The following is a 56,622-nucleotide window of genomic DNA, read 5'->3' on the forward strand; positions in this document are numbered from 1 at the left end:
CCTACCAGAGATTCGCCTTTGGTTTGTAGGGGCCGCCCTCCGTGGCGGCCCGCGTGAAGCGAACGATTCAACAGAGCACCACCGAACCAGAGCCGGTGTCACTCGCGGAGCGAGTGACCTACTTTGGGCGCCGCACGTGCGTAACGAGGTCAAAGCGACCTACGAGCGCGTCGAGGTCGGCCGCGAGCCGCTCGTAGGTCGCGGCGTCGGTCACCAGTGTCACCTCGACGCGGTCGGGGTCGGCCTCGGGCCCGGCCGCGACCGCGGCGGCCGGTTCGAGCCGCAGCGCCGCAACCGCTCGCGCGTCGAACCCGGTCACCTCCAGTTCGGGCACGCCCTCCAACTCCGCGAGCAGTTCCGCGAGCTTCTCGGTGTCGTACCGGCCCTGCGCTTCCTGATTGTTCAGGACGACGTTCAGCGCCTTCTCGCGGGCGTCGCTGAGCCGCACGACCGACACCGGCACCTCGGTGACGCCGAGTTCCGCGAGGATGCGGAGCCTCGCGTGGCCGCCGACCACGTACCCCGTGAGTTCGTTCCACACGAGCGGCTCGACCAACCCGAACGCCGCCAGGCTCGCCCGGAGCTTGCGGTACGCGGGCGACTTCGGGTCGAGCACCCGCCGCGGGTTGTACGGGGCCGGCTTGAGCTGCGACAGCGGCAGGACGCGGAGTTCGATCGGGGACACGGCGGCACGCGGGGATGGGAGTGTGCGAAGTGATCTTCTGTGTACTCATGTGCGCAACGATTCTCGCGCTGTCAAACGCGGCCGAATACAATCCCGCCATGAACCGATTCCTCTGCCTGCTCGTCGCCGTTCCAGTCGCCGCGTGCCCGGCGCTCACCGAGGACCGCCCGGCCGTGTCCGGGGACGCGACCGTCCGCGCGAAGGCCGGGCCGTCCGAGGTCGTCGTCACCACCACGAGCCGGCTCGCGGGGGCGATCCACTCGCTCACCTGGAACACCAAGGAGTTCGTGAACAGCACCGACCACGGGCGGCAGATCCAGTCGGCGTCGAACTTCGACTGCGGGCAGAAGTTCATCCCCGAGGTGTTCAACCCGACCGAGGCCGGGAGCGCGGCCGACGGGGCCGGGCCGACGTCCACGAGCCGGTTACTGGAACTGAGCGCCAAGGGCAACCAACTGGTGACGCTCAACCGCATGGCGTTCTGGCTGAAGCCCGGCGAGAAGTCGTTCGGCAACCCGGCCCGCAACGACCGCCCGCTGTCGGACCACTACCTCGCCAAGCGGGTCACGATCGGCCACAAGGACCTGCCGCACGCGATCGAGTACCGCGTCACGTTCCTGGTGCCGAAGGGCGAGGGCCACACGTACGCGCAGTTCGAGGCCGTCACCGGCTACATGCCGCCGGAGTTCGGAACGTTCCACCGGTTCGACGCGGCGGCCGGGAAGTTGAAGCCGCTGACCGACGGCCCCGGCGAGCAGCCCGACCCGGTGGTGCTGGCGACGGCCGACGGGAAGTTCGCGATGGGCGTGATCGCCCCGGACCCGCCGGGCGCGGGGCTGACGCGGCCGGGGTACGGCCGGTTCCGGTTCGAGAAGGAGAAGGTGGTGAAGTGGAACTGCGTGTACCGCCTCCGCGACCCGAAGGGCGTCCCCGGCGGCGACTACGCGTTCCGGTGCTTCGTGGTGGTCGGCACGCTCGCCGACTGCGAGGCGACGCTCGCCGCGCTGCACGCCGAGGTCCGAACGTGATGGGGAGGGCCCGGGGTCGTGCGGCCCGGACGAACTGGCGGGGCGGATCGGTCGGCCGCCTGCGGTCGCGAGGGCGGTGGGACGCTGACCCCGTCCGTGGGGTGCCGGCTCGCATCCCGCCCGTCGCCTGCCGCCCGGCTCGGCCCGTCCGTGTGAGCCCGGCGGGGCACCTCGTGGCGGCCCGGCGCGTGGCGGACTAATTCGCGGTCGCGGGCGACCGCACGGCGTCCTGGATCGCGTCCCACAGCCGCTTGGGGTTGAGCGGCTTCGGGAACCACGCGTCGAACCCCGCCGGCCCGTCCGGGACGTTCACTTCCCGGGGGTTGGTGCTGCTGACGGAGAACACGCGCAGGCCGGCCAGGCGCTGGTCGGCCCGGATCCGCCGGAGCGTCTCGGGCCCGTCGCACCGGGGCATCGCCATGTCCATGATGACCACGTCGGGCCGGTTCCCCGCGGCCAGGTAGGCCAGTGCGTCCTCCCCGTCGGCCGCGGTCGCGCACTCGCACCCGTTGAAGCCCAGCAACCCGGCCAGCAGCTCCCGCTCGTTCGCGTCGTCCTCCACGATCAGCGCGCGGCGCGGCACCGGGGGGGCCGGCGCCTTCGGCTCGAGGGCCTCGAGCGCCTGGAGCGCCATTTTGAGGGTGTCGTCCGCCTCCGCCGGGCGGCCCGCGTCCCACTGCTTGCGCGCGAGGTGCACCGCGAGGGTGACCTTGCTCAGGGCGTTCGCGAGCGCATGGTCGGCCCGCTTCGACTGGGGCGACCGGGCCGGGGCGGCCACCTCGGCCGCCGGGACGATCTCGTCCCGGAGCACCTTGATCTCCGGGGGGGCTTCGATCCCCACCTTTGCGGAGGCCCCGGTCACGCGGAGGACGTGGACGGTGATGCCGAGGCTCGGGAACGCGATCTTCTCGTTCGGACGGCGGGTGACGACCAGCATGGTCGGGGTCTCCTTACCCTGGTGTGATCGGAGGTGGTCCGCACCTCAATTGATCGTTGTTGTAAAAATGGTAATGAGGGGTCCGGGCCGTAGTCAACAACCGAGTTGAGTTTTTCCAAACCTCGCCGGCCGCGGTCACCCCCGGCCCGGGGGGCCGTCGTGCGGCGGAAGTCGGGGCGGTCCGGTGGTCCGGAACGCGGCCAGCACCCGTGACAACTCGGCGGGATCGAAGGGCTTGGTCACGTGGGCGTCGAACCCGGCGGCCGCCGTGGCGGCGCGATCTTCCGTGCGGCCGTACCCGGTCAGCGCGACGAGGTGCGGCGGCGGCCCGGGGCGGCCCCGGACCCGCCGGGCGACCTCGAACCCGTTCATCCCCGGGAGCCCGATGTCCAGGAGAACGGCGTCGAACCCCCCGCCGAGGTCGAGTGCGGCCAGGCCCGCGGGCCCGTTCGCCGCGGCGCGGACCGCGTGGCCGTCCAGTTCCAACAGGGCGACCAGCGAGGTGCGGATGTCGGCGTCGTCCTCGATCACCAGGATGCGGAGCGCGTCCGCGGCGGCGGGGGCCGCGGCGCCCAGGGCCGGCGCGGCCGCGGGCGGGCCGGCGGCCGCCAGCGCGAGCCGGATGACGAACTCGCACCCCGTTCCCGCTCCGCCGCTGCGGCCCTCGACCGTGCCCCCGTGCAACTCGACGATGGACCGGACCAGAGTGAGCCCGACGCCGATCCCGCCCCCCGAGCGGTCGAGGGTCTCGTCGGCCTGCACGAACGGCTCGAACACCCGCCCGAGCATCTCGGCCGACAGCCCCACCCCGGTGTCCCGCACCCGGATCACCGCGTGCCCGTCCTCGCGGCCCAGCGTGTACCAGACGCGGCCGCCGGCGGGGGTGTACTTGGCGGCGTTCCGCAGCAGGTTCACCTGCACCTGTTGGAGCCGGTCCGGGTCGCCGTCGACCAGCACCGGGCCGTCGGGCCCCTCCTGCGTGAGCGCGACGCGCGCCTCGTCGAACCAGGGGCGGACCTCCTCCAGCACCCCGGGGACCGTCGCCCCGAGGTCGGTCGGCACCCGCCGGACCTCGACCTTGTCCTGGCTGAACCGTGCCACGTCGAGGAGGTCGTCCACCAGCCGGGCCGTGTGCCGCGCCCGCCGGCCGATGACGCCGAGCCACCGGGCGGCTTCGGACCCGGCCGGGGCGGCGCGGGCGGCCAGGTCGGCCGCGCTCAGGACGGCCGCCAGGGGGTTCCGCAGCTCGTGCGAGAGGATCGCCAGGAACCGGTCCCGCTGGTCGACCGCCTCGCGGGCCGTCTGCTCGGCCTGGCGGATCGCGGTCACGTCGGTCTTGATCCCCCCGACCCCGACCACCCGCCCGGCCTCGTCCCGGACCGGGAACTTGGTCGCCAGGAAGGTGTGCGGGCCGTCGGCCAGCGGGATCACGATCTCGGCCTGGTCGTCGACCCCCTGATCGATGACCCGGTCGTCGCCGGCCGTCACCAGCCGCGCCACGTCCGGGGAGAACAGGTCGCCGGCCGTCTTCCCGACCGGGTCCTGCCCGACCGCCCGGCGGAACGAGTCGTCGGCCACCGAGTACCGCCCGGCCAGGTCCTTGATGAACACCCAGTTCGGGGAGTGGCGGAGGATGCCGGCGAGCTGCTCGTCCTTCCGCCGGGCCTCGGCCTCGGCCCGCTTCACCTCGCTCAGGTCGATCAGGGTGAGGACCACCCCGTCGATGGCCAGCCCGGCCCGGTACGGGAGGATCCGGAGCAGGAACCAGTGCCCCCGGCGGTCCCGGACCTGCCGCTCGATCGGGGTCGGGTGGTCCAGCACGGCCCGGAGGTCGGCCAGCATCCCGGGGTGGTCGATCGTGTACGTGAAGTGGTCGATCCGCCGGCCGATGTCCTGGGGGAGGAGGTTGAACGACTCGGCGATCTTCGGGGTGAACTTCCGCAGGCACAGGGCGCGGTCCAGGAACATGGTGTGGACGCCGGTGCTCATGAGCAGGTTGTCCACGTCCGCGGACAGTTGGGTCAGCTCGGCGATCTTCTTCTGGAACTCGGCGTTGACCGTGTACAGTTCCTCGTTGACCGAGTGCAGCTCCTCGTTCGTGCTCTGCAGCTCCTCGTTGGCCGCGGTCAGTTCCTGGTTCGTGGCCTGCAGCTCCTCGTTGCTCGTCTCCATCTCCTCGATGAGCGCCTGGAGGTTCTCCTTCGTGTGCCGCAGCTCCCCTTCCAGCTCCAGGAGGTGGTCCCGGGACGCCTGCCCGAGGTCGATCTCCTGGGGGACGTCCCGGGGCGGGGGGGCGGCCCCGACCTCTTCGATCTGGACCAGGGCGTGGGTCACGACGGCCCGCCGGTTCCGGACCGGGCGGACGGTGACGTTCACCAACCGCTCGCCGTCCGGCGCGGCCACCCGCAGCCCCTTGTAGGTCACGTCGGCCAGTTCCTTGAACGCCCGCGGCAGCGCCCCGGTCAGGGCGGTCCGCAGTTCCGGGGCCACCAGTTCCAACAGGTCGGAGGTGACCCGCCCGTCCCGGAACCTCAGGTACTTGCTCGCCCCGCCGAACGTCTGGACCAGCGCGCCCCGCTCGGTCACCAGCAGGGCGGGGGGCATGAACTGGTCGAGCAGCGCGTCGTAGGCCGAGGCCAGGTTCGGGTCCGGGCCGGCGGCCGGCAGGCCCGGGGCCGGGCGGACCGGCGCGACGGCCGGCAGCCGCAGGTCCGGGACGAGCCGGACGTCCCGCCGCTTCCGGTAGAGCCGCCAGTGGGAGTCGACCGCCTCGAACTCGTCCCCGATCTCCCCGGTGGTCTCGCTCGGCCCGAGGAACAGCGTCCCCCCGGTCTTGAGGGCGAAGTGGAACAGGGACAGCACCCGCTTCTGGGCGGGCGGCTGGAAGTAGATCAGCACGTTCCGGCACGAGGCCAGGTCGAGGCGGGTGAACGGCGCGTCCTTCAGCAAGTTGTGCTGGGCGAACACGACCATCTTGCGGAGCTCGGCCGACACCTGGAACCCGCCGGCCGCCCGGGTGAAGAACCGGGTGGCCCGGTCCGGGGCGACCCCGGCCATCGCGGCCTCCGTGTACAACCCGAGGCCGGCCGCCTCGATCGACGCCCGGTGCGCGTCGGTAGCGAAGATCTTGACCGGGACCGCCCGGGGGACGGTGTCGAGCGCCTCCCGGACCAGCATGGCGAGCGAGTACGCCTCCTCGCCGGTGGCGCACCCCGCCACCCACGCGCGGAACTCGTCCCCCGGGGCCAGCCGGCCGATGAGGGCCGGGAGCACGTCCCGCCCGAGCCGGGCGAACCCCTCCTCGTCCCGGAAGAACCGGGTCACGCCGATCATCAGGTCCTTGTACAGCAGGTTCAACTCGGCGGGGTCGCCGGCCAACCGGCGGGCGTACTCGTCCAGCCCGGGGATGTCGCCCAGCCCGATCCGCCGCTCGAGCCGGCGGGTGACGGTGTCCGGCTTGTACGACGAGAAGTCGATCCCGTAGGCGTCCCGGAGGAGGCGGAAGACGGCGTCCACCCCGACCAGCAGGGCCGCCGGGGCGGGGTCCGAGTGCGGGGCCAGGGCGTGCCTCACGAGGGCGGCCGGGATCTCCTCCGGGGCCAGCACCAGGTCGGTCGTCCCGGTGTCGATGGCGCTCTTGGGCATCCCGTCGAACTTGGCCGTGTCCGGGGCCTGGACGACCACCAGCCCGCCGGCCGCGTGGACGTCCCGGACCCCGCGGGAGCCGTCGCTCCCGGTCCCGGACAGGACGACCGCGACCGCCTGGTCCCCGGCCTCCTGGGCGAGGGACCGGAAGAAGTGGTCGATCGGGAGCGCGACGAGTTGGTCCAGGTCCTTGTCGGTCAGGAGCAGCCGGCCGCCGCGGACGATCATGTCCTTGCGGGGCGGGATCAGGTAGATGGAGTCCGGCCGGATGTGCATGCCGTCCTCGACCACCCGAATCGGGAGGCGGGTCCGGCGGGCCAGGATGTCGTTGGTGAGGCTCTTGAAATCGGGCGAGAGGTGCTGAACGACGATGAACGCCATCCCGGTGTCGGGCGGCATGTGCTCGAAGAGGCGCTCCAGGGCCTCCAGCCCGCCGGCCGACGCCCCGACCCCGACGAAAAATTGCGGGGGCGGGCCGTGAGGCGCGGCCGGAACGGAGCCGGAGGCCGTTTCAGTCGGATCGGCAGCCATGTCTTGCCCACCCGGGGCGGTCCACTGGATTCAGAGGTTATAGAGCGGGAACCTTGCAACTCAAGAGGTCGCGCCCGCACGGCGAGCGACGAAGGCGGGGGACCGCGGAGGCGGTGGTCGTGCGGCTCCCGAGCCGACGCGGGAACGTTACCGCAGTGGGCACCGTTCCGGGGCCGCTCCCGGCACCCGCCGGGGGTCAGCCGAGGTGCTTCGGTTCAAAGTGCGGGGCGGCGTTCGCGGGGTTCGTGGGGGGGCCGCCGCTCAACGCCGGCTATACTGGCTGGTGTTGAACGAACCCCTGCCCAGCGGGTGACGCGATGCCCCCCCAACCTCTCCGGGTGCTGGTGGTCGAGGACTCGGCGGACGACGCGGAACTCATGCTCCTCGAACTCCGGCGGGCCGGGTACGCCCCGTCCGCCGAGCGGGTGGAGACCGCCGCCGCGTTCCGGGCCGCACTGGCGGCCCGGGAGTGGGACGTGATCCTGTGCGACAACGCGATGCCGGAGCTGGACGCTCAGGGGGCGCTGGGCCTGCTGCGGGAGTCCGGCCGGGACGTGCCCCTGGTGATCGTGTCGGGGACCATCGGGGAGGAGCGCGCGGTCGCACTGATGCGGGCCGGGGCCACCGACTTCGTGATGAAGGGCACCCTGGCGCGGCTGCCGGCGGCGGTCGAGCGGGAGGTCCGGCAGGCGGCGGAGCGGCGGGAGCGGCGGCGGGCCGAGGGGGAGGCCCGCGGCCTCGCGGCCATCGTGGCCTCGTCGGACGACGCCATCATCGGCAAGGCCCTGGACGGGACGATCACCAGTTGGAACGCCGGGGCGGAGCGGCTGTTCGGGTACGCCGCCCCCGAGATCGTCGGCCGGAACGTGGCGCTCCTCGTCTCGCCCGACCACCCGGGCGAGGGGGTCGGTCTCCTGGGGCGCGTGTCCCGCGGGGAGCGGGTCGAGCACTACGAGACGGAGCGGGTGCGGAAGGACGGCACCCGGGTGCCCGTCTCCATCAGCCTCTCGCCGGTCCGGGACGCCGCGGGCCGGGTCGCCGGGGCGTCCGCCATCGCCCGCGACATCACCGGTCAGAAGCGCCAGCAAGCGGCCCTCCGGGCGAGCGAGGAGCGGTACCGGACGCTGGTCGACGCGACCGCCGCGATCGTCTGGAACTCCCCGGCGACGGGGGCGTTCGACTCGGAGCAGCCGGGGTGGACGGCGTTCACCGGGCAGACGGTCGAGCAGCACCGCGGGTGGGGGTGGCTGGACGCCGTCCACCCCGACGACCGGGAGAAGAGCGCCCGGGCGTGGGAGGCGGCGGTCGCGGCCCGGACCGTGTATCAGGTCGAGCACCGGCTCCGGCGGGCGGACGGCGACTACCGCCACATGGCCGTCCGCGCGGTCCCGATCCTGGACCCCGGCGGCGCGATCCGCGAGTGGGTCGGCGTGCACACGGACGTGACCGAGCAGCGGCAGGCCCAGGCCGACCGCGACGCGGCCCTCGCCCGGCTGAACCTCCAGATCGAGCGGATGCCCCTGGCGTACATGACGACCGACGCGGACTTCCGCTGCACCCGGTGGAACCCCGCCGCCGAGCGCACCTTCGGGTTCACCGAGGCGGAGGTGCTGGGCAAGCACCCGTTCGAGATCCTCGTCCCGCCCCCCGCCCACCCGCACGTGGCGGACCTCCTCGGCCGCCTGCGGGCCGGTGACATGGACGCCCACGGGACGAACGAGAACGTCACGAAGGACGGGCGGGCCATCGTGTGCGAGTGGCACAACACCCCGCTGCTCGGCGCGGGCGGTGCCTTCGAGGGCCACATCGCGCTCGCCCAGGACGTGACCGCCCGGAAGGTGGCCGAGCACGCCCTGCTGCTCCGCGACCGGGCGATCCGGGCGGTCGTCGGGGGCATCCTCATCACCGACGCCACCGCCCCGGACAACCCGATCAGTTACGTCAGCCCCGGCTTCGAGCACCTGACCGGGTACACCGGGGCCGAGGCCGTCGGGCGGAACTGCCGGTTCCTCCAGGGCCGGGACACGGACCCGGCGGCGGTGGCCGAGGTCCGGGAGGCGGTCCGGCGGGGCGTGCCGTGCGACGTGGAACTGCTGAACTACCTCAAGGACGGCACCCCGTTCTGGAACGCCCTGTCGATCTCCCCGGTCCGGGACGACGCGGGCCGGCTGACCAACTTCATCGGCGTCCAGACCGACGTGACCGGGCGGCGGAAGCTGGAGAACCAGTTCCACCAGGCCCAGAAGATGGAGGCGGTCGGGCAACTCGCGGGCGGGGTGGCCCACGACTTCAACAACCTGCTCACCGTCATCAACGGGTACGGCGAGATCGTCCACGGCGCCCTCCCGCCCGACCACCCGAGCCGGGAGCTGGTCGCGGAGATCATGAGCGCCGGCGAGCGGGCCGCGGGGCTGACCCGGCAGCTGCTCGCGTTCAGCCGGCAGGCGGTCCTGGAGCCGAAGGTGCTCGACCCGAACGCCCTGGTCCGGGACGTGGAGAGGATGCTCCGGCGGCTGATCGGGGAGGACATCGACCTGGCGACCCGGCTGGCCCCGGACCTCGGCCGGGTGAAGGCCGACCCCGGCCAGCTGGAGCAGGCGGTCGTGAACCTGTGCGTCAACGCCCGGGACGCCATGCCGACCGGCGGAAAGCTCACCGTCGAGACGCGGAACATCGAACTGGACGCGGCCTACGTCGCCACCCACCCGGACGTGCGGCCCGGCCCGTACGTCGTGGTGGCGGTCAGCGACACCGGGACGGGGATGACGCCCGAGGTCCAGGCCCGGATCTTCGAGCCGTTCTTCACCACCAAGGAGTTGGGGAAGGGGACGGGGCTCGGGCTGGCGATGGTGTTCGGGTTCGTCAAGCAGTCCGGCGGCCACATCGGGGTCCACAGCGAGCCGGGCCGGGGGACGACGTTCAAGTTGTACCTGCCGCGGGCCGGGGACGCCCCGCTGGCCGGAAAAGCGGGTGCCCCGCGGACGCCCATGCCCCGGGGGACGGAGACGGTCCTGCTGGTGGAGGACGAGGACGCGGTGCGTGCCCTGGGCCGGCACATTCTGGTGATGTGCGGGTACACCGTTCTGGTGGCCGGGAACGGGCGGGAGGCGGTCCGGGCGGCGGAGGGTCACGCCGGGCCGATCCACCTGCTGGTGACGGACGTGGTGATGCCGGGCGGGATGGGCGGGCGGCAGGTGGCCGAGGCGGTCGTCGCCCGCCACCCGGAGGCGCGGGTACTGTTCACCAGCGGGTACACCGACGACGCGGTGGTGCGGCACGGCGTCCTGGACGCGGGCACCCACTTCCTTCAGAAGCCGTTCACCCCCGCCACCCTCGCCCGGAAGGTCCGCGACGTGCTGGACGGGACGGGTGATGCCGAGGCGCCGTGAGGGGTATCCGTCGCCGGCCGCCGCGGGGCCGGACCCGGGGACTCGCCGGGGCCCGGCCCCGCGGGGCACCACGAGAACGAGGACGACTGTCATGCACTACGCGTTCGTCGCCATTCCCGACGCCGAGGTTCCGCGGGCCGTCGAGCCGGCCTTCCAGCACGCCCTCGACACCTACGCCAGCGAGGTCAACAAGACCGCGAGCATGTGGCGGGCGGTCCCCGACCACCTGCTCGACTTCAAGCCGCACGAGAAGGTGAACCCGATCCGCACCATCCTGGTCCACCAGCTCCTCTCGGAGCGGCGGTTCTTCGCGGAGTTCGCCGGGCTGGACGAGCCGCCGGTCGAGGACCTGCTGCCCGCAGGTGAGAAGCCCGCGGTGGCGGCGTACCTCGACAGGTACGTCGGGCTGGCGAGGCTGCGGCTGCCGCAGTTCGCCCGGGGCACGACGGCGTGGTGGCTGGAGGAGCGGGCCTTCTTCGGCGGCTTGAGGCGGCAGCGGGTGTGGGTGTTCTGGCGGCGGGTGCTGCACACCTGCCACCACCGCACGCAGGTGCAGACGTGGCTCCGGCTGGCCGGGCACGAGCCGGTGCCGGCGATCTACGGCCCGTCCGGCGACGTGACCTGGGACGCCGCCGACCCGACGTACTCGGTCGAAGCCGCGAAGCGGGGCGGCAACGCGAAGACACCCGAGGGCGGCGCGAGGTGACGAGGGCCACGGTGCGGGACGAGTTGGCCGGGTGGCCGCCGGTCCGGCACCCGCTCGCGGGTCACCCGGCGGCCCCGCCGCGGCCCGGGGGCGGGCGGTACAGCCGCACGCGGTGGCCGCCCACTTCGGTCTCGGCCACCAACTCGCTGCACAGGTCGCGGAGCGCCTTCCAGAGCGCCGCCGACTCGTAGTGCTCGACCTCGGCCGGGATGTGGTCGAGCAGCGCCTTCGAGCACACCACCACGAGCCGGTCCTGCACCCGCGAGAACGCGACGTTGGCCCGGTTCAGGTTCAACACGAACCCGGCGTTCGCCGCCACCGCGGTCGGGTCGCTGACGGTCCCGGACACGATGACCGTCGGCCGCTCGCCGCCCTGGAGCCGCTCGACCGTGTCGATCACCCCGACCGCGCCACCGGGGCCGGTGTGCGCCGCGAGGCGCGTCGCGAGCAGGCTCCGCTGCGCCCGGTGCGGGGTGATGACCGCGACCGAGCCGGCCGGGAGCGGTGGGGCCGCGGCCAGCAGTTGCTCGATCGCCGCCACCTCCACCGCGTTGCTCCGCCGCGACCCGTCCTCGTCGTGGACCGTCAGGAACAGGCCGACGTTCCACCGCCACACCTCGGCCCACGGCGACGCGCTGGTCGCGGTGCCGGCTCGCGATTGGCGGTCGAGCCCGGTCAGCTCGATGCGGTCGCGGTGGTAGATGCGGGCGATCAGTTCGCGGACCACGGGTGGGAGCCGGAACGTGAGCCGCAGCCCGGACCACCGCGCCGCCGCTGGCGACACGACGGGCACGCCCGCAGCGTCGGTCGTGTCGATGATCCGCCGCACCGCGTCGTATGCGCTGGCGAACGGCTGGTACAGCACGGCCGGCGGGCGGTCCTCGCCCTCCCAGTCGTGCGCTGTGATCGGGGCGAGTTGCCGGTGGTCGCCGGCGAGCAGCACCTTCCCGTCGGGGGCGACCAGCGTGGCGAGCGCGAGGAAGTGCGGGAACACCATCATCGACGCCTCGTCCACCACGAGCAGCGCCGCCGTCAGCCCGGCACCGGCGTTGAAGGTCTTCAGTTTCTCGACCGCGGAAGCGAGCTTCAGCAGCCCGGCCGTGGTCCCGCCGATCACCGCGACGCCGCCGGTCGTCAGCTCGGTGAGCTTCTTCTTCGTCGCGAGCAGCGCGGCCGGCAGGTTCTCGACCGACCCGCCGACGACGTGCTGGCTCGGGTCGTTGGTGTGGACCTTCACGAGTCGCACCGGGAGCAGTCGCCGCCCGGCGGCCGCGGCGCACTGGCGGAACGGATCGAGGTAGCGGTCGATCCGCTCCAGGAGGTTGTCGAGCGCCGTGTGCGTGTGCGCCGAGAGGAGGACGATGTCCCCCGGCCGGCCGCCGACAAGGACGCGGAGCAGCACCGCGAGCGCCGTCGTCGTCGTCTTCCCGGTGCCCGGCGGCCCCTGGATCAGTTGCACGCGGGTGGCCAGCCCCTCGACGGCCGCACGCGCCTGGTCGGGCGACGCCGGGAACACGCTCGCGGGCGGCAGCGCGAACGTGTCGAGTAGCCGCAACAGGTCCTCGGCGTCGGGGAGCGGCGTGGCGGCCGGCGGGCGCGGCTCGACCGGGTCGAACCACCCGAAGACGTGGCTGGGCCGCTGGAGCCGGTCGTCGACGCGGCCCGCGACGTAGTCCGACACGCTCTCGTCGAGCGTCGCGAACCCGCGGTCGAACAGCGTCTCGGCCTTCTTGCTCGCGCCGCTGGAGAGCAGATAGCGGTCCTCCTCGGCGTACATCGCGTCGAGCGTCACCCGGCCGGTCGCCCAGTCCACGTCGCGCACCACGCACGTTCGCCCGACGGCCGACGTGAGCTGCGCGACGGCCTGGCCCTGCTTCGGGTCCCCGTTCCACGGGGAGAGGCGCGCGAACGACCCCGGCCCGAACTGGCACCGGGCCTCGAGGTCCGCGAGTGTCAGCCCGCCGAACGCGAACAGCTCGATCGTCGCCGTGATCGTGCTCTTGTCGCCGCCGACCTTCACCTGCTTGAGCGGGAGCGTGCGGCCCGCCCGGACGCGGGCGAGCGGCGGCACGAGGTGCGAGGCGACCCAGTCGGACCGGCGGACGTGCTGGTCGAGCCGGAGGAAGTCGGTGGCGGCGCGCGCGACGCCGTCGCGGCCGAGCCGGAACGCCGGGAGCGTGGCCGGGTCGAGCGGCGACTTCTCGATGCCCGGGTTCTTCGGCGCGATCCCCTCTTCCAGCCACCTCAGGGCCTGCACCCGCGCAGCAAGGTACGCGGCCAGCAGCCCCGGTGCCCCGGCGGCCCGGTACGGCTCGACGCACTCGTCGGACCGCTGGGAACTCGGCTCCGGGAGGGTGCCCCAGGCGGCGTGCCAGTACGGGGCCGGCAGCCCGTCGGCGAAGCGGCTCCGCACCTCGAAGGCGTGCCTCGTCCCGGTGCCGTCCGCTGCCCAGGTGCCGTCCGGGTTGGTGGCGAGATCGGCGGTGAAGTCGAACACGCCCTGCGCAAACACGCGGGTCAGGTCGCGTTCAACACCACCGATGGTGCGCACCCAGTGGAACCGCCGGCCGGCCCACTCCAGCGACGCGACCACCCCGAGCCCGCGGCCGGTCCACCCGAGGGCGTACCGCCGGTCCACCTCCTCGCGGACTGCGGAGTACATCTGCTGTTCGAGCCCCTCGCGGCACCCGAACAACTGGCGGACCGGGCCGAGCAACTCCGGGCCGGCGCGGCAGCACCCCTCGATCAGTTGCCGGACCTCGCCGCGGGACCAGACGTAGAAGTGGACCGGCACGGCGTCAGTTCCGGCCTCGCGGGCGATCACCCCGGCCAGGCGCTCGAAGAACCGGCGGATCAGTTCGCCCTCGGCCGCGGTGTCGGCCGCGTAGTCGTTGCCGCTCCACGGGGCCGCCCGGAACTCGACCACCTCGCGACCGCCGGGCAGCGCGCGGTCCTCGAACGCGGGCCTCCCGAACCGGTCCTTCCCGGCCTCGAACCGCTCCCGCACGACCGGCTCGGGGCGGCCGTCGGTGAACGCCGTGTCGAGCCGGCCGGGGCCGCGGGCGACGTGTGCGGCCAGCGCGCCGACGCGGTTCTCGGTGTAGTCGTAGTCGACGGCGAGGTACACGCGGAGGAGCCGGACCCCGTTCGCCTCGTGCGGCGGCAGGTGCCCGATCCCGGTGTTGGGGACTTGCTCGACCGCGCTCCCAAACGCCGCCCGCGTGCCGGGGAGGAGCGGGAGCGTGTGCAGCCGCGCGCGTGCCCGCAAGCGGAGCACGTCGAGGCTCTCCACGAACCCCGGGTCGCGGGCCAGCGCCTCGACCTTCGGGTCGAACAGCGGCGGGTTGGCGAGTTGGTCGAGCGTGCCGAGCCCGGCCGCGCGGAGCAACCGGGCCGTAACCGGGTCGATGCCGATCAGTTCGATCCGCCGCTGCCTCGCGCCCTCGGCCATGCAGTGCGGGGCGTAGGTGCAGCCGTCGCACTTGGTGTCGATCTGGAAGCCGATCTCGTCGAGCGGTCGCGACGCCGCGGCGGCGAGCCGGCCGCCGGGAGCGAGGAGGCGTTCGAGGTCGGCCTCCTCGTGGGCGAGGCCGAGCGGCGGCAGCGCGAGGATCGACTGCGTGGCGTTGCGGTCCGGGTCGAGCCGCGCGACGACGCACTCGATGGCGGCTGGCGTGATGTGCTCGCCGCCGACCGCGATCGGCTCGCCGCCGAGCATCCCGCGGAGGAGCACCCGGTACACGGCGACCTGCACCCGGTGGTAGGTGCGGTCGCGGCGGCTCGCCTTGCACTCGACCAGCACCAACCGGGGCACCCCACCGACCCAGCGGATCAGGAGGAAGTCGATGAGCCCGTAGACGCGGAACGCGCCGACGGTGCCGCCGACCGCGACCTGCCGGGCGTACCCGTTCGCGCCGGGCGGCAGCGAGGCGGCGACGGCCGCGAGGGCGGCCCAGGTGACCTCGTCGCGCTTCCCCTTGGGCAAATCGGCCGCGAGGTCGCGGAACCCGGCCGCGGTGAGTTCGGCCTCCCACTGGTTCTCGCGCCGCCGCCCGACCTCGGCGAGCACCGGGTCGATGCTGTCCCGCAGGCGGTCGAAGAACGGCAGCGGCGCGACCTCGCGGTCCCGGTGAACGGCGAGGTGGAACCGCCGGTCGCACGAGTGGTGGCGGACGAACTCCCCGAGGTCCGTGGCGGTGAGCGTGGTGCCGGGTGGCGCGGTCAACGGTTGGCCCTGCGTCGCGTGGGGACACCCTTTGATACCACCGAACGCGGGGCCGGGGCAATCTCAGCCGGGGAGCCGGGTCGGTAGCGGCGCGTCGTCGAGCGACCCGACCTTGATCCCGGTCGCGAGGTTGGCCGTCCCGGGGCCGGTGTACCCGGCGGGGCGGTCGAACGGCAGGATCATCGGCTCCTCGAACGGGCGGAACGGCACCAGCGCCGCGATCCGGTCGAGTCGGTCCAGCACCTCTTGCGGGAGCGGCCCCTGTTCGGCCGCCGCGGCCGCGGCCTCGACGTGCCGGGCCGTCTTGGGGCCGACCAGCACGACCGACGGCGCGTCGGTCGAGAGCGCGAACCGCAGGCACAGGTCGGCGATCGGGATGCCGGCGTCGTCGAGCAGCGCGTAGAACGCGAGGATCTGGTCCCGCCGCGCGTCCGAGAGCCACAGCGGGTGCCGCCGCACCACGTCGTCGTACCGCCGGCCGAACGCGCCCTGGTGCAGCACCGACCCGAGGACCACGCCCATGCCCTTGTGCCGGGCCGCGGGGACCACCGTGCGGGCGGCCTCGCGGTACAGCGGGCTGTAGTTGAACGCCGTGAGCACCACGTCGAAGTCGCCGGCCCGCACCAGGTGCGTCAACTCGGTCACCGTGGTCCCGGCGAGCCCGGTGAACCGCACGAGCCCGCGGCGCTTGAGCGAGTCGAGCGCCTCGACCACCGGGCCGGCGGCCCGCTCCGGGTCGGCCCACCAGTCGTACTGCTGGGGCCGGTCCGGCTCGTGGACGAACAGCACGTCGATCGCGTCGCGGCCCAGCGCCCGCAGGCTCTCCTCGGCCGAGCGGACCAGCGAGCAGGCGTCCCGCGGGTCGAACGGGGTCGGCCGCCCGCCCAGCTTGGTCGAGACGACGACCGGCCCGCGGACCTCGCGCAGGATGCGGCCCAGGACCGTCTCGCTGTCGGCGTACCCCGGGGCCGTGTCGAAGAAGTTCACCCCGAGGTCGAGGGCGCGGAACACCGCGGCCCGCGACTCGGCGAGGCCCGGCCCGAGCCGCGACGCGAACAGCCCGCCGAACCCGATCTCGCCGACCTCGATCCCGGTCCGCCCCAGAACTCGCCTTCGCACGTCTGCCTCCGGTTCGCGCCAGGGGGCCGCGGGAATGTCGGGCGTTCGGCGCGGTGCTACCGCAGGGCCGGGCCGGCGAGCGGCTTGCCGTCGGTCTCGAGGATCTGGAAGTGGTGGATGCCCGCCGGGCGGTCGTCGGTGTACGTCCAGGTGACCTTCTTCTCGCGGGTCACCTCCGTCAGCTTCACCTGCTTCGCGCCGGCGTGGTGGCTGGTGATCACGGTGTTCCCGTTCGGCAGCCGCTGCACCCCGCAGGCGTCGTTGATCGGCTTGCCGGGCAGGTCGTCGTTCGTCACCCGCCACACCTCCTTGCCGTCCTTGTCCACTTCGATCACGAGGTGCCCGAGGGTGCAGCCGATGAGCGTGTTGCCGTCCGGCAGGCGGATCGCGGTGAACGGCATGTGCGGTGTCTTCACCTCCCACGCCACCTTCCCCTCGGGCGTGTACTCGCGGACCACGCGGTCGAGCAGTTGCGGGACGAGGTAGTTGCCGTTGGCGAGCTTGCGGGCCATGCGGGTCTGGAGGTGGTGGTCCTTGGTCTGGGCCTGGAGCGGCACCTCGACGAGCACCTTCCCGTCGCGGTTCACCTCGAGGAGCCGCGGCTTCGGGCCGGCCTCGGTGAGCAGCACCTTGCCGTCCCCGAGCGGCTGGACGGTGTTCACCTCGGCCTGCGTGCCCTTGAACTCGAACACGACCTTGCCGTCCTTGTTCACCTCCACGGCCGCGCCGCCGGGAAACTCCTTGCTCTTCGAGAGCGCCAGGAGCGCGCCGCCGTCGGGCAGCGCCCAGCCGTCGCGGGACGCGGCCGGGTACCGCCACGCCACCGCGCCGGTGGCGTCGACGAGGCGGGTCTCGGCCCCGAACGCGAGGAACGAGTGGGTCACGGCCGGGTCGGCCGCGGCGGCCCGCGGCGCGGCGCCGAGAGGGAGGCACGCGGCAAGCAGGAGAGCACGGGTCATGGTCGGTCACCAGAAAGAGGAACGCGTTCGCGTCGGCCGGTGCGTGGGGGCGGGGCGCGTGTCAGCCGCCCGCCGCGGACGAACCGGAGGGGGCGAGGTCCATGATCGGCGGTCCGGCGTGCCGCGGCGAGGGTGATGACGAGAACTCTACCCGGGCCGCGGGGGTGTCATCAATGAGGTCTTGCGGATATGCGGTTGAGAGATTTCGTCACCGGGCGCGCCGCCCCGCGGGGCCCCGCTGCGGAAAAACACGCCGGCCGCGGGCTCTCGGCCGGACGGCTCCGCTCGCCATTGAGACTTTGCGGCCGGTCGCCGGGCGCCGCGACGCGGGGCCGCGTCCGTTCCGATTGCACGGTCCGCGGTGCCCACCGGGCCGCCCCCGGTGGTGCCGCGGACCGTCACCGCCCGCGTCGCACCGGGCCCGGCGGCGCCACGGTCCCGAGGGTCGCTCCGGCCCCCGGCGCGGATCCGCCCCCCCGCGGGTTGCCCGCGGCCCTACCATAGTGACACGCCGCCCCGTGCGGCGGTCACCGTGGGAGTGCGCGACATGGCAGGGCCGATCAAGCTGAACCACCCGTGGCTCGTCGCGGTGTGGCCGGGGATGGGGCACGTCGCCCTCAACGCCGGCGTGTACCTCCTCGCCAAGCTCGGGATGACCGAGTTCGCCGAGTTCGAGGGCGGCGACACGTTCGACATCGAGGCCGTCGAGGTGAAGGGGGGCCTGGTGCAGCCCGGCCGCCGCCCGCGGAGCCGGTTCTTTCTGTGGACCGACCCGAACCGGCGGCACGACCTCCTCGTGTTCGTCGGCGAGGCCCAGCCCCCCGGCGGGAAGTACACGTTCTGCCGCCGGCTCGTCGGGTTCGCGCGGGAGCACGGGGTCGAGCGGGTGTTCACGTTCGCCGCGATGGCGACCCGGATGCGGCCCGAGGCCGAGTCCCGCGTGTTTGGGGCGGCCACCGACCGGCCCAACCTGGACGAGCTCAGGCGGCTCGAACTCGACATCCTCGAGGACGGGAACATCGGCGGGCTCAACGGCGTCCTCCTGAGCGCCGCGGCTGAGGTTGGGCTGCACGGCGCGTGCTTCCTCGGCGAGATGCCGCACATCTTCGCCCAGTTCCCGTTCCCGAAGGCGTCGCACGCGATCCTCGAGGCGTTCACCACGCTCACGGGCATCGACTTCGACCTGGACGAACTGGCCGAGCAGGCGAAGCTCTGGGACGAGCAACTGGGCGGGGTGCTGGCCCAGATCGAGGAGCAGGCCCGCGGCCAGCAGTCCGATGACGACGACGACGACGAGGACGAGGACGGCGACGAGGAGGGCGACGACGACGACGACGACGAGGGGGGCGAAGAGGCCGCGGCCGAGCCGGAGCCGCCCAAGCGCCGCTCGACCGCCCGGAAGCGGATCGAGGAGCTGTTCGAGGAGGCGACCCGCGACCGCTCGAAGGCGTTCGAGCTGAAGCAGGAGCTGGACCGCCTCAGCGTGTTCAAGGAGTACGAGGACCGGTTCCTGGACCTGTTCAAGAAGGCCGAGTAGCGACGGCGGCCCCGTGACCGCCGGTCGGGCTTCGGTTCCCGAGCACCCGCGGGCCCGGCCGAGGAGCGGGTCGCCGCGGGCGGCGGGCGGCGGGCCGCGGGCGCCGGCCCCGCGGCCCGAACGACCGGGCGCGCCCCGCGGGTCACGCGGGGACGCTGACCATCCACGACACGCCGAACTTGTCGGCGACGACGCCGAAGCACGGCGACCAGAACGTGGGGCCGAGCGGCATGTGGACCTGCCCGCCGGCGGCCAGCGCCGCGAACGCCTTCTCGGCGGCCGCCGTGGTCGCCGGGCTGAGCGCCAGCGACACGCCCTGGAAGTTCGGTGCGCCCCGGCACTCGCAGTCCGACGCCATCACCGTCGACTCGCCGATCTTCAGCGCCGAGTGCATCACCTTGTTCTCGGTCCCCGCGGGCATCCCCGGGCACGGCTCGGGGCTCTCGCCGAACCGCATCAGCGCGGTGACCTCGGCCCCGAGCGCCTCGCGGTAGAACGTCAGCGCTTCCTCGCACCGGCCGTTGAAGTTCAGGTACGGTTGCACGTGCATGACAGACCCTTTCGGTTTCGGTTGTTTCAGGAACGGTTCAGCAGCGGGCGCCGGGCGGCCCGCTACGCGCCGGTCTTCTGCCGCTCGACCTCGGCCCGGAGGCGCTCTTCTTGTTCGCGGAGTTCGGGGGTGAACTCGGTCCCGAAGTCGCTCGCCTCGAACACCGGGCGGATCTCGACGTCGCAGTCCTCGAGGTGCGGGTTCGGGCACCGCCGGAGCCACTCGACCGCCTCGTCCATCGACCGCACCTGCCACAGCCAGAACCCGGCGACGAGTTCCTTGGTCTCTGCGAACGGGCCGTCGGTGACGGTGCGGCCGGGGCCCGCGAACCGCACCCGCTTTGCCTTCGAACTGGGGTGCAGGCCCTCGCCGGCGAGCATGACCCCGGCCTTGACGAGTTCCTCGTTGTACGCGCCCATCGCGGCCATCAGCTTCTCGTCGGGCATGACGCCGGCCTCGGAGTCCTTCGTCGCCTTGATGAGTACCATCACTCGCATTGCCGTCTCGCGTCGGTTCGGGGTTCGGGGCCGGCCACCCGGCTCTCACAGGTACGTCGAGCGGCGCGTGCGGGAATCGACACGCCGCGCGAGATTTTTGACGGGATTCCGGGAAGTGTCGATGCCAGTGGCAGTTACGCGATGCGTCCGGGGCGGTCACCGCACGACGCGGCAGGCGGGCAGCGCCTTGGCCAGTTCCGCGGCCCCGGCGTCGGTCACCTGTGTACCGGTGAGGTCGAGCGCGGTCAGCGCCGTGAGCTTCGCCAACTCCTTAACGCCCGCGTCGGTCGCCCCGGTGTTCCACAGGTTCAGGCTCGTCAGCCCTTTCAACGCGGCGAGGTCCTTGAGACCCGCGTCGGTCACCTTCGTTCCGAACAGCGAGAGCGACTTGAGCCCCTTGAGGCCGGCGAGCCCCTTGAGCCCCGCGTCGGTCACCTTCGTGCCGCTCAGGTCGAGGTGGACCAACCCGCTGAACCCCGCGAGCCCCTTCACGCCGGCGTCGGTCACCTTGGTGCCGCCGAGGTTCAGCGTGGTCAGTTCCTTCGACGGCACGAGCGCCCTCAGCCCGGCGTCACCGGTGCCGGTGTCGGTGAGGTCGAGGGCCGCGAGCTTCTTGAACGCCGCGAGTTCCCGCAGCCCCGCGTCGGTCACCTTCGCCCGCATCAGCTTGAGGCTCGTGAGCCCGGCGAGGGGCGCGAGGTTCCGCAGGCCGGCGTCGCCGACGGCCGTGTCGCTCAGGTCGAGCGCCGCCAGCGCCTTGAACCGCGTGAGCGACTTCGCCCCGGCGTCGGTGACCTTCGTGAAGCCGAGGTTGAGCGACGCGAGGCCCGCGAGCGGGGGCAGGTCGGCGAGGCCGGCGTCGGTGACGGGGAGGTTCGCGACGTCGAGGCCCTTCAACTCCGGGAACGCGGCGAGTTCCTTGAGCCCCGGGCCGGTCACCTGCGTGCCGCTGAGCGAGAGGCTGGTCAGCCCCTTGAGCGGGGCGAGCCGCTTGAGGCCGGCGTCGGTCACGGCGAGGTTGCCGAGGTGCAGCGAGGTGAGGGCCGGGTACCTCGCGATGTCGGCCAGCCCCGCCTCCGTAACCTTGGTGTTCGACACGTCGAGGTGCGCGAGCCGCTTGAGCAGCACGAGGTACTTGAGGGTGGCGTCGGTGACCTCGGTGCCGGCGACGGACAGGCTCGTGAGCGCGCGGAGCCGGGTGACCACCTTGAGCCCGTCGTCGGTGATCTCGGTGCGAGAGGCGTCGAGCGAGGTGAGGTCCGCCAGCGGGGCGAGTTCGACGATCCCCGAGTTGGTGACCTTGGTGCGGGAGACGTCGAGGTGCGTCAGCGCCGCGAGCGAGGCGACGGCCCGCAGGTCCGCGTCCGACACCCGCGTCTGGTCGAGGTACACGCGGGCGACGGCCCCCGTGTCGTCGCGCTCGACGCGGCCGCCGATCTTCTGGATCGACTTGAGGACGGCGGCCTCGTCGGCGGCGGCCGTGGAGGCGCAGAGGAACGCGAGGCAGAGGAGGGCGGGGCGCATTGCGAGTTGTCTCGGCGGGGGCGGGGGTTCGGGCAGCTTACGTCGCGGTCGCGGGCCGAGCAACCGGGCGGCCGGGCCGGATTCTCCGGTTTCGCGGGGATTTCACGGTCGGGTGTTGGCTCCCGTGTGTTAGCAGTGTACAACGGGTTAGCAGAACCGGTTGCCTCCCCGACACTCCCCATGTGGTTCCTGCGACGAGTTCCGAGCCCTCCCAAGGGCCGCCACGTTCTGGCGGTGCTGCTCCTCGTTGCGCACGCGTTCGCCGCCACCGGCGCTCCGGTCCCCGTCCCGCACGCCGCCAACCCCCGCAAGTCGCAGTCGCCGTACCCGTGCCGCGACCACGCGTGCGGGTGCCTCACGGCCGAGCAGTGCTGGGCCGGCGACTGCTGCTGCTTCACTTTGGAGCAGAAGCTCGAATGGGCCGACGCCCGCGGCTTCGAGCCGCCCGCCTCGGCCCGCGCCGCGGCCGACGCGCGGAAGGCGACGCCCCCGAAGAAGCCGAAGCGCCCGTGCTGCCGCGGCGAGGACGAACCGTCGCTGCCGGTCGCCGCGTGCTCCGGCCCGACGTGCGATCGCGACGCGGCGTGCGCCGACGACAGCGACGACGCGCTGACGGTGCTGTGGGTCGCCGGGGTCCGCGCCCAGAAGTGCCGCGGGGACAACCCGGCCGGCCTGCTGAAGCTCGACCCGGCCGTCCCGCCCGCGGCCACCGGCGACCGCCCGGTCGCGCCCGAGCCCGACGGGTTCGCACGCCCCGCATCCGTCCCGTTCGTACCCACCTCGCAACAGCCGCCGGCGCGTCCGCCGCGAAGCTGAATCCCCATCACGGTTCCCGAAGCCACGCACCCAACGGGTGAGCGCCGACGCGCACGCCCGCACCGATTCCATCACCCAGCTTGAGCCCGCGCCGGCGCGAGTCGCCGTGCGCCGCGGTTCGCTTCCGAGGTACACCATGCTCCGCCGCAGCGCCTTTACGCTCATCGAACTCCTGGTGGTGATCGCGATCATCGCCGTCCTGATCGGGCTCCTGCTCCCCGCGGTCCAGAAGGTCCGCGAGGCCGCCGCCCGCCTCAAGTGCCAGAACAACCTCAAGCAACTCGGCGTGGCGCTGCACAACCACGAGAGCGCGCTGCAGGTGTTCCCCCAGGGCCGGAACGCCTACCCGAAGGTCGTGTCGGCCCCGGCCCGGTTGCTCGCCTACGTCGAGCAGGCGAGCCTCCAGAGCCTGATCGACCCGGACGGGACACTCGCGGTCGGGACGCAGAACGATACGGCCGGGAAGAACCGCGTCGCGCTGCTCGGGTGCCCGAGCGACCCGACGGGCGGTGTGGTCCCCGGGAGCGCGTACTTTGGCACCAACTACGTCGCGTGCAACGGCCTCGGCGTCTCGGTGGACGCGACCGGGGCGACGACGGCGCACCTGAAGATTGGCGAGGGGAACGGCGCGTTCGCCCAGACCCCGTGCCGCGTGGGCGACATCACCGACGGCCTCTCGAACACCGCGGCGTTCAGCGAGAGCCTCGTGGGCAACGGGGTGACCATCTCCGGCGTGCCGACCGACCCGCAGACCGCCAAACTCGCCGTGCTGGAGGTCGCCGGTGGCGGCGACCCGACCCCGGCGCTGTGCGACGCCGGGACCGGGACGTGGAACGCGCGCCGCAGCGAGCAGTGGATCAACGGGCACTACGGCAACACGCTGTACAACCACTACTACACCCCGAACCAGGCCGGGAAGTGGGACTGCGGCAACGCCAGCCACAACAAGGGGCTGACGGCGGCCCGCAGCGCCCACACCGGCGGCGTCAACCTGCTGCTGTGCGACGGGAGCGCCAAGTTCGTCCGCGACGGCGTGGACGCGACGACGTGGCGCGGCCTGGCCACCCGGGCCGGCGGCGAAGTGCTCGGCGACTTCTGAGCTGCGGCGAGCCCGCACCACACACCCACACGCGGAGCGTCACCATGAGTTCGTGCCAGTGCGGCGTCGGCTGGGTTAAGTTCACCGTCCTCGCGGCGCTCGTCGCCGGGGGCGCGGCCACCGGGTTGTACCTGTCCGGCGCGCTGCCGCCGTTCGATGAGCCGCAGACCGTCTGCCCCGCGGCCCCGCAAGGGTCGCCGTGCTGGGAGACCGACACCGCGGGTCCGCAGCACCGGTTCCCGCTGAGCCCGCTCGACGTCAAGGACACGATGGAGGCACCGGAGCTCGCCGTGAACTGCTGTGGGAAGGTGTTCCTCGCGTGGGCCAGCAAGACCGGCGAGGCCGAGCGCACCGTGTTCTTCACGAAGTCGGCCGACGGCACGGCCTTCGACGCGCCGCGGGCCGTCAGTAAGGCCGGTGTGTACAAGACCCCCGCGAAGGGGAAGATGGCCGGGCACGAGCGGCGCGCGACCCCGCACCTCGCCGCGATGGGCCAGGAAGTGCTCCTCGCGTGGGGCGACGCACTGCCCGACAACGCCGGGATGCGGTACGCCCTCGCGACCTCGACCGACACCGGCGCGACGTTCGGCGCCCCGCGGCCGGTCCACCGGGGCGAGAAGGCGAGTGCGGCGTTCACCTCGTTCGCCCGCGGGCTCGGCGGCGTCCTCGCGTGCGTGTGGCTCGACGGCCGCAACGGCTCGCAGCAGGTGTACGCCAGCGTGCAACCGGCCGACGCCGAGGCGTTCGGCCCCGAGGTGCTCGTCCACGCCGGCGAGCCGGGCAAGGGCGTGTGCCCGTGCTGCCCGACCGCGGCGACGTTCGCCAAGGACGGCACGCTGTACGTCGCGTTCCGCAACATCAACGACGGATTCCGCGACATTGCCGTCAGCCGCCTGCGGCCGGGGCAGACGACGTTCGAGGGGCCGTTCCCGGTCGTGGACAAGGCGTGGAAGTTCGAGGGGTGCCCGCACGACGGCCCGTCGCTCGCGGTCGTCGGCGACACGCTGCACGTCGCGTGGATGGACGCCCGCACCGGCACGCAGCGGGCCTACTTTGCCAGCGCGAGCGTCGCCGACATGAAGTTCGCCGCCCGCGAGTTGAACGCGGGCGCGGCCGGCACGCAGGGGAACGCGAAGCTGTTCGCCGACGCGGCCGGCAACCTGCACGCGGTCTGGGAGCAGAGCACCGGCACCGAACCGGCCCCCGCTTCGACGGGCGGCCACCAGCACGCCGCACCCAGCACCGGGAGCGGGGCGGGCCGTGCGGTCCAGTACGCGGTGATGCCGAAGGGCCAGCCGGCGTTCGGCCCGGTGCGGGCGATTGCGCCCAAGGCCGGTGCGTTCCAGACGCGACCGAGCATCGCCGTTTCCCCGAACGGGGCCGTGTTCGTCGCGTGGAACGAACTCGACACCGCGGGCAAGGCGGTGGTCGTTTCGCAACTCTCCACCGCCGCTGCGGAGGCGTGCCACAAGTGACGCAGGCCCGCTTCGCGCTCCTGGCGGTGGTTGCGGCTGGCGGTGCCGTCGGCGTCGGCTGGGCCGCGGGGCAGGTGCGGCCCGGACCGCCGCCGCCCGCCCCGCCCGCGGCCGCCGCCGCGCACCGGGGGGGGGGGGGCGGGGGTTAGGGGGCCGCCCGCCCCCCCCCCCCCCCCCACCGCCAGCGGCCGCCGCGTCGAACCGCGGGGAGGTGTTGTTCGGCGTGTACTGCGCCTCGTGCCACGGCCCCGAGGGCCGCGGCGACGGGCCGAGTTCTGCCGCACTCCGGCCCCCGCCACGCGACTTCGCCGCACGCCCGTGGCGGTTCGCGGTCACCCGCGAGTCGATCCGCAAGGTCACGCTCGACGGCATCCCCGGCACCGCGATGCCCGCGACACGCAACGCGCTCGCGCCGGCCGACGCCGACGCGGTCGCCGAGTACGTCTTCAGCCTCGCCACGGCGCGACCCGCGGTCCCCTATGAGCCGACGGAGGAAGAAGCGATCCTCCGGGCGGCCGGGTTCACGGACCTCCGCGGCACCGCCCCGCCGCACCTGGTCGTGGCCGACGCTGCGGGGAAGGAAGTCAAACTCTCCGACCTGAAGGGCCGCACGGTGCTCGTTCACTTCTGGGCGACGACGTGCGTCCACTGCGTGAAGGAACTACCGCACCTGAAGGCGCTGGAGGCGCAACTCGCGGACCGCAAGCTCACCGTGCTGCACGTCTGTGCCGATGCCGACGAGTTGAAAAAAGCGCAGGCGCTGGCCGACAAGGTCGCGCCAGGGCTACGAATCTACGCCGACGCGACCGGGCTCGGTCCGCAGCGGTTCGAGGTGCAGGCGCTGCCGGCGGTGTGGCTTATCGCCCCCGACGGGAAGGCCGTGGGCCGCGCGACCGGGATGCGCGACTGGGCCGCGCCCGCGGTGCGAAAGGTGCTGGAGCGGGGGTGGTAGATCGGTGTGTCTGGTGGGGCAGGCATTCTTGCCTGCCTCCGAGGGCGACGGGAGGCAGGCAAGAATGCCTGCCCCCCGCTCGCCCAGGGCGCTCAGTCCGCGGCCCAGAAGCGGATGATGCAGTACAGCGCCTGGAACGCGTCCTTCAGGCCGATCTTTTTGCCCTCTTCGTAGGTGCGGCCCGAGTAGCTGATGGGCACCTCGTACACCCGCCACTTGGGCTGGCCCTTGCGCTTGCGGGCGATCTTCGCCGTCACCTCGGGCTCGAACCCGAACCGGTTGCTCTTGAGCGTCATCCCCTGGATGACCTCGCGGCGGAACACCTTGTAGCACGTCTCCATGTCGGTCAGGTTCAGGTTGGTGAACCAGTTCGACAGCATCGTGAGGCCCTTGTTGGCCACCGAGTGCCAGTAGTAGAGCACCCGGTGGCTCTCGCCGATGAACCGCGACCCGACGACCACGTCGGCCCGGCCGTCGAGGATCGGCTGGATCAGCTTCGGGTACTCGGCCGGGTCGTACTCCCAGTCGGCGTCCTGCACGATCACCAGGTCGCCGGTGCAGTGCTTGAACCCCTCGCGGAGCGCGGCCCCCTTGCCCATGTTCTTGGGCTGGTGGAACACGCGGACGTTGTCGTACTGCTGCTCGATCTGGGCCAGGATCGCGGGGGTGCCGTCGGTCGAGAAGTCGTTGACCAGGATCAGTTCCTTGGGGATCGCCACGGCCTGGACCCGGCGCACGAGTTCGCCCAGCCACCGCTCCTCGTTGAACACGGGGATGACGACGGACAGCTTGAACCCCGGCGGGATCGGGAAGATGCCGACGGTGCGGCACGCGGCGGTGCCCAGGAGCTTCTCCAGGATCTCGTACCGCCGCTCCGGGTGCGCTGCCAGGAAGGCCGCGAGCCGGGCGAACTCGCCGGCCCCGTCGTCGGTCGCATCGGCCGGCCGGTCCGCGGCGCGGGCCTCGGGTCCGTTCGTCGTCGCAGCGGTCATCATTCTGTTGCCTCCGGCACTCTGCGGGCGCGGCGGGCACTGTAGCACACCGGGCGTCCGGCCGTGCAACCCCAACCCCCCGCACCCTCGGGTCCGCCTTGACAGGCTTACCCCGCTAACGTAGGGATGGGCAACTTTCGTCAACCCCCGGACCCGGGACGGACCCCGCGGCCCGCGCATCCCGGCAAGGAGCCGCACGTGAGCACCACCCCCGCACCCGTCCCGCTGTGCGACATCAACGCCCGGTACCAGTTCCTGAAGCCGCAGATCGACGCGGCCGTGCTCCGGGTCGTCTCGTCGGGCCAGGCGATCCTGGGGCCGGAGGTCGCGGCGTTCGAGAAGGAGGCGGCCGCGTTCTGCGGGGCCGAGTTCGCCGTCGGGTGCGGGTCCGGGTCCGACGCGCTGGTGCTGGCCTTGCACGCCCTGGGCGTCGGCCCCGGCGACGAGGTCATCATCCCGCCGTTCACGTTCTTCGCGACCGCTGGGGCCGTGTGCCGGGTCGGGGCCACCCCGGTGTTCGCCGACATCGACCCGCTCACGTTCAACATCGACCCGGCCCAGATCGAGGCCAAGGTGACCCCGCGGACCCGGGCCGTGATCCCGGTCCACCTGTACGGCCAGTGCTGCGACATGGACGCGATCTGGGAGGTCGCCGAGGGGCACCGGCTGTACGTCGTCGAGGACGCGGCCCAGTCGTTCGGGAGCGAGTACAAGGGCCGGCGGTGCGGCACCCTCGGGGCCGTCGCCGCGATGAGCTTCTACCCGACCAAGAACCTCGGCGCGTTCGGCGACGCCGGGCTGGTGACCACGAACAGCCCCGAGATCGACAAGAAGCTCCGGGCGCTGCGGGTCCACGGGTCCGAGGTGAAGTACTACCACAAGTACGTCGGGTACAACATGCGGCTCGACGCGGTCCACGCGGCCGCGCTGCGGGTGCAGCTCCCGCACGTCTCGAACTGGCTCAACGCCCGCGGCGAGGCGGCCAAGCGGTACGACCGGCTCATCGAGGAGGCGAGCCTGCACGGGTTCATGCGGCGGCCGGTCGCCAGGCCGGACCGGAAGCACACGTTCAACCAGTACGTCGTCCGCGTCCCCGGCACGCACCGCGACGCGCTGGTGAAGTACATGAAGGACAACGCCGTCGGCGTCGAAGTGTACTACCCGCTGAGCCTGCACGAGCAGGAGTGCTTCAAGGACCTGGGGTACTGGACCGGCGACTTCCCGACGAGCGAGGAGGCGGCCGCGACCGTGCTCGCGCTGCCGATGTTCCCGGAGATCACCGAGGCCCAGCAGCGCCGGGTGGTCGAGGTGTGCGCCGCGTACCTGTCGCAGTCGCTCCGCAAGGCGGCGTGACGCGGGGTTCAGGTGTCGGGAGTCAGGATTCAGGGAAAGACAAAGCACTGGAGCCCGGAGGGTCGGCGGACTTCCGCCGTTCCCTTCGGGCTCTCTTCTGTATTTCGTTTTGCCCGGATCCCGAATCCTGACTCCCGACACCTGACTCCTGCCCCCGCTCACTTCGCCCCGACGACGAGCTTGAGCGCGGGCGGGGGCAGGGTCGGGTGGTCGCGGCCGGCGAACCCGTGGACGTAGTCGTTGCGGCCGCTGCCCGGGGTGTCGCGGACGAGGATGAACGTCGCGTACCCGGTCCTGCGGGTGTTCAGGAACTCGGCCAGTTCCGGGGTGCTGACCGAGCACGGGCCGGACAGCACGCCCTGCTTGACGTGGAACTGGCCGACGAACCGCGTTTTCGCCGGGTTCACGCCCGCGCCGCCCGGTGCGTTGGCCGGGGCGGTGTCCCACATCAGGTCGTTCTCGGGCCAGTTGTCGAGTGCCGGGTCCGTCACGCCGTACACCGAGAACGTGCTGTCCGGCACCTCGGACACGAACCCCATCCCGGTCGGGGTCTGGGTGAACGTGAGCGTGGCCGACAGCACCCGCGCCCCGGCGAGGGGCGCGAGGTCGAGGCCGACGTAGGCCTTGCGGTGGTGGTCCGGGAGCCCCTTGGGCGTGCAGCACTTCACCAGCAGCAGCACGTCCGACCGGTTCAGAAGGTTCGGCTTGCCCGAGACGTACCCGTCCTTGCCGCGGCCGGCCGCGGTGCTCACGGTCACGAGCCGCTGGCCCGCCGGGAGGGCCGGCGGGGGCTCGACGGGCCGCGGGGACTCGGCCCGCGGGTCGATGGGCGTGGCGTCGTCCGGGGTGAACCGCATCCCGCGGCCGGTGAGCAGTTGCTCGACCTTCCCGGTCTTCCCGTGGGTCACGTCCACCCGGCCCTCGAACACCTGCACGTCGGACGTCTTCCCGTCGGTCACGCTGACGCCGAACTCGGTGCCCAGGTCCTTGAGCGACGCGCTGGGGGTGTCCACGAAGAACCCCTTGGCCGAGTCGGGGCACCGGGCGACGAGCCGGCCGGAGTGCAGCGTGCAGCGGTTCCCGGCCCGGAGTTCGAGGTCGGCCGGGCCCTCGAGTCGCAGCTCGGCGCCGTTGTCGAACACCACCTTGGCGACGCCCTCGGACAGCCGGAACCGGCCGGCCCCGAGCCGCGCCCCGGGCTCGGTCGGGAGCGTGCCGCTCTCCCACTTGCACCCGCTCGACTCGACGAGCCGGGCGAACTCGCGCCGCTGGTTGCCCGAGTACGCCGCGAACCCGACGCCGACGAGCACGCACGCGGCGACGGCCCACCCCGCGGCGCGGAGCAGGGACGGGCGGCCAACGGGCTCGGCCGGGCGGGGCGGTTCCGCGGGGCGGTCGGCGGGCGCGGCGCTGGCGAGCACGGCCGGGTCGCCCGCGGCCCACTTCAGCGAGGCGTGCAGGTTCAGGTACTCGGCGACGGCCCGGCGGGCGGCCGGGTCGGCGAGGGTCAGTTCTTCGAGCCGGCGGCCCTGCTCGGGGGCCAGGGTGCCCTCGACGAGCGCGGAGCAGAGCGCCTGCAGTTCGTCGGTCATGCTCGGTTCTCCCGGGCCAGGGTGCGGGTCACGCACTCGTGGAGCGTGTGGCGGACGCGGGACAGTGCGCGGTACGTGGCCTCGACGGTCCGGTGCGCCCGCTTGGCGACGGCCTCGATGCTTCCCTCCTCAGTGTACCGGAGGCGGATCAACTCGCGCTGGTCGGGCGGGAGCTTGGCCAGGCACCCGGCCAGCGCCCGGGTCTGGTCCTCGAGCGCGCCGGCCGCGTCCTCGGTCTCGGCGGCGACCGCGGTGAGGAAGTCGTCGGAGAACTGGAGCCGGTCCCGCTGCCGCTTCTTCCGCCAGGCGAGCACCTGGTTCAGCGCGACCCGGCAGGCCCAGGCGGCGAAGTTCGTCCCCAGCTCGAACGAGTCGAACTCCCGCCACAGCACGAGGTTGGTGTTCTGGAGCACCTCTTCGGCGTCGGCGTGGTTCGGGACGAGCGTGTGGACGTAGACGAACAGCCGCCGCTGGTTCTGGGCGAGGAGGCGCACGAACTCATCGACGCGGCTGGTGGTTTCGCTCATCGCCGGGGCTCCGCAGTATCAGAGCCCCTCGGACCGCAATTGGACGTGAATTCGGGCCGGAGCGGAACGGCCGGCGGCGCGGTGTCGGCCGCACCGCCGGCCGCGTGCGTCACGCCTTCGGCGCTTCGTTCTCCTCGGCGAGGGCCGGCGGGAGCAGGAACGACAGCACCAGCGCCACGGCGTACACCGCCCCGCCGATGATCGCCGCGGCCTGCGCGACCCGGGCCGGGTTGCCCTCGACGTTCGTGAACATCGGGGCCAGGATCTCGGTGTTCAGCGTCGCGGCCATCGTGCCGAGCATGCGGCCGCCGACGTTCGTCGCGAACCCGCTCCCCGTGCCCCGCAGGTGGACCGGGAACACCTTCGGCAGGTACTCGCTGACGTAGCTGAACTGCGCCACGGTCAGCAGGCCGCAGAAGAAGATCGCGATGGCGAACACGGTGTAGTCGCCCTGGTAGAGCACGAGGTACGCGACCGGGAACAGCACCACGCCGGGCAGCAGGAAGATGCGGATCAGCACGCGGCTGGCGACGTACAGGAGCAGGATGGCGAACAGGATCCGGCCCGTGAGGCCGCCGAGTTCTTGCCACCGCTGGAGGTTCCCGCGCTTCTCCTCGACGGCGTTGGAAATGGGCTTGCGGGCCGCGGCGAGTTCCTTCCCGGCGGCCTGCTTCTCCTCGGGCGTCGCCGCGGCCTCGAGCTTCTTCTCCGCGGCCCTCACCGCCGGGCCGTACTCCTTCTTGACCGGGTCGAGCGACGGCAGCCCCGGGGCCATCTGGAGCGGGGTGAGTTGCAGCGCCCCGAACGCGGCCGCGTACCCGCACGCCGAGAGCAGCGTGGTCACGACCGTGGTGCGGCGCAGTTCCGGCGAGAACAACTCGCCGAGCCGGGGCCGCTTCAGGGTGCCGGCGTCCTTCTTGGCCTTCCACACGCGGCTCTCGGGGACGAACGGCATCAGCAGCAGGATGAGGGCGCCGGGCACGAGCCCGGTGAGCAGCGTGTACCGCCACGCGGCGACGGTCGGCAGCGGCAGCCACGAGACGCCCTCCGGGTGCTCACGGACGTACCCGACGATCTCGTTGAACACCTCGGTCACGAGGATGCCGCCGAGCGAGGCGCACGCGAGCGTCCACCCGATGGCGATCTCCCGCTGCCGCTTGTCCTGGAACAGTTCCGCCAGCCAAGTCACGGCGGCGATCAACTCGACGCACACGCCGATGAACGTCGTGCTGCGGAACAGCACGAGTTGCCACAGTTCGGTGCTGTACGCGGCCGCGACGGGCGACAGCGAGTACACGAGGATGCTGCCGACCATGACCGTCTTGCGGCCCAGGCGGTCGATGAGGAACCCGCCGAGCAGGCCGAACACGCCGCCGGCGAGCGCCGCGATCCAGAGCATGCGGCCGGCCCACAGCCGAACCTGGTCGTCGGTCGGGGGCACCTTGAGCAGTTCCGAGAGCGCCTGCGCCCCGATCACGGGGAACATCAGGAGTTCGTAGGTGTCGAACAGGAACCCGATGGCGGCGACGAGCAGCACGAGCCAGCGGGTCACGGGCTTCAGGCCCGGTGCGGGTGGGGCAAGCGACACAGAACGGGCTCCTGGCAGCGGGGAGGGGCGGCGGGGTGCGGGGCGGCGGCCCCGGCGGATTCGTTATAAGGGGCGGGGCATTCCCGCGTCCCGCGCACGCGGGACTGTTGCTTTCGGACAGCCCAGGCATAACGATGGTAGCGTCCCGGTCCGGGTTACCGGCCGGGGAGCCCACCCCTTACAACCGTGTTTAGTGTTTAGTGTTTAGTGTTTAGTGTTTAGCAGTGCGTCCCCGGGTGAGCCACCTGCTCACGGCAGCCGTTGAGCACGCCGCTCCGAACTGAACACCAAACACTGAACACTAAACACTCCCCCCAGGAGTCCCCATGCGTCTCTCCCGTCTGCTGTTGGCCGCCGCGCTGGTCGCGTCGCTGGGCCTGAGCGCCCGCGCCGACGACACCGAAGCCTTCCTCAACCCCGACAACTGGCAGGGCCGGGGCGAGTTGTTCAAGATCGACGCCAAGGCCAAGACCATCGTCGGCGAGACGACGGAGGACCCGAAGTACAACACGTTCTTCGCGACCAAGAAGAAGTACGGGGACTTCGAGCTGAGCTGCAAGATCCTGCTCCGCGACGGGGTCGGCAACAGCGGCATCCAGATCCGCAGCGTGCTCAAGGACGACAAGAAGTTCGTGGTCCACGGGCCGCAGGTGGACGTGGGCAAGGGGTACTTCGGGGCGCTGTACGGCGAGGGCGTCGGCGGCTACCTGCTCAAGCCCAAGAAGGACGCGGCGAAGCCGACCGAGGCCAACGAGTACAAGATCGTCGTGAAGGGGAACCACGTCACCATTACCCTCAACGGCGAGGTGACCGTGGACGAGGACTTCCCGGACAACAAGGCGAAGAACCCGGCCCCGGCCGAGGGGGTGATCGCGCTCCAGATCCACGGCGGGTACCCGAAGATGAAGGTCGAGGTGACCGACATCAAGTTCACCGACCTGAGCAAGAAGTGAGTCCATCGGGCCCGCGGGCCGCGGCCCGCGGGCTCTTGACGAGGGTTCCCCCAATGGACCGCCGCACGTTCCTGGCCGCCGGGGCCGCCCTCGCCGCCGGGGCACAGCCGAAGGCCGCGCCGCAGCCGACGAAGTTCCTCGTCGCGTGCATGACCCTGCCGTACGCGCGGTTCCCGCTCGTGCGGGCGCTCAAGGGGGTCCAGGCGGCCGGGTACAAGTACGTCGCGTGGGGCACGACGCACGCCGAGGAGGGGGGCAAGAGCACCCCGGTGCTCGCGGCCGACGCCCCGCCGGAGCGGGCGAAGGAACTCGCCGCCCGGTGCAAGGACCTGGGCCTCGAAACCGTGATGATGTTCAGCGGCATCTACCCCGAGGCGAAGGACGGCCTGGAGGTGCTCACGCACCGGGTCAAGCAGGCCGGGGCCGCCGGGGTGCCGCAGGTCCTCACGTTCGGCCACACGAAGGGCGGCGACCGCAAGGTGTGGGTCGAGCGGCTCAAGGCGCTCGGGCCGGTCGCCAAGGACCACAACGTCACGCTGGTGGTGAAGCAGCACGGCGGCGACACCGGGACCGGTGTCGCGTGCGCCGGGATCACCCGCGAGGTCGACCACCCGAACGTGAAGGTCAACTACGACGCCGGGAACGTCCTCGACTACCTGAACAAGGACCCGATCCCCGACATCAGGGCGTGCGCCGGCGAGGTCCGCAGCTTCTGCATCAAGGACCACCGGAACTGGCCGCGGGACGAGGACTGCGGGCCGGGGTTCGGCGAGATCGACCACTACAAGCTGCTGGCCCCGGTCGCGTTCACCGGCCTGACGATTCCCCTCGCGTGCGAGAACATCTCAGTCCCGCTCCTGCCCCGCCCGGACAAGCCCGAGGACGTGGACGCGAACGCGAAGCGCGCCCGCGAGTTCCTCGAACTCGTCCTCGCCGGGTTGCAGGCGGCAAAGCTCCCGTAGGGCCCGCGGCACCGGAGCCGCTCACCGCCGCGCCCTACCTCTTCGGCAGCAGCGCCTTCAGCTGCTTCACCGTGTCGGCGTGCGCGGGGTCCTCGGCGAGGTTATTCAGCTCGCCCGGGTCCTTCTCGTAGTCGAAGAGCTGCACCCCCTTCTTGCCGCCGTCCCACTCGGTGTACCGGTACCGCTCGGTGCGGACCGAGGTGCCCAGGAACCACGGGTTTTTGCCGACGACCTCGCCGGTCGTGGTCGGCGTCCCGCGGCTCACCTGCGTGACCGCGGGCCGGTCCCACTGCGCGGCCGGGTCGGCGAGCAGCGGCTTCAGGCTCACGCCGTCGGTCTTCGGGGCCTCCGCACCGGCGAGGTCCGCGAGCGTCGCGTGCAGGTCCACGAGTTCGACCGTCCGCGGGCACGCCCTGCCGTTCCCCTTCGCCCGCGGGTCGTAGACGACGAGCGGCACCCGGGCCGAGTTCTCGAACAGGCTCATCTTCTGCCACAGCCCGTGCTCGCCGAGGTGGTACCCGTGGTCGCTCATGAACACCACGATCGTCTTGTCGGCGAGCTTCTGTTGCTCCAGCGCGTCGAGCACGACGCCGACCTGGGCGTCCATGAACGTCGTCGAGGCGTGGTACGCCTGGAGCGCCTTGCGGCGCAGGTCGTCGGTGAGCTTTTCCTGCTCGGGCTTGGCGCTGCCGAACGCCGGGGCCGGGCCGGCCGCGCGGTGGCCCTCGGGCACCTCGGGGAGCTTGAATTTCTCGGGCGGGTACATCTCGAAGTACTTCTTCGGCGCGACGTACGGGGTGTGCGGGCGGAAGAACCCGCACGCGAGGAAGAACGGCTTGCCCTTGTTCGCCGCGAGTTGCTTCACCACCTCGGCGGCGATCTTCCCGTCGGTCTGCTCGGCGTCGGTGCCGTCGGCCGCGAGCCAGCTCAGCACGCCGCCGTACCGGCCCGAGCCCTTCGCGTTCGGGTTCAACGAGAAGATCAGGTCCTTCTCCTCGTCGTCCTTGTCGCGGCCCCGGGGGTTCACGGTGAACTGCCAGCTCGGCTTGTCGTCGAGCCCGTCGGTGCCGATCTGGCCCGGCACGCCGTAGTGGTACAGCTTGCCGACGCGGGTGACGGCGTACCCGGCCCTCTGGAACGTCTGGCCGAGGCTCTGCGCGTCGGGCACGGTCTGGCGGAACTGCGTGGCGTTCTCGTACACCTTGAGCGTGTCGGGCCGGAGCCCGGTGAGGAAGCTCGCCCGGCTCGGGTTGCACAGCGGGAACTGGCAGTACGCCCGGTCGAACCGCACGCCCCGGGCCGCGAGCTTGTCGATGTTGGGGGTGGTGCCGACGGGGCTCCCGTAGCAGCCCAGGGTGTTGTTGGTGAGGTCGTCGGAGACGATGAGCAGCACGTTCATCTTCTCGGCGGCGACGGCCGGCGGGGCGCACGCGAGCAGCAGTGCGGCGGCGAGGCAGCGGGTCATGCGGGGCACCGGGGGAAAGGAGAAGTCACGCGGCTCGGAAGAAGAACAATCGAATCGCGACGCTGACGAGAAGCGTGAGGATGGCACCGAGCATCCACTTCATGAGCGCCATGTCACCGGCGTGCTTGGCCTGGAACGTGTCGATCCGAGCGTTGAGCTTGAGGCTCTCGTCGGCGATCTTGTGCTCCAATCGTTCGACGGCCACGTCCAGGCGGGTGTTGGTATCGGCGATCTTGCGTTCGAGCCGCTCCGCTGCCGCCTCGAGTTCGCGGCGCATGTCCCTGGCGACCTGATCGAGGTCCGCCTTCGCGGCCTTCGCAGCGCGGTCGATCTCGGCGCGGAGTTCCTTCGCGACGCGGTCGATCTCGCTTTCGAGGTGCTTCACCGCGCGGTCGAGGCTGCTCTCGAGTCGCGCGATGTCTTCCTGCGTCGCGAGTTCCTTGAAGTTGGTCTGAACGATCTCGGCGAACGCGCGCGTCTGCGCCTCGGCCTGCTCGGGCGGGATGCCAGCGGCCTTGAGCGTGTTCGCGAACTTGAGGGTATCGAACGTGGCAACGGCCATGTCCACCTCGGGCACGGGTGCGGGGGCACCACATCATATCAGAGCGTGCCCACGGCCCGGTAGCCGTGGGCACGCTGCGGGTCACTTCACGGGCACGACCCAGACGTTCCGGTACACGACTGGGTCGCCGTGGTTCTGGAACTGGAACGGGCCGGGGGCCGGGGCCTCCTTCTGGCCGCCGGGGCACTCCTTCGGGAACTCCACGTTGTCCTGGACCACCACCCCGTTGTGGACGAGCGTCAAGCGGCCGTTCTTGGTCTTCTTGCCGTCGGCGTCGAACTGGGCCGGGGTGAAGTCGATGTCGTAGGTCTGCCACACCATCGGCGGCAGGCACATGTTCTCCCTCGGCTTGTGCTGCGTGTAGATCCCGCCGCACTCGTTGTTCTCGCCGCTCAGCCCGAAGCTGTCGAGCACCTGGCACTCGTACCGGTCCTGGAAGTACACGCCGCTGTTGCCCCGGCCCTGGCCGGAGCTGTGCGGCATCCACGGGAGGCGGAACTCGACGTGCGCCGTGAACGCCTGGAACTTCTCCTTGCTCTTCACGCCCACGCCGAGGAACGTGCCGTCCGACAGCTTCACGAGCTTGCCGCCCTCCCAGTTCTTCTCGTCCCCCTCCTTGGCGAACAGCACCACGGCCCCGTCCGGCGGCTGCTTGCCGAGGGTCGGCGACTTCCGCTCGACGCGGGCGAGCGCGCCCTCGTCGCCGCCGACGCGGATGCGGGACTTGTCGCCGGCGATGGTGCCCTCGATGTCCTTGCCGGTGATGGCGACGGTGCCGTCGTCGCCCCGCTTGGCGGCCGCCTTCATCGTGGTCTTGCGGTCCCACCCGTCGCCGGGGAGCCCGCCCTTGAGCACCTTCACCTCGAACTCGCCCTGGCCGCGGGCGATCACCTGCACGCCGTACTTGTTCTTGTCCTGGTTGTTGGCCAGTTCGGCGACGTACTCGCCCTGCACGGCGTAGTCCTTGTCCCTGGCGACCTCGGTGGGCTCGTTGAGCGCGATCCGCTCCTTCTTCTTGGGTGCGTCGGTCTTCTTCGCGTCCTGGGTGCGGGCGGGGAGCGCGGCCGCGGCGACGAGGCCGGCGGCCAGCGCGCCGCAGAGCAACGTGCGGAACATGGTGGGTCCTGGGTGGGAAAGAGGGAGGCGGGCACCGCCGGAGGCGGCACGCTTATTGTCAACGGGCGGCGGCACGGGTCAATGGGGGAACGGGCCGGGGAACGTGACAAACCCGGGCCCCGGGTCGCCCGGCCGCCCGTTCTCATTTCGTTCTCCCGTGACACACCCGCCCGGATGCGGTCTAATGGGCGCAGTCGTTCCCTCGCCCGGTCACACCCTCCCGCGGAGCCCTTCCATGACGGCTGCCAAGAACCCGTGCCCCGACTGCGCTTCGCCGCCGCAACTCGCCCGCCGCGACTTCATCCGCGTCCTGGGCGCGTCGGCGGCCGCGCTCGCCGTCGGCGGGCTGTCGCCGGTGTCCCCGCTGTCCCCGCTCCAGAAGGCCCGCGCCGCCCGTGCCGAGAAGCAGGCCCAGGCCGAGGGGCTCGTGGTCGAGCTGTTCAAGTCGATGGACCCGGACCAGAAGAAGAAGCTCGTGCTGCCCTGGGACGCGCCCGCGAAGGCCGGCGGGCTCCCGGCCCGGCTCGTGACGGTCAACGCGCCGGTCACCAAGGACTCGGTCATCGGCCTGGGGTACGACAAGAAGCAGGCCGAGCTCCTCGACCGCATCTTCCGCTCGATCTGCAACGGCGAGGAGGGGTACAAGCGGCTCAGCCGCAACGGGAAGTTCGACAACAGCGGGGCGTTCGAGAACTCCGGCGCGCTGCTGTACGGCGACCCGACCGAGGGGAAGAAGTTCTCGCTCGTGTTCGCCTCGCACCACCTCACCGTGCGGTGCGACGGGAACTCCGAGGAGGCCACCGCGTTCGGCGGCCCGCTGTACTACGGCCACAGCCCCAAGGGGTTCGCCAGCACCAACGTGTTCGCGTACCAGGCCAAGGCGGTCGGCGCGGTGTTCGAGTCGCTCACCGAGGCGCAGCGGAAGTCCACGCTGCTCGACAACCGCAAGTGGACCGACGACCACGGCAAGATGAAGCTGCCCGCTAAGGACGCGAAGCCGGCCGGCCTGGCCTACGCCGACATGACCAGGGAGCAGAAGGAACTGACCGAGAAGGCGATGAAGGAACTCGTCTCCCCGTACCGCAAGGAGGACGGCGACGAGGTGATGGAGATCGTGAAGGCCAACGGCGGGATGGAGAAGCTGTCGCTCGCGTTCTACAAGGACGAGCACACCGAGAAGGAAGGGTGGAGCTTCTGGCGGCTCGAGGGCCCGGGGTTCGTCTGGAGCTTCCGCGCCCTGGAGCACATCCACACGTTCGTGAACATCGGCTCGAAGCTGGCGTGACCAACTGGGCCCACCCGTCGCGACGGGTGGGCCTTTTCGCTCAATAGTCGTCGCTCACCACTTCGCCTCCGGCCCGGGTGCCGAGCGCCTCCCACGCCTGCGCGTTGATCGTGTTGCGGATCGGCCGCACCGACCCGTCGCAGAACACGAAGTTCACCCCCTGGATGTGGTTGCTGGTCGTGTCCTCGACGTGGCCGAGCGAGTTGTTCGGCACCCGCGGGGGATCTTCGGTCGCCTCGCCGGTGTTCGTCAGGCACAGCGTCGGCGGCCCCTCGTGGTCGTACCCCGAGACGAGCGGCGGGTTCGCCGAGCCGGTCACCGCGCCCACCCACGTCGTCTGCGGCGACTTCTTGAACGACCGCTCGCCCACCATCAGCGTGCTGCTCGTCCCGTCGGTGATGCCCCCCACCTTCATCCGGCTGTTGCGGTACAGCACCCCGTTGCCGCTGTCCGGGAACGCGGTGACCTCGAACGTCCCGCCGACGCCGACGTAGTTCGCGAACGCCACGTCGCAGATCCCCGGGCCGCCCTCGGCCGCGGCGGTGAACGTCAGCACCCCGGCCGCGTCCGACGGGCACAGGAACAGCGGGATCGACTGGGTGCGGGCCGCGGCGTTGGCCGAGTTCGCGATGTCGAGATTGAAGTTGATCTTCGCCGCGAGGTTCCCCTGTTCCAGGTCCGGCAGCAGGTGCGCCGCCCAACCCCACCCCGGCCCGGTCCCCTCGGCGTCGAGCACCGGCGCACCCGAGGTGAACCCGTCCGGGAAGTGCCCCATGCGGCCGTGGTAGTTGTGCATCGCCAGGCCGATCTGCTTCAGGTTGTTCTGGCACTTCAGGCGGGCGGCCGCCTCGCGGACCTTCTGGACCGCGGGCAGGAGCAACCCGATCAGCACCGCGATGATCGCGATGACGACCAGCAGTTCGATGAGCGTAAAGGCGCGTCGTGTGGCGACCGGCATGGTGCATCCTCCCACGGGGACATGCCCCCGTGGGAATCAGGATACACAAGGTTATACGATGTGCAACACGACTGCGGCGGTTTCTGACGAGAATGAACCTCGCGCGAACCGGGGTCACTTCGGCGGGCCGAGCAGCTCCTCGGCCCGTCGCGGGTGCTTCTGGACGTAGTTGGCGATGACCCCGAAGAAGTCGAGCAGTTGCTCGGCGGCGTCCTCGGCGATCTTCGGCGCGGTCGGGCCGATGGCGCGCAGCGCGAGGTTCGCGGCCCGGCTGTCGCTGTGCATGTACGCCTGGGCCGTCGGCGCGAACATGGCCACGCCGTCCTTCTCGACCTTGCGCGGGTGCGACACCACGATCACGCCCTGCACGGGGATCGGCGGGGCGAGCTTGCTCGCCTTCACCTTGCCGGTCGCGTACCACACCCGGCCGTCCGGGAACGTGCCGACCGTCTGCCACACGACCTCGCTGCCGAACTCGTCGCCCCAGGCGAACTTCCCGCTCCCGAGGTCGGTGATGGTGATGCTCGGCACCTTGAGCCGCTGCCACGCCAGCGCCACCCGGTCCGGGTGCTCGAACAGCCACTCGTACAGGGCGACCGTGCAGACCACGTCCTCGCCCTTCGCCTTCGTCGCGATGGTCGGGTTGCGGACGCACTTCATGACCGCGTCGCGGAACTCCGGCCGCACGACCTCTTCGAGCGCCCGGGGCGGGCCGCTCGCCGCGGCCCCGGCCGGTGCCGGGGGGGAACCCGGCGGGGCGGCCTGTGCGGTCGCGACACCAAGGGCACCGGCCAGGAACGCGCTCAACACCCGGTTCACCGGTTGCATGGGTCACCTCGCCCGGGAGAACAGGCTCCGCCATCATGGATCGAACCCCGACCGCGGCCCGCATGAGTAATTTCGCTTACCACGGCGGGTTGCCCTTGCCCGGCCTACGCGGTCCGGGTTAGCCTGCCGCGACTCGCGCAGATCGCCAGGAGGGCCGGCTCGTGACTCGGAAGCGGAAACTGGTGCTGGGGTTCGCGGCCGCAGTGGGGCTCGCCGCGGCGGGCCTGGGAACCTGGGCGGGCCTGAACGCGGCCGAGTTGAGGGCGACGTGGGCGGCCCGCCAGGTCCGCACCGCGACCAGCGAGGAGGAGCGGGCCGCCGCCGCCGACCGACTGATCGCGCAGGGCGAACCCGGCCTCAAGAAACTGGTCGAACTCGTGCGCTCGCCCGACGCGCCGGCCCGTGCGGCCGCGGTCGCCGCACTCGACCGCTACCTCGGCGGCCTGCCCGACGGCGACTCGCGGGCGGTCACCGTCGGGGGCCAGCTCCTCGACGCCTTCCCCGCTCTCGACGCCGCCGGCCAGCACGCGGTACTCGAACTCGTTCCGGTTCTGCTCAAGAAGGCCGGCGGCGCGCACGTCGCGAAGTGCCGGGCGGTCGTCGCCGCGGGGCTGGTGATGCCCGAGCCCGCGACCCGGGTGTTCACGACCCGGCTCGCGATGCACCCCGACGTGCAGATGCGGGGCGAACTGGTCCCGCTCCTGGCCGCCCCGGAGGCCGACGTGCGGCGGGCGGCCCTCTTCGCGGTCGCGGCGGCCGAGGGCGAGCCGCTGATCGGCGACGAGGAACTGTTCCACTATTTGCACGACCCGGACGACGGCGTCCGCAAGGTGTGCCGCGACGCGCTCGTCGGCCGCGACCGCACCGAGACCGAGATCGGCCTGGGCCGCCGCCTCACCGACCCGGACCCGCTCGAGCGGCTGAAGCTGCTGCTCGACCTGCGGTACGACGACGACGTGGCCGACCCGGACCCGTGGCTGGAGCGGCTGAGCCGGGACCCGGAACCGGCGGTGCGGGCCGGCGCGGCGCGGGTGGCGATCGAGGTGGCGACCGAGCGGCAGTTGCTGGTGCCCGTGTGGATCGCCCGCGTCTCGGACACCGACTCGGACGGCACCGTGCGCCGCGTGGCGAAGTTCTTCCGCAAGCAGGCCGCCGCCCGCACCGACCAGCAGATCAAGCAGGTCGGCGCGCCCTGAATCGGTCTGGTGGCAGGGGCCTCTGGCCTGTGAGGGCAACACAGGCCAGAGGCCCCTGCCACCAACACTAACGCTCACTCCACGGCGACGAACGGGCGGATCTTGTCGAGCGTCTTCGGGCCGATGCCCTTGACGCGGTCGAGGTCGGCCGCCGAGCGGAACGGCCTCTCGGCCCGCGCCGCGACGATGTTCTGGGCCGTCACCGGGCCGATGCCGGGGAGTTGCATCAACTGCTCGGCCGTCGCGGTGTTCACGTTGACCGGCGGGTCGCCCGGCTGGAGCTTCCGGCCCGCACCGGCCGCCCGCGGGTACGGGGCCGGCACTACCGGCGCCGGGCGGCGCTCCAGCACGAGCGGCTCGCCGGTCGCGGGCACCACGTCCGGCGGGAACGCGGCCGCCTCCACGCGCACGAACGCCCGCACCTTCTCCAGCGTCGCCGGGCCGACCCCCTTCACCCGCCGCAACTCCTCGACGGACCGGAACGCGCCGCGCTTCTGCCGGTCGTCGGCGATCTCGCGCGCCAGCGCCGGGCCGAGGCCGGGCACCTGCTCGAGTTCGGCGCGGTCGGCCCGGTTCAGGTCGAGGAGCGCGACCGGGGCGGGGTCCGTGGGGCGTGCGCCGAGCCACGAGCCGTAGCCGCGGAACGCGAGGAGCCCGAGCGTCACCGCCAAGAACACGCCGAGCGCGACCTGCGCCGACCGCTGTTGGCTCGCGGCGACCGGAGGCGTGGGCACAGGTGGTGGCGGTTGGGCGTCCATCGACCGTGACGGAGAAGGGGTGCGCGACACCCCGACATGATAATCTGTTCGCCGAACGCTCGCCAGAGCCTGAAGCGGGGAACTGGTGGTGCGGGTTGGGGTCGAGAGTAGCTGGGCGAACCCGGAGCGCGAGTTCTGAAGTTGCGCGATTGGTTTGTGGTTCGTAGCCGCGGACGCGGCGACCGAGGGTAGCCAGGGGTGCGGTGCCGGCTCTGCGGCACAAACCCCTGGTGCGTTGCGTGAAGCGCCTGGGTAGTGTCTGTCGCCCCGTCCAGGGCTGCATGTCACGGGACGCCTCGGACCAGGGGTTTGCTCGCTGCGCTCGCCGCACCCCTGGCTACCCTCAGTCGCCGCATCCGCGGCTGAAAACCACGAACGCTCAACTTCGATACGCGCCCGCGAGGGGGTGCGCCTCACCCCCTCGCTGGTGCTCCGGGTCGCCAGTTCCCGCGTCACTTCTTCTTCGGCTCGTCCTTCTTCGGCTCTTCTTTCGTGACGATGCCGGGGCTCGCGTTCCAGATCCGCATCGGCTTGCCGTCGGCCACGGTCCACACGCCGACCGTGCCGTCGTAGCTCCCGCCGGCGACCAGCGTGCCGTCCGGGCTGAACGCGACCGCGTACACGTAGTCCGTCAGGCCGGAGAGCGTCTTACCGGCCTTCAGGTCCGCGTCCCAGAGCCGCACGGTCTTGTCGGCGCTGCTGGTCGCGAACACCGCGTCCTTCGGCCCGGCGACGACCTTGAACACGTCGTCGTTGTGCCCGCCGGCGTTCTTCACCTGCTTGCCCTCGCCGCCCGGCTTCCAGGTGCGGAGCTGCTTGTCGGCCCCGACCGAGAACCCGGCCGAGCCGTCGGCCTTCACCGCCACACCGTACACGATGTTCTGGTGCTCGGGGAACGTGACGACCGACTCCTTGGCCTTCAGGTCCCACACCTTCGCCGTCTTGTCGCGGCCCGCGGTCACGAGGTACTTCCCGTCGGCCGAGAGCGCGCACCCGAGCACCCAGTCGGCGTGGTTCTCGACCGTCTGTTCGAGCTTCGCACCGGCGAGCCCACCCGAGAGATCGAACACCCGCACGGCCCGGTCGCACCCGCCGGCGGCGAGGGTCTTCCCGTCGGGCGTGACCGCGAGGCACAGCACCGAGTCCTCGACGTCGAACAGGTGCTTCACCAGCACGGCCTTGTCGTTGACCCCGTCGAGCACCTCGACGCCGTCCTCGGTCTTGCCCTTCGCGCCAAGGTCGTAGACCCGCACGTCGCCCTCCTGCCCGGGGCGGCCGCCGGCGACCGCGAGCTTGCCGTCCGGGAGGAACGCGAGCCCGTAGGCGCGCTCGGCCCGCGTGTACAGCCGCTTCGCGAGCTTCCCCGTCTCGACGGCCCACACCGTGACCTCGTGGTGCCCGCCGACGACCAGCGACTTGCCGTCCGGGGTGAACGCGACGGCGTTGACGATCGTCGGGAACGGGTACACCTTGGGCGGCACCGGCGGCTTCCAGCGGACGCGGAGTTCCTTCACCAGGTCGGCCTTCGGGTCGAGCCCGGCGTCGAGCTTCGCGCCCTGCTTGATCCACTCGGCGACGATCGCGGCCTTGTCCTTGGGCACGGCCTCGCCCTTGTCGCGGGGCGGCATCCGCCGCTGCTCGGCGGTGACGATCAGGTCGTGGAACTCGCTCTTGTCCGGCTTGCCGGGGGTGATCGGCTCGCCGTTCGCGCCGCCGGCCATGATCTTCTCGTAGGTCGTCATGTCGTACTTGCCGGCCTTCTTCTTGGCGTCGTGGCACGCGAGGCAGTTCTCCTTGAGGACCGGGGCCACGTCGGTGATGAAGCTGACCGGCTTGCCCTGCTGGGCCGCGGCCGGGCCGGCCGCCAGCAGGCACGAAACGAACGCAACCGGGAAGAGGCGGGTCATGGGGCAGCGCTCCGAAGTGCGGTGGGGCAGGTGACGTTAGTGTATCCGCTGTTGCGGCGGCGGGGAACCGGAAAGCCGCCGCGCGCCGGGCGGTCCGGTTCCGCGGGACCGGCCGGTTGTGCCGGTGGGGCGCACGTTGGTGTCCGAACCGGGCCGTAGAATGCATTTCCACACAATGGGCGTGCCGGGTCGCGGCCCGCGGAGCCGAAAGGTTCCCGAGCCGCCCGGAGCGCCGCACCCACCGGGCCGAGCCGCTCCCCTCGGAGGTCGCAGAGGGCAACATGAACATTATTCGCTGGCTGAACTCGTTGAACGCCCGCCGGTCCGCCGCGTCGCGGCCGTCGCCCCGCGTCCCGGGCCTCCGCGGCTGGGAGCAACTCGAGGACCGGGTCGTCCCGTCGGCCGCGAGCGACGCCTTCGTCGCCAAGCTCTACACGGACCTGTTCGACCGGGCCGCGACCGCGTCCGAGGTGGCCGCGTGGTCCCGGCTGTTCGACGCCGGCACGACCGACCAGCGGCAGACGGCCCTCGACCTCCAGGGGAGCGCCGAGTACCGCAACAACCTCGTCACCGAGATCTTCCAGACCGCCCTGGGCCGGGCGCCCGACGCCGCGAGCCTGAACTTCTACGTTGAGCAACTGCGGACCGTTTCGGCGGAGCGGGTCGAGGCCGCGGTCCTCGGCTCGGCCGAGTTCTTCCAGCGGTTCGGCGGAACGAACACGGGGTTCGTCGCGGGGCTGTACAAGGTCGCGCTGGAGCGGAACCCGGACGCGGCCGGGGTGTCGTACTTCGTCCGGGCGCTCGACTCGGGCACCAGCCGCGAGGACGTGGCGCTCCAGCTCCTCACCAGCACCGAGCACCACGTCCGGTCCGTGTACGGCGCGTACGAGCGGTTCCTGGGCCGCGGCCCCGAGGCGGCCGGGCTGCAGAACTGGGTCGAGTTCCTGGGCGACGGCGGGTCGGTGCGGGGTCTGATCGCCGGCGTCGCGGCGGCCCCCGAGTACACGGCGGCCCCGGCCCCGCCCGCACCCCCGGCGAGCGGCGTCACCGTCACCCCGCCCGCGACCCAGTCGAACCCCAACGGCGCGACCGTCTCCGGGGTCGCGGTGACCGCCACCGGGACCGGGACCGGGAGCGGCCCGATCATTTACTCCGCCGCGAACCTGCCCCCGGGGCTGACCATCAACCCGCTGACCGGCGTCATCGGCGGCACCATCGCGGCGAACGGGAGCAACAACAGCCCGTACAACGTGCGGGTCACGGCGACCCAGGGCGCACAGACCGGCACCGCGAACTTCACCTGGGTCGTGCCCACCAGCGCCACCAGTACGCTCCCGTTCTCGCTGACCGACGCCGGGTGGATCACCCTGCCGAGCGGGGTCCGGTACAAGGACGTGACCGTCGGGACCGGGGCGACAGCCGCCGTGGGCAGCAACATTACCGTCGGGTACAACGGCTACCTCACGAATGGCATGCAGTTCGATTCGGGCACCCTGACGAACCGACCTCTCGAGGATCTGATCCCGGGGTGGAATGACGCGATCCCGGGGATGAAGGTCGGCGGGGTGCGGCTGCTCGACATCCCCTCGTCCCGCGGGTACGGCACGGCCGGCTTTGGGACGTCGATCCCGGGGAACGCCGAGCTGGCGTTCCGGGTCGAGCTGAGGGGCGTGTCCTGACGCGGGGTTCCGAAAGGGCGCTTCCCCGCTGCTGCCGGTGGCCCCGGCCCCTGGTCCTCCACGGGCCGGGGTCGGGGCCACCGGAACCGGACCGCGGGGCCGTTGATTCACACCTCGATCCGCTTCCACCGGCCGCTCGCGAACCGGACCGCGAAGAAGCTGCCCCGCACCCAGATGTCGGTACACATCGCCACCCACGCGCCGTACAGGCCCAGGTCCCACCCCGGGACCGAGCCGAGCGGCCCGAGGCTCACCTCCGGCATGGTCAGCAGGTGCGCGAGCGGGAGCCGGACGCCGAGGAACCCGACCCAACTGATGAGCACCGGGACGCGGGTGTCGCCGGCGCCGCGCAGCGCCGCCGTGAAGATGATCTGGCTCGCGAGTGCCGGCATCGCCACCGCGATGAGCCGCAGCACCGGCACCCCGGCGTCGACCACCGGCTGCGACGCCTCCTCGTGGCAGAACAACCGGAACATCGGCTCGGCGAACAGGAGCCAGCTCGCCCCCATCGCGACCATCGCGGCCGCGCCCATCTGGAACGCGACCCACCCGCACCGGGCCGCCCGTGCCGGGTTCCCGGCCCCGAGGTTCTGGCCGATCAGCGCCATCGCCGCGGTGCCGAACGCGCCCCCGGCCAGGAACCCGAGCGACTCCCACAGGAGCGCGATGCCGTGCGCCGCGGTCGCCGTGTCGCCGAGCCGGTTCACGAGGCTCAGGAACCAGAGCTGGCACAGCGCCACCGACATGCTGTCCACCCCGGCCGGCACGCTCACCCACAGGAGCCGGCGGAGCAGCGCGGCGTCCGGGACGAGGTTCGCCAGCCGGAGCTTGAGCCCCGACTTCCCGCGGGCCAGGACCACGAGCAGCACGGCGCACCCGGTGACGTGGCTCAGCCCGGTGCCGAGCGAGATCCCCGCGAACCCGAGCCCGCCCCACGACCCGACGCCGAAGCACAGCCCCCACGCGAGCGGGATGTTCAGCACCGCGACCAGGCCGAGCACCTTCAGCCCGGTGCGGGTGTCGCCGGCCCCGGCCAGGCACGCGATGCACGCCGACTCGGTGATCTGGAACGCGAGCAGCACCGCGAGCGGCGTGAGGAACTCGACCGCGGCGGCCGCGGCGTTCCCGGTGAGTTGCAAGGCGCCGACGAGGTGCGGGAGCCCGAGCAGCGCCGCGATTGTGCCGACCAGCCCGAGCGCCGCTCCGAGCATGATCGCCTGACCGGTGACGCGGTGCGCCAGTGCGAAGTCGCGCGCGCCGACGAACCGCGCCACCAGCGCCGTCGCGCCGACGCTCACGACCACGGTGTAGCTCGACACGAACCAGTACAGGTAGCCGGCGGTGTTCAGGGCCGCGAGGTACGTCTTGCGGTCGGCCGGGTCGGCGACCGGGAAGTTGTCCGCGAGGTACTGGTCCGACAGCCGCACGAGGACGAGCAGGTACTGCTGCGCCATCGCCGGCAGCGCCAGGGCGAGAACGGTGCGCCAGATCGGCCGCTCGTCGCGTGCGGGGGGAGGAGCTTCCATGCGGGAATGATAAGCGCGCCGCCGGGCCGAGACAGCGGAGCACGGGACGGAGATCAACTCGGGCACGCACACGGGCACGCACGCGGACACGGATTCGGGGCGAACCCTGAGCGCCAGCGAGGGGGTAGCGCGACCCCCTCGCTGGCGCTCAGAGTTTGCCCGGTCGCAGCGTTTTCCCGCAGCCGAAGGCTGCCCGACGCTGTTGCGTTCGCCGTGCGGTTATCGGTTCTTATAACGACGGCTGCGAGGCACGCGGCCGAGCCGCACGAAGGTCCGAACGATGGCCACGAAACTCCGCGTCGGTGCGGTCAACTACCTGAACGCGAAGCCGCTCGTCGAGCGGCTCGGCGAGTTCGCGCCCGACGTCGCACTGTCCCTCGACCTGCCGAGCCGCCTCGCCGACCAGTTGGCCGCCGGCGACCTCGACGTCGGGCTCATCCCCGTGGTCGAGTTCTTCCGTGGCGACGGGTACACGTTCGTCCCGAACGTCGCCATCGCGTCCCGCGGGCCGGTGCTGAGCGTCACGCTGTTCAGCCGCGTCCCGTGGGCCGACATTCGCTCGGTCGCGCTCGACGAGGGCTCGCGAACCAGCGCCGCACTCACGAAGATCCTGCTGCGGACGAAGCACGGGCTGGACCCGCGGTTCGAGCAACTGCCGATCGACTCGCCGGCCGAGGCCGCGGGTACCGACGCGGTGCTGCTCATCGGCGACCGGGCCATGCGGGCGTGCCTCCCGGGCCACCGCTACGCCTTCGACCTCGGCGAGGAGTGGACCGCCTGGACCGGCCTGCCGATGGTGTACGCGGTGTGGGCGGTCCGCGGCGGCGTCGAACTGGGTGCGACCGAGCGGGCGTTCCACCGGGCCAAAGAGTGGGGCCTGTCGCGGGCCGGGCTGATCGCCCAGCGCGAGGCCCCGGGGCTCGGCCTCGACGCCGGGTTCTGCCGCCGCTACCTCGAGACCGTGATCCGCTACGACCTCGGCCCGGCCGAACTCGCGGGCCTGCGGAAGTACCGCGAACTCGCCGCGGACTTGGGACTGGTCCCCGAAGCGCGCCCGCCGTTCGTCGGCAGAGAAACCGAAGCGGTGGCCCGCGGGTGACGCGGATGAGCGGCAGGATCGAGGCCCGATCGGACGAGATCCGCTCTTGGAACTCCGGTCGGGTGCGACCCTCTTCATCCTGGCTTCGATCCGCGTCACCCGCGTGCCATCGCTTCTCTTGGGAGACGTCCGTCATGACCGCAACCACCGACACCATTCTCGCGAAGGCCGTTGCGGGCGAGCGCCTGACCCCCGCCGAGGGCGTCGCGCTGTTCGCGTGCCGCGACCTGCACAAGCTCGGCCGCGCCGCGCACGCCGTCACGATGCGGCTGCACCCGGAGCCGTACCGCACGTTCAACATCGACCGCAACGTGAACTACACGAACGTGTGCGCCGCGGTGTGCGACTTCTGCGCGTTCTACCGCAAGTCGGGCGACGCCGACGCCTACGTGCTGCCCCGCGAGGAGCTGTACAAGAAGATCGAGGAGACGATCGCCCTCGGCGGCGACCAGATCCTCATGCAGGGCGGGATGCACCCGTCGCTGAAGCTGGAGTGGTACGAGGAACTCCTGCGCGACCTGCGGAGCCGCTACCCGCAGGTGAACCTGCACGCCTTCAGCCCGCCGGAAATCTGGCACTTCCACAAGCTCAACAAGCTGCCGCTGCGCACCGTGCTGCAACGGCTCAAGGACGCGGGGCTCGGGAGCCTCCCGGGCGGCGGCGGCGAGATCCTCGTGGACCGCGTGCGCAAGGAACTGACCAAGAACAAGGCGCTCTCGGACGAGTGGCTCGAAGTGTCGCGGGTGTGGCACCAGCTCGGCGGCCGCTCGACCTGCACGATGATGTTCGGGCACGTCGAGACCGACGCCGACCGCGTCGAGCACCTGACCCGGCTCCGCGACCTGCAGGACGAGACCGGCGGGTTCACCGCGTTCATCTGCTGGACGATGCAGCCGGGCCACAAGATGGCCGACGCGCCCGAGAGCGGCGCGTTCGAGTACCTCCGCACGCAGGCGATCGCCCGGCTGTACCTCGACAACGTCCCGAACATCCAGTCGTCGTGGGTGACGCAGGGCGGCAAGATCGGCCAGGTCGCGCTGTTCTTCGGCGCGAACGACATGGGCTCGTTGATGATCGAGGAGAACGTCGTCGCGTCGGCCGGCACGGTCCACTACCTGACGCTCGAGGAGATCAAGCGGTCGATCCGCGAGGCCGGGTGGGAGCCGCGGCAGCGGAACGTGTTCTACCAACTCGTCGAGGAGCGCGCCCCGCGGCCGAACGCGGGGACCGCGTTGCCGGTCCTCGCCTGAGTCGGCACAATGACCGTGTACCCGAAGAGAGTGATCCGCAGATTACGCAGTAGACACAGATTCAGAACCAAGACAGATGAAGCAGAGTTCGCGAGAGGACTCTGCGCCCGTTGTGCCTGCGCTCTGTCTTTCAATCTGTGTCTTCTGCGTAAGCTCTGGATCACTCTCTTCGTGCTTCTCCGAGCGGTCCCGGTGCGGGGTCAGCATGGCCGACGACTTCGCGATGCGGATGCAACTCCAGCGGGTGGTCGCGTACCGCGAGCTGCGGGCCGGGGTGCGCCGGTCCGGCCGCGGGAACGTCTTCTTCGCCCTCGTCATGCTCTTCTTCGCGTACCTCGTGTGGGAGCAGCGGGCCGGGGCCGGCGGCGTCCCGCTCGCGGCAATCCTGTACGGGGCGCTCGCTGTCGGTGAGCTGTGCGTCGGGCTGTTCAAGTGGCTGTTCCCCTCGGCCGAGGGGGTGCTCCTCGACGGGTTCGTGTTGCTCGCGTTCGTGGGGTACAACTTCCTCGCGTTCCTCGGGGGCCGCCCGCCGGCGTACGTGATCCTGTTCGGGCTGTTCATGCTGTGGGCGGCGGTCGGGCGGTTCAAGGCGTACGCGCAGCTCCGCCGCATGTTCGCGCACCGGCCCAGCCCCGAGCACCTCGCGTGGTTCGACGACCTCGTCGCCGAGATCCGCGCCGCCGACCCGCAGGCCGACGAGCTGGCCCTTGACCTGCCCACCAAGCCGCACTGGAAGGTGAAGCTCCTCGGCACCACCGCGTTCTTCGTCGGCGCGAAGGGCGACCCGGTGTGGGTCGCCGGGCCGGACGACTTCGAGCTCCTCCGCGAGAAGGCCGACCACGGCACCGGCCGGCGGAAGGCGCTCCTGCGGCTCGGCGCGGACCACGCCCCCGAGTTCGAAATCACCGACCCGACCTGGGCGAACTACGCGAGGTGGCGGGCCGCGAACCCGCCGGCGTCCGCCGCCGCCCGCACCGGGTGAGCCGACTCCTGCCCCACCAGACATCAGAAGCGACCCTCAGCATGATCGAAGTCCTCGACCTGTCGAAGTCGTTCTCCGGGCCGCACGGCACCAAGGCCGCCGTGGACGCGGTCCGGTTCGTCGTCCGCCCCGGCGAGGTGCTCGGGCTACTCGGCCCGAACGGGGCCGGGAAGACGACCACGCTGCGGATGCTCTGCACCGTGCTCAAGCCCACGGCCGGCACCGCCACCGTCGCGGGCTACGACGTCGTCACCCAGCCGTCCGAGGTCCGGCGGCACGTCGGGTTTCTTTCTGCCAATACCGGCGTGTACGACCGCATGACCGCGTGGGAGATGGTGCGGTACTACGGCGAGTTGCACCAGATCCCGTGGGGCGACCTCGGCCCGCGGATGGAGGAGCTGTTCGCCACGCTCCAGATGAACGACTTCCGCAACGTCGTCGGCGGCAAGATGAGCACCGGGATGAAGCAGAAGGTGTCGATCGCGCGGGCGCTGGTGAACGACCCGCCGGTGCTCATCTTCGACGAGCCCACGAACGGGCTCGACGTGCTGATCCAGCGGGCCGTGCTCGACAGCATCAAGCAGCTCCGCGGCCGCGGCAAGACGATCCTGTTCTCGACGCACATCATGCGGGAGGTCGAGAAGCTGTGCGACCGCGTGGCGATCATGGCACACGGGAAGATCGTGTGCTGCGGCACGCTCGAAGAGCTGCGGACCGTGTACAAGCAGGACGACCTGGAGGAGCTGTTCTTCGCGCTGGTGAGCTGACGCGGCTCGCCCGGACCCGCGGCTACTTCTTCTTGAACTCCTGGTCCGCGAACCGCACCCCCGTCGCCTTCCCCTCTGCGGCGGTGAACGTCACGAGCCGGTCCTCGAAGAAGCCGCTCGTGACGCGGAACGTGTCGGCCTCGAACTGCTCCAGCGGGCACGCGAAACTGCTCCACTTCAGCGCGAGCTTGCCCCCGGCACACGACACCGTCAGCGTGCCGTAGGCCGGGTTCGCGTACTCGCCGGCGTAGTTCGCGAGCGGCAGCGAAGGCTTCGCGTCGGGCTTGCGCGAGGCATCTCGCACTTCTAGAGCGGCCCTGCGGTCGGCGGCCTCCTGATCGGCCACCTTGCGGAAGAAGGCGTTCCAGTCGCGGGCCTCCAGGTCGCAGTACAGGTCGACGAGCGCGTTCGTGACGGCCGCGTTCATGCGCGTCTCCTGCAGGTTGGCCAGCACCGCGACGCCGAGGTTCTCGCCCGGCACCAGCGTGACCTGCACGCGGAACCCGTCGATCATCCCGCCGTGCGACAGCACCTTCTTGCCGCGGTGGTCGTAGCACAGCCAGCCCATGCAGTAGCTCAGTTGGGCGGTGTCGGGGTTCAGCGCCTTCGCGAGCCCGTCGAGGCGGACCGGCGTGTGCGGGGCCTTCGTCTCGTCGAGGTTCTTCACCGACACGATGCGGGTGCCGTTCGGGTTGATGCCGTCGGACAGGTGAAACTTGAGCCACGCGGCGAGGTCGCGGGCGGTCGCGTTCACCGACCCGGCCGGGTTCGGCTCGGTGATCTCGTACCACGGCACCACAACCGGTTTCCCGTCCTTCTCGAGCTTGTGGCCGAACGACCGCTCCGCGTCCTTGGGGATGCCCTTCGTGGTGAACGAGACGCCGGTCATGCCGAGCGGCTCGCACACGCGTGCGGCGACAAGCTCCTCCCACTTCTTGCCGGTGCGCTTCTCGGCGTACCGCCCGGCCGCGAGTACCGGAACGCTCGTGTACGCGAAGCCGCTGCGGAACGGGTAGTCGAGCGGCAGCGCCTTCGCGCGCCTCAGCGTCTCGTCGATCCCCCACGGGGCGCGGTACCACAGCAGGTCGTGGCCGCCGATGCCGGTGCGGTGGCTGAGTAGGTCTCGCACGGTCAGCAGCGCGTTCGCGTTCGGGTCCGAGAGCGCGAACCCCGGGAGGTGCTTGCTCACCCGGTCGTCCCAGGCGAGCGCCTCGTCGTCGACGAGCATGGCGATCAGCGCCGAAGTGAACGCCTTCGAGCACGACGCGAGCGGGAACACGGTGTCGGGCGTCACCTTATCGGCCTTCCGGGCCTCGCGGACGCCGAACCCCTTCAACAGCAGCGTGTCGTCGCCGCGAACGACGACCACGGCCGCACCGGGAACCTGCCACGCCCTCAGCGCGTCGGCAACAATCTTCTCGGCGGCCGCGGGATCGGGCTCGGCCGCGACCGTGGGCGCGGCGGGCCACACCGGGACCGCTGCAAGAAGCACCGCTCGGAGAATGCTCGACACGACCGACCCCCTTTGACCCGCCGCCGGAGTGCGTGCTCCATTGAACACGATTCCGCCGCACCGGGCCACCCCGCCGCGGTCACCTCGGAGCCGCGGCGGTGTCCGTACCTATAATCAGCCCCACAAGCCCCCCCGTCGCGACAGGGGGGCTTCGCTTTGTTTTCTCTGGAGCCCGTCAATGGCCGATGCGATCACCGCCCGCGCGAAGAACTACCCCCAGTGGTACCTCGACGTCGTCAAGGAGGCCGGGCTGGCCGACAACTCCGACGTCCGCGGGTGCATGGTCATCAAGCCGACCGGGTACGCGCTGTGGGAGAAGATGCAGCGCGGCCTCGACGGCATGTTCAAGGCGACCGGCCACGTCAACGCCTACTTCCCGCTGTTCATCCCCATGAGCTACCTCGCCAAGGAGGAGCAGATGGCGGAGGGGTTCGCCAAGGAGTGCGCCGTCGTCACGCACTACCGGCTCAAGGCCGACAAGGGCGTCCCGCTGCACGTCGACCCCGACGCGAAGCTCGAAGAGCCCCTCATCATCCGGCCCACGTCCGAGACCATCATCTGGAACACCTACAAGAAGTGGGTGCAGAGCTACCGCGACCTGCCGCTGCTCATCAACCAGTGGTGCAACGTCGTGCGGTGGGAGATGCGGACGCGGCTGTTCCTCCGCACCGCCGAGTTCCTGTGGCAGGAGGGCCACACGGCGCACGCCACGGCAAAGGAGGCCGAGGAGGAGACGCTCCAGATGGTCCGGGTGTACCAGAAGTTCGCCGAGGACTACATGGCGATGCCCGTGCTCGTCGGCCCGAAGACCGACGGCCAGAAGTTCCCCGGCGCGGTGTACACGCTGTGCATCGAGGCGATGATGCAGGACGGCAAGGCGCTCCAGGCCGGCACGTCGCACTTCCTGGGGCAGAACTTCGCCAAGGCGTTCGACGTCACGTTCAAGGACCAGAGCAACAAGGAAGAGTTCGCGTGGGCGACGAGCTGGGGCGTCAGCACCCGGCTCATCGGCGGGCTCATCATGACGCACTCCGACGACAACGGGCTGGTCGTCCCGCCGCGGCTCGCGCCGCTGCACGTCGTCATCGTCCCGCTCGGCCGCAACGACGCGGAGCGCGGGCCGAGCATCGCCGCGGCCGAGAAGCTCGCGGCGGAACTCAAGGCGCTGCCCCGGGACGACTTCTTCGGGTACGAGCCGATCAGCGTGAAGATCGACACGACGTTCGACAAGCAGCCCGGGTTCCGGTACGCGGAGTACGAGGTCCGCGGGGTGCCGGTGCGGGTCGAGATCGGCCCGAAGGACATCGAGAAGAGCGCGTGCGCCGTGGCCCGGCGTGACACCCCGGGCAAGGAGGGTAAGCAGTTCGGCGTCCCCCTCACCGGCGCGGCCGAGCACATCTCGGCGCTGCTGCGGGACATTCAGAAGGCGCTCTTCGACCGGGCCAAGGCGTACCGCGACAAGGCGACGGTGACCGCGAACACGCTCGACGAGTTCAAGGCGCTGTTCCCGCTCGACAAGGACGGCGACGAGGGCGTCGGCAGCGGGCTCAAGTTCGTGTACGCCCACTGGGACGGCACCCGCGAGACCGAGGACCGGGTGCAGAAGGAGTTCAAGGCGACGATCCGGTGCATCCCGTTCGACGGCCCGGCCGACGCGGGGGCGTGCATCTTCACCGGCCAGCCGTCCGCGAAGCGCGTCGTCTTTGCCCGGGCGTATTAACCCGAGGTGATCGGGGGGAAGACTCCTTCAAGGAGTAGCGCCGCCCTCACGGCCCGGATGGTTGGTTCGTTCATCGCGAGGACTCGTACACTCGTCCGCCCGATCGGAGAGCGTCCCGCGAGGATGTGGCCGGACCACACGAAGTGGTCGTCCCACCTGTCTGACCTCGGGTTGAACAGGCGGGTCAACTCACCCGTGTCCGGGTCGAGACCCGCGATGTTCGGACCCTTGTGCAGGTTGCAGCGTGCGCACGAGAAGGCAAGATTGTCGTCGCGGTCGGACCCGCCGTGTTGGCGTGCGATGATGTGCTCGGTGGTAAACGGACCCGCGTACACGGCCGCAGGAATGCGGCAGTATTCGCACGCGCTTCCCGCTCGTGCCCGGACGAGCTCATGCCGCGGGTGCGCCATTGCCGGCCGCCGTGGGTACGGTTCGCAGGGCCACGCGGGCCTTGGATTGCAGCACGCTCAGGAACGCGGCCGCGTGGCAGTACGCTTCTAGCTCGCCACGTTCGTCGTCACTCAGTGAACCGGTTTGGGCCTTCTCGGATAAGTCGCCCATGCGGTCCCGGTCGCTGTCCGGGAAGCCGAGCCGAAGGACGTAGCTCGCCAGCCCGGCCGGGAGCGGGTGCGGGGCGCTCAAGAGGCGATCCCAGATCGCGAGAACGGGGTCGTCGGCCATGTCGGATCCCGAAGTGGGGTGATGGCGTCATCATACCCCGCACCTCTCGGCGGCGGAAGGTGGCGAGCCCGTTCCTAAAAGAGCGTGGGCAGGTCGGTAGGCCAGCCGGTGAGTGTGCGGGCGTGTGCGGTCATGGCCCTCGCGATGGCGTCGAGGGCTGTGCGGTGCAGTTCGACGCGGGTCAGCGGGCCGGCCTCCGGGGCGTCGAACATCTTCACCTCGCCCCGCGACGTGGTGGACACGGCCGCGTGCCCGACGATGCGGTCCCACACAACCTGGCCGAAGCACTCCGCCGGGGCCACCCCGACCCGGAACCGGCCGCCGGCCAGCGGGCGGGGGTACGGCAACAGCTCGGGGAAGAGTTCGTGGCGGGCCAGCGGCTCGTCGGCCGCCACCGCAGAGGCCGCCGTGTCGAACCCTTCGTGGTAGACGACCCGCCTCACGAACCCCCGCCACACCTCCAGTTCGAGCGACATCGAGACCGCCCGGCCGCTCCGCTTGCGGCTCGCGACCCACAGTTTCAGGTTCCGGCCGGACCACTGGATGCCGTCCGGCTTCCCGCCGAGTTCGACGAACAGTGCGGCCACGGTCGGGAGCATTCGCTGCCAGTGGGCCGCGAGCCACACCTGCTCGTCCTTGGTGATTCGCGCCTTGGTGCTGTGCTTGCACGCGATGCGGAGGAACTCGGCCCGCGCCCGGTCGGCGTCGCTCGAACTGTGCTCGTCGAGCCAGTCGGCGTAGGCCAGCCGCGGGGTGTTGTCGTCCGGTGCGGCGGCGATCGCCCGGAGGAACGCGAGCCGCTCGGGGTCGGTGGCCATGGGAGTTCCGAGGTGTGGGGAGTTGCGGTATCCTACCCTGGGTCTTTCCGTGGTGGAAGGCGGCCTCCCGCTTACCTGTAAGCCAACGATTCCCAAGCGGGTGACCAATGGCCGGGTCGTTCGACATCGCGATGAAGCAACTGCTCGACGCGTGCGCGGCCGACTGGGTGGCGTGGCTCGCCCCGCTCGTCGGGTTGCCCGCGTCGGTGGCGGCGGAACCGCTCGACGCGGACCTGTCCACGGTCCAGCCGACCGCGGACAAGGTGTTCCGCCTCGGCCCGCCCGCGTCCGGCCTGCTCCACATCGAGCCGCAGTCGAGCTGGGACGGCGGGTTCCACGACCGGTTGCTGCTCTACAACGTTCTCCTGGAGGCGCGGTACGGCGGGCCGGTCCACACCGTCGCGCTGCTCCTCCGCCGCGAGGCGAGCACCGCCGCCCTCACGGGGACGGTCCTGAGGCACTTTGCCGACGGCCGGGAGTACCTGCGGTTCACCTACGACGTCGTCCGCGTGTGGGAACTGTCCGCCGACGTCCTGCTCGTCGGTGGTCTGGGGGCGACGCCCCTTGCGCTGCTGACGGACGACGCGAGCCCGCGGTTACCGGCGCTCGTGACGCGGTTCGCCGAGCGGGTGACACGCGAGTCGGCGTCGATCGACGAGGCCAACCTGCTCCTCAGCTGCGGTTTCATCCTGCTGGGGCTGCGGTACGATAAGGCTGTGGCCCGCACGTTGTTTCAGGGGGTTCAGAAGATGCGCGAGTCATCGACGTACCAGGCGATTCTCGACGAGGGGCGGGTCGAGGGGCAAACCCGCGAGCGGCTCCGCGCACTGCGGTCCCTCCAGGAAAACCTGATCGCCATGCTGGGCGACCG

General features: G+C 71.4%; 45 protein-coding genes (1 of these 45 only partly in view). 20 read left to right on the forward strand and 25 right to left on the reverse strand.

Annotated features, from left to right (window positions below; genetic code table 11):
• Window positions 1-118: 118 nt before the first annotated feature.
• The gene (locus tag ACTIGN_RS13845; RefSeq protein WP_439624742.1) at window positions 119-685 is read right to left on the reverse strand and encodes a ParB N-terminal domain-containing protein; all 567 of its coding nucleotides are present in this window, start codon (window positions 683-685) and stop codon (window positions 119-121) included.
• A 98-nt stretch (window positions 686-783) separates the two neighbouring features.
• Between ACTIGN_RS13845 and ACTIGN_RS13850 the strand changes: the two genes are divergently transcribed.
• Window positions 784-1,713 carry a hypothetical protein gene (locus tag ACTIGN_RS13850; protein WP_439624744.1) on the forward strand — a complete coding sequence of 310 codons (930 nt, stop codon included), beginning with the start codon at window positions 784-786 and terminating at the stop codon, window positions 1,711-1,713.
• Between the two features lie 196 nt (window positions 1,714-1,909).
• Here ACTIGN_RS13850 and ACTIGN_RS13855 read toward each other — a convergent pair whose 3' ends face one another.
• Together ACTIGN_RS13855 and ACTIGN_RS13860 are read right to left on the reverse strand one after the other, a co-directional pair.
• The gene (locus ACTIGN_RS13855; RefSeq protein WP_439624746.1) at window positions 1,910-2,650 is read right to left on the reverse strand and encodes a response regulator; all 741 of its coding nucleotides are present in this window, start codon (window positions 2,648-2,650) and stop codon (window positions 1,910-1,912) included.
• Between the two features lie 135 nt (window positions 2,651-2,785).
• Window positions 2,786-6,826 (reverse strand): chemotaxis protein CheB, encoded by a 4,041-nt coding sequence (locus ACTIGN_RS13860; RefSeq protein ID WP_439624748.1) that lies wholly within the window; start codon window positions 6,824-6,826, stop codon window positions 2,786-2,788.
• Between the two features lie 317 nt (window positions 6,827-7,143).
• Here ACTIGN_RS13860 and ACTIGN_RS13865 point away from each other — a divergent pair, with 317 nt between their 5' ends.
• Together ACTIGN_RS13865 and ACTIGN_RS13870 are read left to right on the forward strand one after the other, a co-directional pair.
• Window positions 7,144-10,215 (forward strand): PAS domain S-box protein, encoded by a 3,072-nt coding sequence (locus tag ACTIGN_RS13865; RefSeq protein WP_439624750.1) that lies wholly within the window; start codon window positions 7,144-7,146, stop codon window positions 10,213-10,215.
• Between the two features lie 91 nt (window positions 10,216-10,306).
• Window positions 10,307-10,921 carry a DinB family protein gene (locus tag ACTIGN_RS13870; RefSeq protein WP_439624752.1) on the forward strand — a complete coding sequence of 205 codons (615 nt, stop codon included), beginning with the start codon at window positions 10,307-10,309 and terminating at the stop codon, window positions 10,919-10,921.
• Window positions 10,922-10,982: 61 nt separating this feature from the next.
• Here ACTIGN_RS13870 and ACTIGN_RS13875 read toward each other — a convergent pair whose 3' ends face one another.
• The 3 genes from ACTIGN_RS13875 to ACTIGN_RS13885 form a co-directional block, all read right to left on the reverse strand.
• A complete protein-coding gene (locus ACTIGN_RS13875) occupies window positions 10,983-15,146 on the reverse strand; it encodes an AAA domain-containing protein (protein WP_439624754.1) in 4,164 nt (1,387 codons plus the stop codon).
• 63 nt (window positions 15,147-15,209) lie between these two features.
• A complete protein-coding gene (locus tag ACTIGN_RS13880; RefSeq protein WP_439624756.1) occupies window positions 15,210-16,265 on the reverse strand; it encodes an aldo/keto reductase in 1,056 nt (351 codons plus the stop codon).
• 56 nt (window positions 16,266-16,321) lie between these two features.
• Window positions 16,322-17,224 carry a beta-propeller domain-containing protein gene (locus tag ACTIGN_RS13885; protein ID WP_439624758.1) on the reverse strand — a complete coding sequence of 301 codons (903 nt, stop codon included), beginning with the start codon at window positions 17,222-17,224 and terminating at the stop codon, window positions 16,322-16,324.
• Window positions 17,225-17,771: 547 nt separating this feature from the next.
• Here ACTIGN_RS13885 and ACTIGN_RS13890 point away from each other — a divergent pair.
• Entirely contained in the window at window positions 17,772-18,761 is a 990-nt protein-coding gene (locus ACTIGN_RS13890; protein ID WP_439624760.1) for a PAC2 family protein, read from the forward strand.
• Between the two features lie 142 nt (window positions 18,762-18,903).
• On the opposite strand, the gene ACTIGN_RS13895 is transcribed toward ACTIGN_RS13890, so the two are convergent.
• The 3 genes from ACTIGN_RS13895 to ACTIGN_RS13905 form a co-directional block, all read right to left on the reverse strand.
• Complete coding sequence (locus tag ACTIGN_RS13895; RefSeq protein WP_439624762.1) at window positions 18,904-19,311, reverse strand: VOC family protein; 408 nt, start codon at window positions 19,309-19,311, stop codon at window positions 18,904-18,906.
• Window positions 19,312-19,373: 62 nt separating this feature from the next.
• Entirely contained in the window at window positions 19,374-19,808 is a 435-nt protein-coding gene (locus ACTIGN_RS13900) for a YciI family protein (RefSeq protein ID WP_439624764.1), read from the reverse strand.
• Between the two features lie 156 nt (window positions 19,809-19,964).
• Window positions 19,965-21,332 carry a leucine-rich repeat domain-containing protein gene (locus tag ACTIGN_RS13905; protein WP_439624766.1) on the reverse strand — a complete coding sequence of 456 codons (1,368 nt, stop codon included), beginning with the start codon at window positions 21,330-21,332 and terminating at the stop codon, window positions 19,965-19,967.
• Window positions 21,333-21,512: 180 nt separating this feature from the next.
• Between ACTIGN_RS13905 and ACTIGN_RS13910 the strand changes: the two genes are divergently transcribed.
• From ACTIGN_RS13910 to ACTIGN_RS13925, 4 genes are all read left to right on the forward strand, one after another.
• Window positions 21,513-22,148 (forward strand): hypothetical protein, encoded by a 636-nt coding sequence (locus tag ACTIGN_RS13910; RefSeq protein ID WP_439624768.1) that lies wholly within the window; start codon window positions 21,513-21,515, stop codon window positions 22,146-22,148.
• 136 nt (window positions 22,149-22,284) lie between these two features.
• The gene (locus ACTIGN_RS13915; RefSeq protein WP_439624769.1) at window positions 22,285-23,247 is read left to right on the forward strand and encodes a DUF1559 family PulG-like putative transporter; all 963 of its coding nucleotides are present in this window, start codon (window positions 22,285-22,287) and stop codon (window positions 23,245-23,247) included.
• Between the two features lie 44 nt (window positions 23,248-23,291).
• Window positions 23,292-24,722, forward strand: coding sequence for a sialidase family protein (locus tag ACTIGN_RS13920; RefSeq protein WP_439624771.1), 1,431 nt, complete (start codon window positions 23,292-23,294; stop codon window positions 24,720-24,722).
• A gap of 211 nt (window positions 24,723-24,933) precedes the next feature.
• Window positions 24,934-25,674 (forward strand): redoxin domain-containing protein, encoded by a 741-nt coding sequence (locus ACTIGN_RS13925; RefSeq protein WP_439624773.1) that lies wholly within the window; start codon window positions 24,934-24,936, stop codon window positions 25,672-25,674.
• A 92-nt stretch (window positions 25,675-25,766) separates the two neighbouring features.
• Here ACTIGN_RS13925 and ACTIGN_RS13930 read toward each other — a convergent pair whose 3' ends face one another.
• On the reverse strand, window positions 25,767-26,666 hold the full coding sequence (locus ACTIGN_RS13930) for a glycosyltransferase family 2 protein (RefSeq protein ID WP_439624845.1): 900 nt from the start codon (window positions 26,664-26,666) through the stop codon (window positions 25,767-25,769).
• 198 nt (window positions 26,667-26,864) lie between these two features.
• Here ACTIGN_RS13930 and ACTIGN_RS13935 point away from each other — a divergent pair, with 198 nt between their 5' ends.
• Window positions 26,865-28,019 carry a DegT/DnrJ/EryC1/StrS family aminotransferase gene (locus ACTIGN_RS13935; RefSeq protein ID WP_439624775.1) on the forward strand — a complete coding sequence of 385 codons (1,155 nt, stop codon included), beginning with the start codon at window positions 26,865-26,867 and terminating at the stop codon, window positions 28,017-28,019.
• Between the two features lie 158 nt (window positions 28,020-28,177).
• Here ACTIGN_RS13935 and ACTIGN_RS13940 read toward each other — a convergent pair whose 3' ends face one another.
• From ACTIGN_RS13940 to ACTIGN_RS13950, 3 genes are all read right to left on the reverse strand, one after another.
• Window positions 28,178-29,611 carry a FecR domain-containing protein gene (locus tag ACTIGN_RS13940; protein ID WP_439624777.1) on the reverse strand — a complete coding sequence of 478 codons (1,434 nt, stop codon included), beginning with the start codon at window positions 29,609-29,611 and terminating at the stop codon, window positions 28,178-28,180.
• A complete protein-coding gene (locus ACTIGN_RS13945; protein ID WP_439624779.1) occupies window positions 29,608-30,138 on the reverse strand; it encodes a sigma-70 family RNA polymerase sigma factor in 531 nt (176 codons plus the stop codon). The genes ACTIGN_RS13940 and ACTIGN_RS13945 overlap by 4 nt, the downstream gene beginning before the upstream one ends.
• A 109-nt stretch (window positions 30,139-30,247) precedes the next feature.
• Complete coding sequence (locus tag ACTIGN_RS13950; RefSeq protein WP_439624781.1) at window positions 30,248-31,726, reverse strand: MFS transporter; 1,479 nt, start codon at window positions 31,724-31,726, stop codon at window positions 30,248-30,250.
• A 326-nt stretch (window positions 31,727-32,052) separates the two neighbouring features.
• Here ACTIGN_RS13950 and ACTIGN_RS13955 point away from each other — a divergent pair, with 326 nt between their 5' ends.
• Both ACTIGN_RS13955 and ACTIGN_RS13960 read left to right on the forward strand, forming a co-directional pair.
• Window positions 32,053-32,679: a 3-keto-disaccharide hydrolase gene (locus tag ACTIGN_RS13955; RefSeq protein ID WP_439624783.1), complete on the forward strand. Its 627-nt coding sequence runs from the start codon at window positions 32,053-32,055 to the stop codon at window positions 32,677-32,679.
• A 53-nt stretch (window positions 32,680-32,732) separates the two neighbouring features.
• Window positions 32,733-33,641, forward strand: coding sequence for a sugar phosphate isomerase/epimerase family protein (locus ACTIGN_RS13960; RefSeq protein ID WP_439624785.1), 909 nt, complete (start codon window positions 32,733-32,735; stop codon window positions 33,639-33,641).
• Window positions 33,642-33,675: 34 nt separating this feature from the next.
• On the opposite strand, the gene ACTIGN_RS13965 is transcribed toward ACTIGN_RS13960, so the two are convergent.
• From ACTIGN_RS13965 to ACTIGN_RS13975, 3 genes are all read right to left on the reverse strand, one after another.
• Window positions 33,676-35,106: a sulfatase gene (locus ACTIGN_RS13965; protein WP_439624787.1), complete on the reverse strand. Its 1,431-nt coding sequence runs from the start codon at window positions 35,104-35,106 to the stop codon at window positions 33,676-33,678.
• Window positions 35,107-35,131: 25 nt separating this feature from the next.
• Entirely contained in the window at window positions 35,132-35,668 is a 537-nt protein-coding gene (locus tag ACTIGN_RS13970; RefSeq protein ID WP_439624789.1) for a coiled-coil domain-containing protein, read from the reverse strand.
• A gap of 81 nt (window positions 35,669-35,749) precedes the next feature.
• The gene (locus tag ACTIGN_RS13975) at window positions 35,750-36,784 is read right to left on the reverse strand and encodes a 3-keto-disaccharide hydrolase (RefSeq protein ID WP_439624791.1); all 1,035 of its coding nucleotides are present in this window, start codon (window positions 36,782-36,784) and stop codon (window positions 35,750-35,752) included.
• A gap of 235 nt (window positions 36,785-37,019) precedes the next feature.
• Between ACTIGN_RS13975 and ACTIGN_RS13980 the strand changes: the two genes are divergently transcribed.
• On the forward strand, window positions 37,020-38,069 hold the full coding sequence (locus ACTIGN_RS13980; RefSeq protein WP_439624793.1) for a DUF3500 domain-containing protein: 1,050 nt from the start codon (window positions 37,020-37,022) through the stop codon (window positions 38,067-38,069).
• Between the two features lie 40 nt (window positions 38,070-38,109).
• Here the strand turns inward: ACTIGN_RS13980 and ACTIGN_RS13985 are convergent, their stop codons facing one another.
• A complete protein-coding gene (locus ACTIGN_RS13985) occupies window positions 38,110-39,027 on the reverse strand; it encodes a DUF1559 family PulG-like putative transporter (RefSeq protein WP_439624795.1) in 918 nt (305 codons plus the stop codon).
• A gap of 114 nt (window positions 39,028-39,141) precedes the next feature.
• On the reverse strand, window positions 39,142-39,855 hold the full coding sequence (locus ACTIGN_RS13990) for a hypothetical protein (RefSeq protein ID WP_439624797.1): 714 nt from the start codon (window positions 39,853-39,855) through the stop codon (window positions 39,142-39,144).
• A gap of 161 nt (window positions 39,856-40,016) precedes the next feature.
• Here ACTIGN_RS13990 and ACTIGN_RS13995 point away from each other — a divergent pair, with 161 nt between their 5' ends.
• Window positions 40,017-41,051, forward strand: a complete 1,035-nt coding sequence (locus ACTIGN_RS13995; protein ID WP_439624799.1) for a hypothetical protein — start codon at window positions 40,017-40,019, stop codon at window positions 41,049-41,051.
• 74 nt (window positions 41,052-41,125) lie between these two features.
• Here ACTIGN_RS13995 and ACTIGN_RS14000 read toward each other — a convergent pair whose 3' ends face one another.
• Complete coding sequence (locus tag ACTIGN_RS14000; protein ID WP_439624801.1) at window positions 41,126-41,809, reverse strand: ComEA family DNA-binding protein; 684 nt, start codon at window positions 41,807-41,809, stop codon at window positions 41,126-41,128.
• Between the two features lie 452 nt (window positions 41,810-42,261).
• Window positions 42,262-43,716, reverse strand: a complete 1,455-nt coding sequence (locus ACTIGN_RS14005) for a c-type cytochrome domain-containing protein (protein WP_439624803.1) — start codon at window positions 43,714-43,716, stop codon at window positions 42,262-42,264.
• Window positions 43,717-43,997: 281 nt separating this feature from the next.
• On the opposite strand from ACTIGN_RS14005, the gene ACTIGN_RS14010 reads away from it, so the two are divergent.
• The gene (locus ACTIGN_RS14010; RefSeq protein WP_439624805.1) at window positions 43,998-45,395 is read left to right on the forward strand and encodes a DUF4214 domain-containing protein; all 1,398 of its coding nucleotides are present in this window, start codon (window positions 43,998-44,000) and stop codon (window positions 45,393-45,395) included.
• A gap of 107 nt (window positions 45,396-45,502) precedes the next feature.
• Here ACTIGN_RS14010 and ACTIGN_RS14015 read toward each other — a convergent pair whose 3' ends face one another.
• Complete coding sequence (locus ACTIGN_RS14015; protein ID WP_439624807.1) at window positions 45,503-46,921, reverse strand: MATE family efflux transporter; 1,419 nt, start codon at window positions 46,919-46,921, stop codon at window positions 45,503-45,505.
• Window positions 46,922-47,201: 280 nt separating this feature from the next.
• Between ACTIGN_RS14015 and ACTIGN_RS14020 the strand changes: the two genes are divergently transcribed.
• The 4 genes from ACTIGN_RS14020 to ACTIGN_RS14035 all read left to right on the forward strand — a co-directional run bounded on the left by ACTIGN_RS14020 (window position 47,202) and on the right by ACTIGN_RS14035 (window position 51,019).
• Window positions 47,202-48,020 (forward strand): menaquinone biosynthetic enzyme MqnA/MqnD family protein, encoded by an 819-nt coding sequence (locus ACTIGN_RS14020; RefSeq protein ID WP_439624809.1) that lies wholly within the window; start codon window positions 47,202-47,204, stop codon window positions 48,018-48,020.
• 134 nt (window positions 48,021-48,154) lie between these two features.
• Window positions 48,155-49,270, forward strand: coding sequence for a cyclic dehypoxanthinyl futalosine synthase (mqnC, locus tag ACTIGN_RS14025; RefSeq protein WP_439624811.1), 1,116 nt, complete (start codon window positions 48,155-48,157; stop codon window positions 49,268-49,270).
• Between the two features lie 205 nt (window positions 49,271-49,475).
• Window positions 49,476-50,252: a hypothetical protein gene (locus ACTIGN_RS14030; protein WP_439624813.1), complete on the forward strand. Its 777-nt coding sequence runs from the start codon at window positions 49,476-49,478 to the stop codon at window positions 50,250-50,252.
• A gap of 41 nt (window positions 50,253-50,293) precedes the next feature.
• Window positions 50,294-51,019, forward strand: a complete 726-nt coding sequence (locus ACTIGN_RS14035) for an ABC transporter ATP-binding protein (RefSeq protein ID WP_439624815.1) — start codon at window positions 50,294-50,296, stop codon at window positions 51,017-51,019.
• A gap of 22 nt (window positions 51,020-51,041) precedes the next feature.
• On the opposite strand, the gene ACTIGN_RS14040 is transcribed toward ACTIGN_RS14035, so the two are convergent.
• The gene (locus ACTIGN_RS14040; protein WP_439624819.1) at window positions 51,042-52,532 is read right to left on the reverse strand and encodes a serine hydrolase; all 1,491 of its coding nucleotides are present in this window, start codon (window positions 52,530-52,532) and stop codon (window positions 51,042-51,044) included.
• Window positions 52,533-52,710: 178 nt separating this feature from the next.
• On the opposite strand from ACTIGN_RS14040, the gene proS reads away from it, so the two are divergent.
• Window positions 52,711-54,252 carry a proline--tRNA ligase gene (proS, locus tag ACTIGN_RS14045; RefSeq protein ID WP_439624821.1) on the forward strand — a complete coding sequence of 514 codons (1,542 nt, stop codon included), beginning with the start codon at window positions 52,711-52,713 and terminating at the stop codon, window positions 54,250-54,252.
• Here proS and ACTIGN_RS14050 read toward each other — a convergent pair.
• From ACTIGN_RS14050 to ACTIGN_RS14060, 3 genes are all read right to left on the reverse strand, one after another.
• The gene (locus tag ACTIGN_RS14050; RefSeq protein WP_439624823.1) at window positions 54,249-54,662 is read right to left on the reverse strand and encodes an HNH endonuclease; all 414 of its coding nucleotides are present in this window, start codon (window positions 54,660-54,662) and stop codon (window positions 54,249-54,251) included. The two genes, proS and ACTIGN_RS14050, sit on opposite strands and share 4 nt — an antisense overlap.
• Window positions 54,643-54,933 (reverse strand): hypothetical protein, encoded by a 291-nt coding sequence (locus ACTIGN_RS14055; protein ID WP_439624825.1) that lies wholly within the window; start codon window positions 54,931-54,933, stop codon window positions 54,643-54,645. The genes ACTIGN_RS14050 and ACTIGN_RS14055 overlap by 20 nt, the downstream gene beginning before the upstream one ends.
• Window positions 54,934-55,007: 74 nt before the next feature.
• Complete coding sequence (locus ACTIGN_RS14060; protein ID WP_439624827.1) at window positions 55,008-55,751, reverse strand: TIGR02996 domain-containing protein; 744 nt, start codon at window positions 55,749-55,751, stop codon at window positions 55,008-55,010.
• 107 nt (window positions 55,752-55,858) lie between these two features.
• Here ACTIGN_RS14060 and ACTIGN_RS14065 point away from each other — a divergent pair, with 107 nt between their 5' ends.
• Window positions 55,859-56,622: the 5' portion of a hypothetical protein gene (locus ACTIGN_RS14065; protein ID WP_439624829.1), read on the forward strand. Its footprint extends 121 nt past the window's final position; the window shows 764 of its 885 coding nt (coding positions 1-764); its start codon is at window positions 55,859-55,861; the stop codon falls past the right edge of the window.

It is taken from the genome of Gemmata sp. (assembly GCF_051859125.1).
Classification (GTDB): Bacteria; Planctomycetota; Planctomycetia; order Gemmatales; family Gemmataceae; genus Gemmata.

What these genes read in the sequence shown, in the direction of transcription:
- ACTIGN_RS13850 (WP_439624744.1), top strand. Translation starts at nt 784, where the DNA reads ATGAACCGATTCCTCTGCCTGCTCGTCGCCGTTCCAGTCGCCGCGTGC.
- ACTIGN_RS13855 (WP_439624746.1), bottom strand. Translation starts at nt 2,650, where the DNA reads ATGCTGGTCGTCACCCGCCGTCCGAACGAGAAGATCGCGTTCCCGAGC.
- ACTIGN_RS13860 (WP_439624748.1), bottom strand. Translation starts at nt 6,826, where the DNA reads ATGGCTGCCGATCCGACTGAAACGGCCTCCGGCTCCGTTCCGGCCGCG.
- ACTIGN_RS13865 (WP_439624750.1), top strand. Translation starts at nt 7,144, where the DNA reads ATGCCCCCCCAACCTCTCCGGGTGCTGGTGGTCGAGGACTCGGCGGAC.
- ACTIGN_RS13870 (WP_439624752.1), top strand. Translation starts at nt 10,307, where the DNA reads ATGCACTACGCGTTCGTCGCCATTCCCGACGCCGAGGTTCCGCGGGCC.
- ACTIGN_RS13885 (WP_439624758.1), bottom strand. Translation starts at nt 17,224, where the DNA reads ATGACCCGTGCTCTCCTGCTTGCCGCGTGCCTCCCTCTCGGCGCCGCG.
- ACTIGN_RS13890 (WP_439624760.1), top strand. Translation starts at nt 17,772, where the DNA reads ATGGCAGGGCCGATCAAGCTGAACCACCCGTGGCTCGTCGCGGTGTGG.
- ACTIGN_RS13895 (WP_439624762.1), bottom strand. Translation starts at nt 19,311, where the DNA reads ATGCACGTGCAACCGTACCTGAACTTCAACGGCCGGTGCGAGGAAGCG.
- ACTIGN_RS13900 (WP_439624764.1), bottom strand. Translation starts at nt 19,808, where the DNA reads ATGCGAGTGATGGTACTCATCAAGGCGACGAAGGACTCCGAGGCCGGC.
- ACTIGN_RS13905 (WP_439624766.1), bottom strand. Translation starts at nt 21,332, where the DNA reads ATGCGCCCCGCCCTCCTCTGCCTCGCGTTCCTCTGCGCCTCCACGGCC.
- ACTIGN_RS13910 (WP_439624768.1), top strand. Translation starts at nt 21,513, where the DNA reads ATGTGGTTCCTGCGACGAGTTCCGAGCCCTCCCAAGGGCCGCCACGTT.
- ACTIGN_RS13915 (WP_439624769.1), top strand. Translation starts at nt 22,285, where the DNA reads ATGCTCCGCCGCAGCGCCTTTACGCTCATCGAACTCCTGGTGGTGATC.
- ACTIGN_RS13920 (WP_439624771.1), top strand. Translation starts at nt 23,292, where the DNA reads ATGAGTTCGTGCCAGTGCGGCGTCGGCTGGGTTAAGTTCACCGTCCTC.
- ACTIGN_RS13930 (WP_439624845.1), bottom strand. Translation starts at nt 26,666, where the DNA reads ATGACCGCTGCGACGACGAACGGACCCGAGGCCCGCGCCGCGGACCGG.
- ACTIGN_RS13940 (WP_439624777.1), bottom strand. Translation starts at nt 29,611, where the DNA reads ATGACCGACGAACTGCAGGCGCTCTGCTCCGCGCTCGTCGAGGGCACC.
- ACTIGN_RS13945 (WP_439624779.1), bottom strand. Translation starts at nt 30,138, where the DNA reads ATGAGCGAAACCACCAGCCGCGTCGATGAGTTCGTGCGCCTCCTCGCC.
- ACTIGN_RS13955 (WP_439624783.1), top strand. Translation starts at nt 32,053, where the DNA reads ATGCGTCTCTCCCGTCTGCTGTTGGCCGCCGCGCTGGTCGCGTCGCTG.
- ACTIGN_RS13960 (WP_439624785.1), top strand. Translation starts at nt 32,733, where the DNA reads ATGGACCGCCGCACGTTCCTGGCCGCCGGGGCCGCCCTCGCCGCCGGG.
- ACTIGN_RS13965 (WP_439624787.1), bottom strand. Translation starts at nt 35,106, where the DNA reads ATGACCCGCTGCCTCGCCGCCGCACTGCTGCTCGCGTGCGCCCCGCCG.
- ACTIGN_RS13970 (WP_439624789.1), bottom strand. Translation starts at nt 35,668, where the DNA reads ATGGCCGTTGCCACGTTCGATACCCTCAAGTTCGCGAACACGCTCAAG.
- ACTIGN_RS13975 (WP_439624791.1), bottom strand. Translation starts at nt 36,784, where the DNA reads ATGTTCCGCACGTTGCTCTGCGGCGCGCTGGCCGCCGGCCTCGTCGCC.
- ACTIGN_RS13980 (WP_439624793.1), top strand. Translation starts at nt 37,020, where the DNA reads ATGACGGCTGCCAAGAACCCGTGCCCCGACTGCGCTTCGCCGCCGCAA.
- ACTIGN_RS13985 (WP_439624795.1), bottom strand. Translation starts at nt 39,027, where the DNA reads ATGCCGGTCGCCACACGACGCGCCTTTACGCTCATCGAACTGCTGGTC.
- ACTIGN_RS13990 (WP_439624797.1), bottom strand. Translation starts at nt 39,855, where the DNA reads ATGCAACCGGTGAACCGGGTGTTGAGCGCGTTCCTGGCCGGTGCCCTT.
- ACTIGN_RS14000 (WP_439624801.1), bottom strand. Translation starts at nt 41,809, where the DNA reads ATGGACGCCCAACCGCCACCACCTGTGCCCACGCCTCCGGTCGCCGCG.
- ACTIGN_RS14005 (WP_439624803.1), bottom strand. Translation starts at nt 43,716, where the DNA reads ATGACCCGCCTCTTCCCGGTTGCGTTCGTTTCGTGCCTGCTGGCGGCC.
- ACTIGN_RS14010 (WP_439624805.1), top strand. Translation starts at nt 43,998, where the DNA reads ATGAACATTATTCGCTGGCTGAACTCGTTGAACGCCCGCCGGTCCGCC.
- ACTIGN_RS14015 (WP_439624807.1), bottom strand. Translation starts at nt 46,921, where the DNA reads ATGGAAGCTCCTCCCCCCGCACGCGACGAGCGGCCGATCTGGCGCACC.
- ACTIGN_RS14020 (WP_439624809.1), top strand. Translation starts at nt 47,202, where the DNA reads ATGGCCACGAAACTCCGCGTCGGTGCGGTCAACTACCTGAACGCGAAG.
- mqnC (WP_439624811.1), top strand. Translation starts at nt 48,155, where the DNA reads ATGACCGCAACCACCGACACCATTCTCGCGAAGGCCGTTGCGGGCGAG.
- ACTIGN_RS14030 (WP_439624813.1), top strand. Translation starts at nt 49,476, where the DNA reads ATGGCCGACGACTTCGCGATGCGGATGCAACTCCAGCGGGTGGTCGCG.
- ACTIGN_RS14035 (WP_439624815.1), top strand. Translation starts at nt 50,294, where the DNA reads ATGATCGAAGTCCTCGACCTGTCGAAGTCGTTCTCCGGGCCGCACGGC.
- proS (WP_439624821.1), top strand. Translation starts at nt 52,711, where the DNA reads ATGGCCGATGCGATCACCGCCCGCGCGAAGAACTACCCCCAGTGGTAC.
- ACTIGN_RS14050 (WP_439624823.1), bottom strand. Translation starts at nt 54,662, where the DNA reads ATGGCGCACCCGCGGCATGAGCTCGTCCGGGCACGAGCGGGAAGCGCG.
- ACTIGN_RS14055 (WP_439624825.1), bottom strand. Translation starts at nt 54,933, where the DNA reads ATGGCCGACGACCCCGTTCTCGCGATCTGGGATCGCCTCTTGAGCGCC.
- ACTIGN_RS14060 (WP_439624827.1), bottom strand. Translation starts at nt 55,751, where the DNA reads ATGGCCACCGACCCCGAGCGGCTCGCGTTCCTCCGGGCGATCGCCGCC.